The following is a 55,240-nucleotide window of genomic DNA, read 5'->3' on the forward strand; positions in this document are numbered from 1 at the left end:
GGCTTCGGCAAAGAAAACGGCTTCGACTCCGTGGCCATGTACACCCGCCGCAAAGCAATCGTCTGGGACCTCTCAACCGAACGCGAACTACCCTACACCGACTAGTAGTCGCAGCCAGCCAAGTGGAAACGGCCGGTGGCTAAAGAGACGAGACCAAGCTCGCTCCACAGCACGATTGGCCCTCATTCAGAAGATCGAAGAGGCGCCCGCTGGTTTGGGCGACTTTCCCGGGGATGTGGATGAGCACGCCGGGAGCCAGCCTACGAGTGCCCATTGAACTGAATAATAATTGCTAACAAGGGAATAGCGACATGAATGACTATGCAGAACTTCTAACTGAGCGACTGAAGGGGCGTCGGATCATAATTACGGGCGCAGCTTCTGGGATTGGACGGAGCACCGCTCAGCTGTTCGCACGCGAAGGGGCAGCGGTTGGGCTTCTCGATCGTGACAAGGAAAAACTCCTGGTCGCCGCCGAAGAAATCGGTGGCTCAGCCTTTCCCGTCGACATTACCGACGATGAGGCAGTCGCCAGTGTAATCAAGGAAGCTGCGGCCACGCTGAGCGGGATTGACGGCGTCGTTAACGCAGCCGGCATTATGTTCCGTGGGCATGCGGTCGACGTTTCAACTCAGGACTGGCGCAAGGTGATTGATATCAATCTCACCGGCACGTACAACGTAGTCCGAAGCTGCATCCCCTGGCTCCTACAGGAAACGTCGGCAACAGTTGTCACGATTGCCTCAGCGGCAGGGCTGCTGCCGAACTCGCCCGGGTATACAGCCTACGCTGCGTCCAAGGGAGGGGTTATTGCTCTGACGAAAGCGTTGGCGGCCGAGCTAGCACCGAAAGTCCGGGCCAACACTGTTTGTCCCGGCATGGTCGATACAGCCATGGCTGAAGGCCATAGGGGAAATGTTGGAAATTACGCGCTCAATCGCCTGGCCGACCCGGTGGAGATCGCCCGCGCCATCCTTTTCCTCACCAGCCCGGAATCCTCATACGTAACAGGAGCCGCACTGGCTACCGACGGCGGAAGGTCCTTCCACTAATCCTCATCACCGACCAGGGCATCGCCGGCTTGAACTAGTCCGTGAATCTGAACCTTCCTGGGGACTACGACCACCACTCCTGACATCTGCCTGCCTGGATGGCGCGGTTAGCGCGGGCAAAAGCTGGGCATCGCAGGTTGCCTCGGCCGCTGCTCGTCATCACCCGCGATCAGCCCGAAGTGAATAAGACAAACGGCTGCGGAGGAAGCCCGCAGGGAAGGGTCTGCCGTAACCCGTTTCGGCAGGGCCATCGTTACGGCCATGCAGACGCGGTTTGATGAAAACAGCCCTTTATAGCCACCAAGCAAATGGAGAATCAATCATGCGCGCAACCATCCTGCACGGCCGCGGCGACGTCCGCGTTGAGGACCGTGACAAGCCAGCCATCCAACAGCCTACGGACGCTGTCATCAAACTGGCTGCCGCATGTGTTTGCGGGTCCGACCTGTGGCCCTACCGCGGCGACGACGACGTGGCTGAACCTGTCGCGATGGGCCACGAGTATGTGGGCCTCGTAGAGGAGATCGGCGCGGACGTGAAGAACGTCCAGGTGGGCCAGTTCGTCGTCGGGTCCTTCTTTGCTTCGGACAACACCTGCGAGATTTGCCGTGCGGGCTATCAGAGCGGTTGCGTTCACCGCCAGGGCGTGGGCGGCGCGCAGGCCGAATACATGCGCATTCCCCTCGCGGACGGCACACTGGTGGCCACACCGGAAATGCCCGACGCCGATAAGATCCCGTCTCTGCTGGCCGCCTCCGACGTGCTCGGCACGGGATGGTTCGCCGCCAAGGCTGCCGAGGTGCGGCCAGGCAAGATTGTCGCAGTGGTGGGTGACGGCGCCGTGGGACTCCTTGGCATCCTGGCTGCGAAGCAGATGGGAGCTGAACGGATCATTGCCATGTCCCGCCACACCGACCGGCAGGTGCTGGCCCGCGAGTTCGGCGCCACCGACATCGTTGAGGAACGAGGCGACGAGGGCGTTGCGAAGATCAAGGAACTGACCAACGGTCTTGGCGCGCATTCAGTCCTCGAAGCCGTGGGAACCCAGGAATCCATGATGCAGGCCATCCGCGCCACCCGCCGCGGCGGGCACGTCGGGTACGTGGGCGTCGCCCACGACGTCGCGTTGCCGGGCCTGGAGATGTTTTTCTCCCACGTCCACCTGCACGGCGGACCCGCACCCGTCCGAGACTACCTTCCCGAACTAATCGACCTCATCCTCAGGGGCGAGATCAACCCGGGAAAGGTGTTCGATCTCGAATTGCCGCTGGACGAGGCGGCCGAGGGCTACAAAGCCATGGACGAGCGCCGCGCCATCAAGGTGCTCCTGCGTCCGTAGGGACGCTGACACCGGCGGCGGTTGGCGTACCCCCCCCCGGCACCGGCACAAGTCGACCAGATCCGCTACGTGATCCAGGGCAAGCTGCCCTACACCGAGAACGACGTCCTGGAGGAAGGATGGGTCGGATACTTCCCCGAGAGCGTCCACTACGGCCCCCAGGAACGCGCCGAAGGCCTTCGGACCATGGTCCTGCAGAGTGGCGGTGCCGGGCCAGGGCAAACCTCGCCCTCGTCGATATCGACGACGCCGCGAATGAAGAGACCGAACGCCTCGTCAAGGAGGGCGAGGGGAGAGCTTCTTACGCTGCGGGGAAACGTCACCCAGGAAAACGACGTCGTCTCCGCGCTGGACCGCACCCTTACGGCAACCTCGATATTGCCTTCAACAATGTCGGCAAGGACCATAAGGTTGCACCACTTGCGGATAAAAAATGGGCCCATATCTGGCAGAGGAACGTAACCAGCAGTTTCCTCTGCTTGCGTAATCAGATCCCAATTATGCTGCAGGCCGGCGGCGGTATCTCCGGAGCCGGAGTAATCGGCATTAAGGGGACCGCCGCCTGTGCAACAGCCAACACGCCGTCATAGGCCTGACGCGTTCGGCGGAACATCCGCATCAATGCCGTCCGCCCAGGCGTCATCGAACCGGGATGATGCGGCGGGCCTCGGGTGGCTCTGCTTCAGGATTTCGGCAGGCGACAACAGCTCCCACCCCCGTAATGAACGAGAACACGTTTGGGACGAAGCCGTCATTCCCCGCCACCAACGGCTGGACCTACGTCACAGCTACTTCCGCCCTGACCCCTTTGGTCTCCGCTGAGAGGCCTATAGGTGGTTCTGGTTCTCTGCGAGGCGTTCGGAGATGGTGGTTGCTGCTTTTTTGACGGCCTGTATTGCTTGTTCGACGTTGATCTCGCGGACGTGTTCGTCCCACGCGACGCCGACACTGCCGAGGGCCGTCTTCTGGTCGGTGAGGATGGGTGCTGCGACGCCGTAGACGCCGGGGTTGAACTCTCCTCGGGTTAGAAGGTAGCCGTCCTTCTTGATCTCACCGAGGGTTTTGCGGAACTCGCTCCACGTGGTGCCTAGTCCGGCGCGCTCGATCTCTTCGAGGTGACGGGGGTAAATGGCCTTCAGGCGGTAATGGGGGAGATGGGCCAACATGACCTTGGACCCGGCGCCTTGGAACATCGGACGCCGCTGCCCGCGGCTGAACCGGTTGGCGGGGCTAAGCGGGGCACGGCATTCACCGATGCACAGGACCGAATCGCGGAACGCGGTCAAAAGGAGGGCTGAGTGTCCGACGTTTTTCACCAGGTCTTCGAGGACTCCGTGGCTTGCCAGAAGCAGGGAGTCCGTCTGCCGGATCTGCAGGTCCATCTCGATGATCCGCGGACCAAGGCTGTAGTACCCGTTGCGGACCGTGGTGAGCAGCCCAGCGTCATGCAGGGTTTTGATGTAGCGGTAACCCGTTGACCGGGAAGCCTCCAATGCATCAATGAGGTCCGCAGTCGACCAAACAGGTTTTTGTTCAGTGAAGAGGTCGAGGACGGTCAGCATTCTGGCCAGGCTGCCCGCACTGTCCGGGGTTTCCGTCACCTCGGCGACATCTGCGGCCAAACCGTGTCCACTCATGAGCTGAGTCCTCATCATTCTCTTTCTTGCCCGTAAGCTGGGCCACTTTACCCGAGCGACGGATAAAATCCCATACTACAGGATTCCTCTGGCCAATATGGCATTTTACAAGCGTGCCGTCTGCGCGAAACCCGCCGGACTATAGCGTTCTCGTGGTCTCAGGGCAGGAAATTGGGGCAGGCGTTCTGGACGAGTTCCGATGAAATTTGAAGGCCTTGGGCCCGTCACGGCAGGCTCGGTCGCTATATACACGCGCCGCTGGGACGTCTCGACTGAGCGTGGTCTCCAAGCGGAGTGGAAACTATGCAAGCGTCGGGTCCAGCGACTCGGGAGAGCTTGGGCGGAGGGCATTCGCTGGCCTATTCCTTATGGAGCAGGGGGCTCCGATTTGAAGTCCTCCGTCGACCACTGCATGTACGCCTGACTTGTACAGGGCCAACGCCGCGCCCAGGGTAACGCTGAAGTTTCGCGTTCCATCCGAGGTCATTGCAATCACACTGCAGCGCTCACCACTATTCTGGATCTTGACTGAGATGGGGCGGAAATTGCAGTTGTCTGCTATCGGTTCGGGATCAGGAATGTCGCTAACGCGGTAGTCGATGTATTCGCCCGCGAACGTTTTTAGGCGCAAGAGTGTGTTTTGGTGGCCATGGGATGCTCCTACAATCACCGCTGACCCAACGAATTGGCCGAGATGGTGGGAATGGTCCCTTATTTCTTCCATGCTCTCCTCCTGACTGACGGATGATGCAGATGAACCTTCTGCCACAGGTTTTTCCGGTACCCATCGAGGGGGCCCGGCATGTTCGCATAGGCAGGAGTCGAAGGGGTTTGGGCATCAGGCCGCGTCTTTCATCCACGAAGGGCTCCTCTATATTGACCCTATCCCACATAGCGGGATATTGTCCATGGAGACTTTGTCATCCAATTCTGGCTTTGGCCTCCCTGCCCGTGACGTAGCCACATCATTCAGGTCTGATGAATGACCGCACGTTAGGCATCCAATCAAGAAGGAAGTATTAGCGTGTCAAAGAAGATCGCGATTCTGCGCACCAGCTTCGTTTTCGTTTGCGTCGAGCGTGTTATCAATGACTTCATTGCCGACTTGATTGCTGACGCTGAAGTCATGCACTTGTAGACTCCGACGTGGACGGTCGGAGCTGCCGCGCCGAGAGGAGGATCGGCCGTTCGGATACTCACCGTGCCAGCCCCCAAACGGTGACGCACTTGCAGTAACCAACGTGCAGAGTGACTGTCTGTGCACGTGATCACATGCTCAACAGTCAACTGATGGTGCTACCGGAGGACGGCGACGTGACCCCGGGCGCAGGCGACTAGATCGTTCTGCGAGGCAGCATGCATGTTCTCCGAAACGAACAGCCGCAACCGGCCACGTTCCTCTACACGTCCTTTCCTCTCGCCACGAGTGGCTCAGGGCGCCACTAAGGTTTCCTGCCACGAGCACCGCCGTACCGGCCACAGAGATCTGGTCGGAGTGAGCGAACCACCCCTGACAGCTCCCGGCAAAGCCTTGTCCCGCGTCTGCGGCCGCTGAGCCGATGTCCGCCAATTGCGCTGAACGGACGGCACTCCAGAACCAATGCTCCCGAGCGTCACCCCTGCCCGCACGACCGGGCGCTGGCCTGGAAACGGGCCGTGCAGACAGCCGCGATGGAGGTCCATTTAAGCCAACTGCCCCGTCGACGACAAGACTTGCTCTGGCCGGTCTGATCCCCAAGCAATCGTGGCCTCACCTTCGGCCCTCCTAACTTAGGTCAGGGGCGGAGTGTCCACTGGAACCACACCGGTACCGTACAGATCGGTGGCGAGATCGCGAAGAGCACGCAGTGCGACACGCTGCGGGAAGGGGCCGTATGAGATACGGGCTACCCCGAGTTCTTCCAATTCGGCCGCGGGGAGCGCTCCAGGTGCGCCGATCACTGACAGCTTTCCTCTCCCGAGTCCGTCGACAAGAGGCTCGATGACTTGGCGGGTGAGTGCTCTAGGGACGAACACCAAGGCGGCACCGGCGTCGAGATATGCACGACCTCGATAGATCGCGTCATCGATGCTGACCTTAATTGGGCGGTCACCGCCCCGCACGATCGCGTCTGTCCGTGCGTTGAGCTGAAACTTGATGCCCTCGTCGTTGGCAGCCTCGATAATGGCGTGCACGCGGGCGACAGCTTCATCGAAGGGTCGAAGCCGGTCTTCGACGTTGGCCCCTACAACACCGAGCCCGATCGCCCGGCGGATCGTCTCAGCGGGGTCTTCGTAACCATCATCAAGATCGGCCGTGACCGGAATGTCAACTGCGTCGACGACTGTTTTGATCCCTGCCAACGCTATGTCCAGGGGCATCATGCCGTCGGCGAAACCGTACGTGGCGGCGATCGAGTGGCCGGCGGTGGCGATCACTTTCGTCTCCGGCAGTGCCGCGACAGTTGCGGCGCTAATGGCATCCCAGACGTTTACAACCCGCAGGATCTCCGGTGCCTCGTACAATGCTTTCACCTGCTGCGCGCGGTCATACGTGCTTAGTTTGGTCATTCTCCGTTTCCATTCTCTCTCGCGCATTTTGCTGGGGGCTGGGGAGGATTGTTATCCCGGCGGCCTGGGCCTGGAGCATGCCACGCAAGGCGGCGCGTCACAGCTGCACGTACACACTCTTCGTGTACAGGTACGTGTCCATCTGGGCAGCCGTTCCCTTATAGCCGGAGTGACTTAGTTTGGTTCCGCTGAAACCGACCACGGATCGATGTAGCCATAGCAGTTGACCTACATCGTTCCTGTGTGTACTCCGTGGACTGTGGTGCAGTGCAGTGGACAGGTGTTCTTGCCTCGCTTCACCCGCGCCGGAATTGGCACCCAGGGAGGTTCCTGCACAGATTGGCCGCGTTGACGTCCCCGGGCTGGTATTGCCAGTCCGGGGACGTCAAAGCATTGTCGGCGGACCGTTCAGCCTTGCGAGCTAGACTGCCTGGCCCCCACTGGCAGATCATCAGTGTCGCCGTGCGGGGCGAGCTGCGCCAATGCCTCATGAGAAGTGTCAACACGTCCGAGGGCGTAGATCAGGGTTGCGGCGACGTACATGCCCGATACGGCCAGGATCACCCCGATGATGCCGTAATTTGAGAACAGCCACAGGACAATGAAGGGGGATGCAATCAAGCAGATGCGCCCGACAGTCTGAGCAAAGCCGCCGCCACGGAAGCGGAAGGCTGTTGGGAAGAACTCCGGTACCGTTCCCAGACACAGGGTTAGGAACGACGCGGCCATGGCGACCAGGATAAAGCCGACCGCGATGATCAGGGCAGGCTCTTTCATGAAGGGGAAAATGCCAGCAAAGATCGCTGCCAGCGTCCCGAACATCACGATACTGCGGCGCCGTCCGAGGCGGTCCGTGACGAACATGCACAGCAGCGGTCCCGCAACATAGCCGGACATGATGGCCGCGTTGAACCCCAGGGACTTCGACACGGTCATCCCCTGCTCCACGAAGAACGTGGGCATCCAGCCGGTAACGAAGTAGGAACCGAACAGGCAGATGACGGTTAGGATCAGGGCCAACAGCGTCCGCTGAATGACAGGGCGCGAAAACAGCACCGTGATCGGCATCCAATCGGCCTTCTCGTTCGCTCCGCCGGCCTCGTGCTGGGCCGCCGATGTCGGGATAACCTTCTGGCTGTCGACGCCGGACTCCCTCTCAATCATTTGCATGACAGCTTCGGCCTCATCGTACCGTCCGCGCGACTCCAACCACCTCGGGGACTCCGGCATACCCCGCCGCAGCCACCAGGTGATGAGCGCGCCCACACCCCCAATGACGAACATCCCCTGCCAGGACCACGCGGGAATGACCAACCAGCCGATGAGCGAGGACAAAGAGACGCCCAGCCCGCCGAAGAGTCCGAGCAGGCCCAAGTACCGGCCGCGATGGCCACGCGGAATGAACTCGGTGATCATGCCGTAGCAGATGACGTACTCGGCCCCCATCCCGATGCTCATGACAAATCGAAGGGCGATGAGCACCTCCATCGACGGTGACATCGCCGAAACCAAACATACGACACCGAACAATGCCAGATTGAACTGGAATGCGAAGCCGCGTCCGACCCGGTCGCTGAGCCAGCCGGCGAACGCGGCTCCGATCGCAAGGCCAGCGAAGGTCGCCGAAAGGAAGAATGAGTTCAGCTCGAGCGTCGAGAAACCGGTAGGCAGCATCGATGCCAGCACCGCGGACGAGATCTTGTTATCGAACGCGTCCCAGAACATGCCGAGGCCGACCAGCAGCACCAGACGCCGGTGAAACTTGCCGATGGGGAGACTGTCGAGCCGCAGGCCCGCATTGACGTGCGTGTTCATCGTGCGACTCCTCCCGGTCGTGTCGTGGCAAGGGGTTTACAGCAATTGGTGGGGTTCGGTGGATTGATTGGGAGCAAAGCCAGTTCCGGGATGGCTCCGGTTATATCAGTGTCGTCTGCTGGGCTGTGAGTACGAGCTTCGCACGGATTCGATCGACAATGTTCGGACATGCGTGTCATTACCTTTGGCTTGGTGTTCGGTGCGCAGCGGCACGAACACGACGGTGTGTTATGAACTGATCCTTCTCGACGCGGGGGACCCTCTCGAGGTTGATAAGTTGCCGACTCTGCCTTGCCACATTCGCGCGATATGCGTGTGGTTCGACAGTGACGGTGCACACAGTTCTTTGGAACAGGTTTGACGATATCCTGCATGGTGGGACTTGGTCAATATTTCAGGTGGGGAGATCACCCTGAGTGTTGCCCCGACCCGGTTAGCGTCCAAGGTGATGCACACGAGGCTTTCCTGCGGCCAGAACCCGAGCGTGTGCCCGACGAAACTGAGGACGTCGGCCGGGGTTTTGATGGTAAGCGGTTCCCTCGAAGTGCGCTTACTATCTTTCGAGCTTGATCTCCTCCGGGGCACGCGCTGCCAGGCTTCCGAGGAGGCGGAGAGCGTGGTCAGAGGCGGACCCTGGTTCGGCTGTGAAACCAATGAATTGGAGCCCGGGATCGGTAATTAGCTGCATGGCCTCGTAGCTGAGGTCGAGGTCGCCCACGTCGGGGTGATGGATGAGTTTGATGCCGGCAAGGTGTACCCGCACGTCGTGGGCTTCCCAGAGCGCTGCGAACTCGCTGCTGCCGTCTGCGAGCTCTCCGATGAGGCCGCGGAGTGCCCGATCGGCGGGTACGCGCCCTGATTCAGCGCGGAGAAGGGCGACGATTTGTTCGGCCGAGTCGTTCCAGTCGCGGTAGGTGGCCCTGCCCCGGGGGTCGAGGAAGAGGAAGCGGGCGAAGTTCACCGGCTCTTGAGGGTGGACATACATCTCGGAGAAGAGCGCACGCCCGAGGGTGTTGGTGGCAACGACGTCCATCCGACCGTTCTGGATGATTGCCGGGAAGGTCATCGCGTCGAGGAGTCGCTGGGTGCCGGCCCGGATCTGCTGGGTGCGGGAGGCGGGCTTTCGACGCGGTGTCCTCGCGCCCTGGTTTGCTGCGCGGGCCAGGTCGTACAAGTGGGCGTGCTCGGCGTCGTCGAGCTTGAGCGCGCGGCTGATGCCGTCGAGGATGGCGTCCGAGATCCCTGATGCGTTGCCCCGTTCAAGGCGCACGTAGTACTCAACACTCATCCCGGCGAGCAACGCGACTTCTTCACGGCGGAGCCCAGGCACCCGTCGGCGACCACCGAAGTCGGGCAGCCCGGCGTCGGCAGGGCTCAGCCGCGACCGGCGCGTAATAAGGAACTCGCGGATGTTGGCGGCGGTGGTCATGCTCCAAATCTACGCTGGCCATTGGCTCCGAGGGGGTCCCTCTTATTAACCCTATAGAGCGGGTCTGCCTCCGGCGGGCGGGTTCTCCTTTACTGGAACTCAATGGATAGGCAAAGTGCCGATCTGCATAACCAGGAGGACACGTAGTCATGGCAGAAGAGAACGTTTGGTTCATCACCGGAGCGGGCCGCGGTATGGGCATCGATATTGCCCGATCGGCCCTCGCCGCCGGACATTCGGTCGTCGCCACGGGCCGCAACGCTGCCCGGGTTCAGGACGCGATCGGGGAGCACGAGAACCTCCTCGCCCTAGCTCTCGACGTCACTGACGAAGCCGCCGGAGCCGCCGCAGCGGAGGCCGCCGTCGCTCGTTTCGGCCGTATCGACGTACTCGTCAACAATGCCGGTAATTTCTACGCCGGGTTCTTCGAAACCCTCAGCGACGCGCAGGTCCGAGCACAGCTGGACACAAATTTCTTCGGCCAGCTGAACGTGACCCGCGCGATTCTGCCGATCCTGCGCCAGCAGCGCTCGGGCTCGATCGTCACCATCACCTCGACTGCCGCCTTCGTCGGCGGCGGGTTCACGTCCGCATATGCGGCGTCGAAGTTCGCCCTTGAGGGGTGGATGGAGTCACTGCAGGCCGAGGTCGAGCAGTTTGGGATCACCACAACTACTGTCGTGCCCGGGTTCTTCCGCACCGAACTCCTCGTGGAAGGTTCGTCGACGATCTGGCCGGAGCTGCAGATCGACGACTACGCCGACGGCACCGCGCAGGCGATCGCCGGTTTCAAGGCAATGAACGGGCAGCAGGGGGGCGACCCGAAGAAGCTCGCCAACGCGCTCGTCTTTCTGTCCGACTCGGGAACGCTGCCGCTCCGGTTCGTCGCCGGCGCAGACGCCATGGCAGCTATCGAGCAGAAGCTCACCACCGTCCAAGACCAGATCGAGACCAACCGGACCCTGTCAGCATCGCTGTCCTTCGACGCCTAAGACGGCGTCAGTCCGGCACATTGCTCCGAGTCCAATCACCTCACCAGAACCCCAGGCTCAGGCTGACCATGCGGCACCTCAGCCTCCACTTCCACCACTAGAAAAGGACACTTATCATGGCAGGTCCCCTCGGCATTATCGGTTCGGGCGCGATCGGTGGCACGCTTGCGCGCCTAGCCGTCGCAGCAGGCCTCGACGTCATCCTCAGCAACTCCCGTGGCCCCGAGACCCTGACCGAACTGGTCCGGGAACTCGGACCCCGCGCCCGAGCAGCAACGGTCACCGAGGTCGCCCACGAGGCCGACCTGGTGATCGCCGCGATCCCACTCGTCGCCTACACGGACCTACCCGCAGACGACCTGGCAGGGAAAGTCGTCATTGACACGACGAACTACTACCCGCAGCGAGACGGACAAATCCCCGACCTGGACGAGGATAGGTCGACGGCGAGCCAGTTGGTGCAGGCGCATCTCGCTGCCTCTCACGTTGTTAAAGCGTTCAACAACATCACCTTCGCCAGCCTCGGCAACGGCGCCCGCCCTGCCGGGGCTTCGGACCGAAGCGCCCTGCCGATCGCAGGCGAAGACGCCACCGCCAAAGCGCGTCTAACCGACCTTCTGAACACCCTCGGGTACGACGCGCTCGATACCGGCGGACTCGCCGGCAGCTGGCGCAGCGAACCAGGCACGCCCGTCTACTGCGACCCGTACATGCCGGGGTGGCCGACCGACTCCCTGACCACTGACGAGCTCATCCAGTGGCTGCTGGCCGCCCCAGTCATTCCACAATCGGCACAGCGGGTCGAAGAGCTGGTTGCAAGCGCCGTGAGAGGACCAGCAGGCGGGTACTTCCCCGAGGTGCAGTAACAACACACATCAACTGCAGCGCTTCGCCGCCCGTGAGGACGCCATCGAAGCGGCCGAGGCCAAGGCGAAGGAATTCCTTGCCTACGCTGAGGCCTCACGCGAACCGGGCGGCAGCCTGGCCTGCGGCGACGCCCATGCCTGAGCATACGCGCCCGAACTGGCTGGACGTCGCCGCCCAGAAGTTCGACCTGCCCGGCTCAGCCCCCCGCTCCTGGAGTTCTGGCTCGGGGAAGGGGAGTTCTGGCTGGGGGAATGACTGATGCCCCGGCGAATTCCTGACCTGTCACACTCCTGTAGGCACCCATATACCCGCTTCCCTCATTAGTACAAAGGTTTCTCATTATGTCTAGAGTCCTCTTTGTGGTCGCGCACCCCGATCTGTCCCAGTCGAAGGCCAACGCGGCGCTGGTTGACGCCGTACGCGATCTGCCCCATGTCACCGTGCATGACCTCTACGCCACCTACCCCGACTTCCAGATCGAGCGACAGCCACCGTCCACGTCACCTGCAACTGCCGGATATTCCGCCGTTGGGACGAAACTCCCGGTGTCGGGAGAGACCTCCGCACCGGTGAGCTGCTCATTGCCCGGGGACTCGGCGACATCCTTACGCTACTGCCACTGACCTGACCGGCAGGGGGGCGGTCCTGCTACGGCCAGGAGGGCTCCTGTTTCGCGCTGGAGGGGCCCGCGCGATAGAGGTACTGGAAGGGACTCCCTCCGCCTCCGGGCTTGGCTTAGCGTGGATGATATGGACAATCGAGTGGACGTGGCGCCATCGGCGCGGAACGGCGCGATATGCAAGTCGTCGCTCGCGGCGATCCGATCGATCGCCTGGGGCCAAGTGCTCATTGCTCTTCTCCTGGGATCGTGCTTCCCGTGTAGTTGGCCAGCGAGCTGAGGAGCGCCGTCTGGAAGCGTTCATCACCTACCGCCTGATGCGGTGTCTGGGTTCTCTTGTGGTGCCAGTATTGACCGCTCCGGAGAGTTTCCGGTTTCTCGCCCGCCGCGAGCCAGGCCTGCGTGACGTGACCGAGGCGGAGGTCGTCGCTGGCTCCGGGCCCGCCCATCCGGGTCGGCACCCAGCCGGGATCCACGGCGTGCGCGCTCACGTCAGGCCATAGCCTTGCAACGGCCGCTGCCAGGGCAGTGACGAACAGCTTGCTGTCGGAGTACGAACGGGACTCCCGTCCGCCGCTCCAGTCCACCCCCGCGAGATCCGCGCGGCCGCCGTGGTGCATGCTGCTGCTGAGGTAGATCAGCCGGTCCGGGCGCTCCATTTCTGCGGTGAGGACGAAGGGTGCGACAACGTTCACCGGCAGCAGGTCCGGGCCGCCGATGACTCCCGCGTTGTGGATCACTGCCTCAAACCGTCCCAGGGCGTTCGCCTGTTCGGCCAGACCGCGCATCTCGTCGGGCTTGGCGAGGTCGCCCACGATGGCCTGTGCGCCGCGGTCGAGGAGGTCTTGGACCGCGGCCAGCCGCCCGCTCGTGCGCGCATGCACGACGACGACGTGGCCGCCGTCGAGCAGCGCTTTAGCCGCCGCTCGGCCGAGGCCGTCGCTGGAACCGGTTACGAGGATGCGGGACACGGACTTGCCTTCCGTTTGGGAACGTTGTCTCGTGAAAACTCAGTCGAGAGGTGCCACGAAGGTACGGAAGTCCTTCCCTTGGCTGTAGATGCGCCAGAGGGTTTCGGACAGGGCTGCCGGTTCGTGCGCGGGGTCACCTCCACCGTTGCCCAGCGGAATGATGAGCTGCGCGACGTGGATTCCTTCCGGTCCCAAGGCATCGTGGAGCATCTGGGCGTACGCCGATTCGGCGGCGAACGCGGCGGAGGTGCCGCGTAGTTGTGGTTGGGCCGGACCGCGCTGGAGCCGTTGACGAACAGGGCGGTTCCGCGGCCGAGGGCACGCATGCCCGGAAGTACCGCGTTCATGGCGGCCACTGCTCCCAGCGTGGAGAACTCGAGCGCCGAGCGCAGTTCTTGGGGCGTCGTTTCAAGAACGGGCCGGAGATATTCCTTGGATGGTACGGGGCTGTAGTGGAGAATTTCGACTGGCCCCAGCTCGCCGGCCGCCCGGGCAAGGGCAGTGTTGAGTGACTCGTGGTCACGGACGTCGGCTGCGTAGCCGCGGGCGGTGATGCCGGCGTCGGCCAATTCCGCTGCGAGGGCGTCGACGTGTTCCTGGGTACGGGAGAGGAGGGCAACGTTGAAGCCTTTGGCTCCGAAGCGGCGGGCAGAGGCGAGACCCAAGCCGGGTCCGGCACCGATGATCGCGATCGTGGTCTTCATGGGGTTCTTCTTTCGTGGAGGGTATATCAGGACGAGGTGCCCGGTTGATCGGGCTGGTGGCCGCGGCGGTCCTGTGGTTAGGCAGCGAGGCATCAAGCTGTGTCATCGTGGTCACGCTTCCGGTCGACGACGGCTACACCGCTCAGTAGTGGCGCCAGCGCGGCGTGGTCAGCCGTCCGTGCGTGTTCTTTCGGACGCCGGCTGGACGGCGTTTCCGTACTCGCTGGCCGCCCATGAGGCGAGCAGCTGCATGCGCTCTGCCGACGGCGACCCGGGCTCTGCGGTATAGATCGTGAGAGTCAGGCCAGGCTCAGCGGCCATCTCCAGCCCCTCGAAAGCGAGAGTCATTTCGCCCACGATGGGGTGGTTGAAGGTCTTGAACCCAGTGCCGTGGTGGCGGACGTTGTGCGCACCCCAACGGCGGCGGAACTCCTCGCTGCGGGTTCCCAGCTCACCAATGAGGTCATGGAGTTCCTTGTTGTGGGGGTCCCGGCCGGCCTCCGTCCGGAGGATGGAGACAGTCACCTCTGCGAAGGCATCCCAGTCCGGGTAGAACTCGTGAGCACGTTCATCCAGGAAGGTGAACCGGGCGATGTTCGGCGGTTGGCCCGGCATGTCGTAGCAGTCCTTGTAGAACGCCCGCATCAAGGAATTGACCGCCTGCAGATCCATACGACCATTACGGACGAACGCGGGTCCGGCCGTGATCGCATCAAGCGCCCACTGCAAACTCTGATGCGGCACATAGGACTTCGAGCTCCGTCGCCGCGGCGGCCGTGCAACCGGGCTGGCCGCGTGGGCGAGGTCGAACAGGTGGGCCCGCTGTGCTGGCGTCCGGCGTAGCGGAAGCTGTTGCGGATCAGGTGCACGATGCACTGCTGCACCACCGTTCGCTCCCACGTGGTCGTGATCGCCTCCGGCAGGCCCTTGAGCCCATCACAGACAGCGATCAACACATCTTCCACGCCCCGGTTCTTCAGCTCGGAGAAGACCTGCAGCCAGTACCGGGCACCCTCGCCGCCGTCCCCGGCCCAGATCCCCAGGATCTCCCGCTCCCCGTTCACGGTGACGCCCATGACGACGTAGAACGGGGTGTTGCGCACCTGCCCGTCACGGACCTTGACCACGACCGCGTCAACGAAGAGCACCGGATAGATCGGGTCCAAAGGTCGGGCCGACCATTCGGCCAGTTCCCCGGCGACCTTCTCCGTGATGCGGCTGATGGTGTCTTTGGAGACCTTGGCCCCGTAGACCTCCTCGAAGTGCGCGGCGATTTCCCCGGTGGTCAGCCCCCGGGCGGACAGCGAGAGCACGATCTGGTCGATCCTTTCTTACAGTCCCGCACTGTCTCGGAAGGGTCTAACGCGACAATTTGAACGTTTGTTTCTTGGCTGAGGTGCAGTGCTGCACGAAAGCCCGGGTTTGCATGGTCGGGGGCTGCTCGAGGTTTGTTAGCGCTGGATGCTGATGGCGAGATCCAAGTGGATGTTTTTATCGGTGACAAGGCGGTCTTGGAGGTAGTGGGCAAGACTCGCGTCGGTGGTGGTGTGGATGCTTTGCGGAATCGCTCCCCGGAGGACAGCCTTGGTGTTGGTGGACTTGACGACGTCCAAGGGCGCCCAACTGCGGTGGCTGGATGTGAGGCGTTCTAAGTCTGTGCGGAATGAATGCTCGTGGGTCTCGCGGACCGTGGCGCACATGGTGAACGGGATGAAGGCAGTAGGCAAAAGAGGTCCTTCCAGTCGGCCCCGGTGGGGGAGCCCGTTTAAAACAAGGTGGGGGTGGGCGCCAATCGATGAAACAGCACGGGCGGGCCGCCGAACAGATGCGGCCCGCCCGTGCTGTGAGTTGGTGCTGGGTGCTGCCTAGGCATCGTCGATGACGATGCCGAAGGACTCGGGGTCGAGGGTCTCGAGGTCGAGGGTGTCGCCGGTGTCCAGGGCGTCGATCCGTGCCAACTCATCGTTCGTCAGCTCGAAGTCGAAGACGTCCAAGTTCTCCGCGATGCGGGCGGCGTTGATGGACTTCGGGATGGCGGAGCGGCCCTGCTGGATGTGCCAGCGCAGTATGACCTGCGCGTTCGACTTGCCGTAGCCCTCACCGATGGCGCGGATCGTGGCGTCGTTCAGCGGGTTGGCGGCCTCGCCGTTGTAGCTGCGGATACCACCGATCGGGGACCACGCCTGGGTGATGACGCCGTGCTCGGCGTGCTTTGCCTGCAGTTCGGCGCGGACGTTGTACGGGTGCAGTTCGATCTGGTTGACCGCCGGCACGATGTCGGTCTCTGCGAGCAATGCGTCCAGGCGGGCCGGCAAGAGGTTGCTTACACCGATGGCGCGGACAGAGCCGTCGGCCAGCAGCTTCTCCAGCGCCTTGTAGGTCTGGATCGTGCGTTCGAACTTCGCTGGCAGCGGCTGGTGCAGCAGCAGCAGGTCCAGCTGCTCGACGCCGAGCTTCTTGGCGCTCTTCTCGAACGCGTGCAGGGTCTCGTCGTACCCGTACTCCGTGACCCACACCTTGGTCTCGATGAACACCTCATCCCGCGGCACCCCTGAGCGGCGCAGACCCTCCCCGACCTCACGCTCGTTCAAGTAGGCGGCGGCGGTGTCAATGTGCCGGTACCCGAGTTCCAGCGCCGTCTGCACGGAGTTGACCGTTTCTTCCGGAGCTGTCTGGTATACGCCCAGGCCGATCGCGGGCATGGTGACGCCATTGTTGAAGGTAACTGTGGAGGACATGGTTTTCTCTTTCGTTTATCGGTTGAGTGGTGAAGTGGGAGTGCACTCCCGAGGCATGGTGTCCAGCCGCATCGGATCCCGCAGGAAATGCGGGACAACTTTTTTCGGCAGCCCTGTGCCGCATTCTCCGGACGGTTCAGGTCCGCAGGATGGCGGGCCGTGCTCAGGAGGCTTCGGCCGGGACGTTTGGAGCGGGCTTGTGGTGGGCGCTCATGTCGCCGGCACACAAGGTCATGCCGCGCGTCTGGCGAAGGAGCGGCTGAAGCTTTGTCCTGATTGGACAAGCTTCCGGGCGCTGCGAAGCCTTGCGTTCTCGTAGTTGTGCAGCGCCGCGGGTGTTGTGCCGCGGTCTGCGACCGCGTCGGCGAGGGCTTCGGCGTCGTAGAGGGATTCGGCGAACCCACTGCCGGTCATGGGGGTCGGTACGTGGGCGGCGTCGCCGACGATCGCGACGCGGTCCCGGGCGAGTCGTGTGGGTACGTATTCGGCGATGGGTGTGCCGATGACTGCCCGCCTTTCGATGCTGTCCAGGATTGCATCGCTCCACGGCGCGGGGAACATTTGACGGGCCTGTTGGGCGAGCTCGCGGTAGGTCGTGTTCGGGATCCCGGCGGGCATGAGTGAGTGCCGCACCACGGAGCCTTTGACGCTGCCGCTTGAACGCAGCAGATCGTTTCTGCTGGAGTCGTACCAGGCCCAGCCAAGGCGGCGTGATCCTGGTGCGAGGGAACCATTGGCGCCCGGAAGCGGATATCCGAGCAAGGTGTCACTGCCGCCGCCCAGGAAGGCCATGTCTGCCGGCCAGCGCCGGGCTCCGATGGCCGACTCGTCGGCGATTCCGATCCATATGACGTAGCCCGCGAAGCTGGCATCCGGGTGATCGGGTGAGATGTGCCGGCGGACGGTGCTGCGGTGGCCGTCGGCCCCGATCACGATGTCCGCGGTGATCCTCTGCCCGGTTGAGGTGACGACCGAGGCGGAGTTTGCGTCCTGCGAGACCTTGCTGACAGTGGTGTTTTGTCGCAATTCGATGAGAGGGTCTGTTTCGATTGCGGCGCGGAGCGCTCCGTGGACGGCGAACCATGTCTGGATGCCCGGGGCCAGGGGCTGCGGTACTTCTGATGTGTCGAGCCCGGTGATGCGTTCGAGGAGACCATCGGGGACGTGGAGGGCCGCTCCTGTGCGGCCGGTGTCATCGGAGCGTTCGATCATGGTGACCTGCACGCCCGCCCGTGAGAGCGTCAGGGCGCCCATGAGACCGGCGAGGGAAGCCCCGACGACGATCGCAGTGCCCGAGGGGTCGTGATGGTCGGTGGTCCCGGTCATGGGGCGGTGCTTTGTGTGCACGGTGGCTCTCCTATCTTGTTCTGCTGGTGCCCGGGGTCCCTGCGACCCGCTTGTCTGGCGGGCCGCAGGGAAAACGAACGGTCAGGGCGTACGTCTCGTGTTCGAGCTGCGCGGCGGGTTCGGGTGCCGGGGCCTGGGTGGTGGTCCGGGTGGCGCCGATGAGGGCGAGGATGGCCATGCCAGCACCGACGGTTGTGGGTGTGCGGACATTCGGGAATCACTTCCCTGTTATTTGGTACTGGTCAGAGTTTGTTGGGTGTGTCAGTTCTGGTCGATGAGAGCACCGCGGCGGGTGAGGGTCCAGACCAGGAGCGCGATGACGACGATGCCCAGGGCGGTGCCGGTGATGAGGGTCCACCCGCCGGTGGCCCAGAGCGGTCCGGCGAGGGCGGAGCCGATCGCGCCGCCGAGGAAGTTGCTGACGACGATCGCGGTGTTCAGGCGGCTGCGGTTCTGACCGGGCAGGGACAGCAGCCTGGTCTGGCTGAGCACGAGGGTGGCCTGCGCGGCGAGATCGAGCACGATGACGACTACGATCAGGCCGATGACGGAGGACTGTGCCAGCCAGGCGCCGACGAGGGAGACGGCCAGGAGGGTCAGCGCGATGCCGGAGGCCGGTACTGACCAGCCTCGGTCGTGAAGCATGCCGGCCCGTCGTGCGGCGACTGCCCCGACGAGGCCCGCGAGGCCGAAGAGTCCAATCTGGCCGACGGTGAAGGAGAACGGCTGAGCGGACAGCAGGAAGGTCAGGGAAGTCCAGAACAGGGAGAACACGCAGAACGCGGAGGCACTGATGAGGATGGTGGGAGCTGCGGCGCGGTGCTGGGCGACGGTGGTGAATACGGACCCGAGCAGACGGAAATAGTTCGTGGCCGGTCGCTTTTCCAGCCGTGGGATCAGGAACGACAGCACGACGGCGAGAGCGACCGTGAGGATGGCGGCGAGGACGTAGATGGCGCGCCAGCCGACGTACTCTGCTACGGCTCCGCTGATGGTGCGGGACAGGAGCACGCCGATGAGGGCTCCGGAGGCGATGGTGCCGAGCACGCGGCCGCGCTGTTCGGGTGCTGCCAGTTCACTGGCAAGTGGGACCAGTAACTGCGCGGACACGGTGGTCAGGCCGACCCCGCCGAGCGCGGCCAGCAGGAGGGAGAACGTCGGTGCGACGGCAGCGCCAAGGAGGGCGATCGCCGACAGTCCAAGGATGAGGGGGATCATGCGTTTGCGGTTGAGGACGTCGCCCAGGGGGACGATGAGGAAGATCCCGAGCGCGTACCCAAGTTGGGTGACGGTGACCAGTGACGCGGCGACAGCGGAAGAGACCTCAAGCGAGTTTGCGATCTCCTCGATGAGGGGCTGCGCCCAGTAAAGGTTCCCGACGGCGAGGCCAGCGGCGATCGCGAAGACGATGGTCCGCAGGCGGGTCATGCCATGGGTGGCAAGAGTTGTTGTCATGATGTTCTTTCTCAATGATCGTGTGCCACTCGTGGTTCCTGTGATGTTCGTGGCGGTAGGATCGGGCGGCGGTAAATCTTGGCTTCGTGGGGGAGTGTGGTCGGCGCTTGATCGCCGTCTATATCTACGAGACCACGGACCAGACCTGCCTAAACAGACCCGCCTAAGCCATGTACTGACAGGGTATGGTTACGCCCCGGACTCCCGGCATAGCGTTGAAGGCATGAGCACCCGAGATGACATTCAGGAATTCCTGACCTCCCGGCGGGCCAGGCTGACGCCCGAGCAGGTCGGCCTGCAGTCTTATGGCCGGCGGCGGGTGCCGGGGCTGCGCAGGGAAGAGGTTGCGATGCTCGCCCAGGTCAGCGTCGAGTACTACAGCCGGCTCGAGCGCGGAAACCTCAGCGGTGTCTCCGAGAGCATCCTTGAATCCCTGGTCCATGCCCTGAGACTGGACGACGTCGAGGAGCGGCACCTGAGGGACCTGATTCGAGGCTCCGACAACTCCACCCGCCCGAGGCGCCAACGCACCCCGCAACGGCGTGTCCGCCCCACCGTCCAGCGAATGCTCGATGCCATGACGGACCTGCCCGCAGTGGTCCAGAACGGCAGGCTCGACATCATCGCAGCGAACCGGATGGGCCGGGCACTCTACGCCGCCCAGTTCGACACCGCGATCCTGCCGCCGAACCAGGCCCGCTTCGTCTTCCTGGACCCCCGCGCAAGGGACTTCGCACCTGACTGGGACCGCGCAGCGAATGAATGCGTCGCCATGCTGCGGGCCGCGGCCGGACGCGACCCGCACGACCGCCAGCTCTCGGACCTCATCGGTGAGCTCTCGACCCGCAGTGACGAGTTCCGTATGCGCTGGGCCGCGCACAACGTCCACCAGCACAAAACCGGTTCAAAACGCGTCCGCCTCCCGGCCGTGGGAGAGCTCGAACTGGACTTCGAAGTCATGGAACTCATGGCCGATCCCGGACTGACATTTATCACCTTTAGCGCCGAACCAGGATCACCGTCCCACGACGCCCTGCAACTGCTCTCCGCCTGGGCCGCTACTGAAGCCAACGCCCCCGCAGCCACAGACATCCTCTAACCCCCACCGGTCACCGCAGGCGGCACCAAAACACCCAAAGTATTCGTCCGCACCTAACGAAAGAACCTGAACCACATGAACATCACACTCAACAACGGCGTCACCATGCCTGCCCTCGGGCTAGGCGTCTTCCAAAGCGCACCGGAAGAAACAACAGCTGCGGTCGAGGCCGCCCTGGCAGCCGGCTACCGGCACATTGACACTGCCGCCGGGTACGGCAACGAGCGGGAGGTCGGCGAAGGCATCCGCAGCTCCGGCCTGGACCGGTCGGACGTGTTCATCGAGACCAAGGTATGGGTCAGTGACTACGGCTACCAGGAAACGCTGCACGCCTGGGAGAAGGCGGTCGGAAAGCTCGGGGTGGACTACCTGGATTTGCTGATCCTGCACCAGCCGATGCCGGGCCGGTTCGAGAGGACCCTCGCCGCGTACAAGGCGCTGGAGACCCTGCTCGCCGACGGACGGGTGCGGGCCATCGGTGTCAGCAACTTCATGCCGCACCACCTCAAGCAACTGCTGGCCGAGACCGACGTGATCCCGGCAGTGAACCAGGTGGAGCTGCACCCGTTCTTCAGCCAGCCGGATGTCCAGGCAGCCGACGCCGAACACGGCATTATCACCCAGGCCTGGTCACCGATCGGCGGCATCACCTTCTACCCCGGGTGGGGCGAGGAGGACCGGAAGAACGTCATGCAGGACCCGGCCATCGCCGCGATCGCTGAAGCGCACGGCAAGAGCCCGGCGCAGGTTATGCTCCGCTGGCACCTGCAGCAGGGCCGCTCAGCCATCCCGAAATCGACCAACCCGGAACGCATCGCCGAGAACTTCGACGTTTTCAACTTCGAACTGTCCCCGGACGAGATTGCAGCCATCAACGCGTTGGACACCGGCGTACGCAACGGCCCGGACCCCGACGTCTCCCACGACGAGTGGTTCGATGTGTCCATCCCCGAAGCCTAAGCACGGCAGAACCAGACCAGAGACAACGAAGCAGCATGGACTACCGCTCGCTTGGCCGCACCGGAGTCAAAGTCAGTCCCCTGTGCCTGGGTGCCGAGGACACCTCATCTCTTCAAGGGACGTCTCATAACCCTTGGGAAACGAGACGTCTCACTGAGGGAATAGACGTCTGACCTGCACAGTCGCGGATGTTTTACGAAAACTCGGACGCGCGATGGCAAAGGCGATTCCCGTAACTATGTCTCATAACCTCGAAGCAAAAATCGAGTACTCATCCTTAGTTATGAGACAGGTGAGCGGCGCCGCCTAGCGTCTTGAAAAACAACAACTTTTCAAGACACTGTTTTGGGCGGCTCGAGAGGGACTGTCTGAATAACGGTGTGTGGGGTCCGGCCTGATCCGAAAGGAGACGGCCGTGTCAGAGTCCACGACCGCGATGACAGGGGTGATGATCGATCCTGTGACGGGAGAGATCATCGATCAGAAGGAGCTTGCGGAGCGGCTGCTCGCGCAGGCCAAGGAGCAGGGCGTGAGCCTGGTAGGCCCGGGCGGGCTGTTGAACCAGCTCACGAGGAGTGTGCTGGAGACCGCGCTGGAAGCGGAACTGACCGAGCACCTCGGGCATGAGCATGGCCAGACGCCGATCGCAGCGAACATGCGAAACGGCACCAGGTCGAAGACCGTGCTGACCGAGATCGGCCCGGTCGAGATTGAGGTGCCCCGGGATCGGGACGGCTCGTTCGAGCCGGTGATCGTGCCCAAGCGGAAACGGCGTCTGGACGGGATCGACCAGATCGTGCTCTCGCTGTCCGCCCGGGGGCTGACCACCGGGGAAATCGCCGCGCACTTCGAGGAGGTCTACGGGGCCAAGGTCTCCAAAGACACCATCAGCCGCATCACGGAGAAGGTCGCCGGGGAACTGGCCGAATGGTCGGCCCGACCTTTGGACCCGATCTATCCGGTGCTCTTCGTTGACGCGGTCGTGGTCAAGGTCCGTGACGGGCAGGTGCGCAACACCCCGTTCTACGTCGTCATGGGCGTCACCGTGAACGGGGAGCGGGAGATCCTGGGGATCTGGGCCGGGGACGGCGGCGAGGGTGCCCGGTACTGGCTGCAGGTCTTCTCCGAGCTGAAGAACCGGGGCGTGGAAGATGTGTTGATCGCTGTCTGTGATGGGCTCAAGGGCCTGCCGGAGGCGATCACGACCACGTGGGAGCGAACGGTGGTGCAGCAGTGCATCGTGCACCTGATCCGCAACAGCTTCCGCTACGCCGGACGCCAGCACCGCGACGGCATCGTCAAGGCGCTCAAGCCGGTCTACACGGCCCCGTCCGAGCAAGCGGCGAAGGACCGGTTCGCCGAGTTCACGGCCGAGTGGGGCCAGCGATATCCGGCAATCGTGCGGCTCTGGGAGTCCTCCTGGGCGGAATTCGTGCCGTTCCTGGAGTACGACGTGGAGATCCGGCGGGTGATCTGCACAACGAACGCGATCGAGTCGATCAACGCCCGCTACCGGGGGGGGCTGTGAGGGCCCGTGGGCACTTTCCGAACGAGGCCGCTGCCCTGAAATGCCTGTATCTGGTCACCAGGTCACTTGATCCGACCGGAGGCGGTCGGGCACGCTGGGTGATGAGGTGGAAGCCTGCGCTGAACGCGTTCGCGTTTACCTTCGCCGGCCGGTTCGAAAGAACCACTCACTAATGAAAACCGGCCGGACCCACACACCGTATAGCGGACAGTCCCCCGCCGGAACGCCGCGATTATTTACAAGGATTAGCTAGTCGTGGGCTGTGTTTCTCAAAACTCGATAAGGGGCCTTGAAACGACTGTACTGTTTCGAGAACTTTTTGTGAGAACCCGGGGCCGGTCGTCACCTCATCTTCGTTGAGCCGATTTTCCGCCGCAGGAACCCGCATGCCTTGAAGAGTGACGAGCCCGGGATTCTCGATTCGATGTCTTCTCGGAATCCTTCGTTTTCAAGAACTCTTCACTGCGGTGCCTGTTTAACTACGTTTGGCGCGAGGCCAGGAGAGGAGGACGCATCACCGCTGATCAATCCACACAAAATTGTTCCGTTTCCGAGGGAAGCTTCTCCTGAGGGTGAGCAAATGTTGGCGCCCATCCATGTGAACTGGTTAGCGTGTGGGGGTAGTTTCCGGATCGTGGGTTTCGCGTTCGTTTTCGCTGATCTGGGCGATGGCGTGCCGGGCACGGCGGACAAAGCGGGCTGTGCGCCACGCACCGTAGGCGCCGGCTAGACCGAGGAACATTGCGGCGGCTAGGAGCGGCCAGGGGGCGTAGACGACGCTTGTCTCGGAATGTTCTGTGCCGGCCTCGGAGGTGTAGGTGGCCGCTGCGGTGCCTGATTGAATAGCGGGCGCCTGTGTCAGTCGGGCGTGAAGTTCGAGGGCGGATCCGGGCAGCATGCTTTCGGGCGTGTCGAATTTCAGCTGGGTGTTCGCTCCGACCCAGCTGTTGACGTCGAGCGTGGCGGATGGATGCAGGATGGTGTTGCCGGTGTTGTTCAGGGGCAGGGTGAACGTCAGCGTGTCCCCGGTCTGCTGCCAGCTCAGGTCGCCGTGTGTGAGGGTGCTGACAGCGGTGCCCGCGACGGTGAGGTAGATGCGGACTCCCTGACGCTGGATGACGTCCAGGCGGACGGCAGTGTCTCCGTCGACGGTGGAGGTCGTGCCCTGGACCGGGGGGCTTTGGATGATCAGCCCGCCGGCGTACTCTCCCGGCGGGGTTCCGGCGGGAACGCTGATCCTAAAGGGGACTTTTAGTTCTGAGTTCGCCGCAAGGGTGATGTGGTCGTTGGCCAGTTGTACCCAGCCGCCGACGCCGGGGCGGGGCTCATTCTGGTTGGCCAGCGCGAAGGCACCTTGCGGGGTGCTTGTGGCGTCTACCGGATAGTTGAGTAGCGTCACGGCTGTTTGAGTGTGGTTGGTGACGATCGCGGTTGCCTCGAGTGCTGCCCCCGGATAGAGGGAGATGTGGAAGAAGTCGGACTCGTTCGCAGGTCGGATTCCCAGGGTCCCGTTGTCGACAGCCGCCACCGGTCCGGAACCGGCAAGCAGACAAAGGGCCAGCGCCGCTGTCATCAGGGCGGCGCTCAGGGCCTGGCGGGTTCGAGGAAAGAGAATCGTCATGGATGGTCCTTAGAACAGCAGCCGGATTGCCCGTTGCGGGGGTGGGGCAGGCGCACTGAGCTGCGGCCGCTGGAACGCCGTCCTGTGAACGACGGATGGAAGCCGAGTGACCGAATGTGGGGCCCGCCGTCCGTCCTCCTGTTGAGAGAACATCCGGCGGGCTGCACATCGGGCTGGGGCTCTAGGAGATGGTGTAGGTGAGGGTGGAGACGTACGGCAGAAGAGCAGTGGACCCAACCGCGCCAAAGTAATTCGACCGGTAGGTGTTTGCGGGGACGGCCAGGCTGTACGTGGGCGTCAGCGCGTAGGTTCCCCTATTGGCTCCCGCCGACGCCACGAGGGCCTGGGCCGAGCCTGACATTGCAAGGGCCGGTGCACTGATTCCGGCGACAGGGTCGGCGCCGGACCCGGCGGTGACCGTGCCCGGGGTGATGGTCAGGTTGGAAACGGGGATGGTGCGAGCCGTTGTCTCAACAGTTCCGGCTGCACTGGTGGGGACTGTGGCGGTGACCGACAACGTCCATGCCTGGCCGGTACCGCGGGAATCTGAAATGCTCCACGGGGAGGATGACGTTCCGGTGGCAGCCTTGTCGGTTCCGTCCAGTGTCACGCCGCTGAGGTTCGCCCCGGATGTGTTGGAGGTCAGCGATCCACCGGAAATGGTGGAATCGACCGTGTCCGCCGTTGCAGCCGGGAGAACCGCGGTGAGCAGCATTCCGGCGGCGGCAAGGACGCCTGCGGCCTTGATGATTTTGCGCATGGGATTTCTCCAAAATGTTGTGGGCACGCGAAGAGAGCACGTGCCGTGATGTGGCACGACAGAGTGATTTGAGATACGCAAGACAGTGCCGGTGAAGATCGAACGGGATAGCGATGATCCGAGGGCGGGTTGATCAACCCGCAGCTTCCCACATCCGGCCCGCAGATAGGCACTGGTCTTGCGTGAGAGCAATAAGGAATTCGTTCTGTAGCCCCCACCATGAACGAACATCACCAACGATGTGGTGTATACGCGTCACTGTACGCTAGTCCCCGTCCGGGCATCCGGGTCCTTGGTCCTATTCTTTGGCGTGCACCTCACGAGCACGTTGCCTGGCCTCTCTGGAGCGTTCTTCGAGCTGGTCCTGGCCTGAGACTCGATAGAGGTCGGAAGCCCATTGAAATTCAGCGGCGGCGCCACGGTATCGGGCTTCGTCAAATAGTCGTCGTCCGATGTGGTGGCGTACGTTGGCTTCTTCCGTGCGGGTTTGCGGCCAGCTGAAGGTCCTCCTCCGGAAGCTATGCAGCTTCATGCCAGCGGTACTGCGTTGGAAGACCTGGGCAAGTACTAGCAGCGGTTCCATCCGGTCAGGGGTATCAGCCAGAAGCCGGAAGTCTTCCTGAAGAGCGTCGGTCTCCCGATTGAGCAGCGCCAAAAACCGGGCATGATCCAATGGCGGGCAGCCGTTGGAGACGGCACGCTCGACCGCATTGCGGTCCAGCACCATATCCTGAAGCGTGGCAGGGTCAGTACGCCAGAACTCTGAAATACTCCTCACCGTTACGTGCCTCGGTAGGAACTTGTCAGGGAAACCAGCCGATATGGACGACTTCGACGGGGCCGGCTACAAACGTCCCATGTTCTCATGGCACTGGCCAGGCATCCTCGAGCAGCTACTCGGGATGGGGGCCTCGTCCCTGCTATTTGTTCTTTGGGGTCTAGTCTGTGCGTGGGGGTACATATTGCCGGAGACGCGTCGTAAGAGGTTACTGTCCTTGGTCGGCAGCCCCTTGCTCACGAGCGTTTTGTGCGTCCAGGTCGCGTTCACGGTAGCAATTCTGACCTTGTTGGAATCGGGACATCTCGATTCGCTGGCGTCTCCCGCGCTTCGGGGCCTTCTGGGCTCCGCCGCGGGATGTCTGGTCCTTTTGGCCCTTTATACGGCCTGGCGTGACGGAAGGGCACGGCGCGGGGAGAGATCCAAAGCCGATGGGCTCTCGGATCGTATGGAGGCGGTGCTGACCTTCCGCCGGGAATGGTGGTGGGCCACGGATGAGGCCGGAACGTTCACCTTCTCCAGCAGCGCCTCGCTGGATCTGCTGGGGTACGCCCCGTCTGAACTCGAAGGGCAACCGGCCAGCATTGTTATCGATCTGGACGACTTGGCCAAGGCCCGCCAATCCGTCGCCGCTGCCCTGACACCTGATGGTTCCAGCTGGGCCGGGGTCGTGGTCAGATGCCAGCGGCGGGACGGGAGCCCCGTGTGGATGGAGGTATCCGGACACGTCCGCCCGGCCCTCCACGGTACCAGCGCAGGATTCGAAGGCGCGTGCAGAGCACTTCGTCCCCAAACCGCACGGGTGCTGGCTGTCCAGCGCACCAGGGAACGGATCGAGCAGGTGCTGCAGGAAAAAACGTTCCTCACGGCCTTCCAACCCATTCACGAACTGGCTACCGGCGCGGTCATCGGCGTCGAAGCCTTGGCACGCTTCATCGACGACGACGGCGGCAGCCCGGAGCACTGGTTTTCCGAGGCCGCAACGGTAGGCCTGGCGGCTGACCTGGAGTTCGCCGCCCTCGAATCAGCACTGACGGCCGCGACGGGGCTGCCGCCCCACCTGTACGTAGCCCTTAATCTCTCGCCGGAAACATGCCTGGATCCGCGCCTGCCCGGGTTTCTCGCCAGATCTGGTATCGCTCCGAAGCGGCTGGTGCTGGAACTGACCGAAAACCTGTCCGTGGCTGCGTATGCCCCGCTTGTAGCTGCCCTGGCCCCGCTCCGCGGGCAAGGTCTGAGGATAGCCGTCGATGACGCCGGAGCAGGATTCGCCTCCATGCGCCATATCCTGCACCTGCACCCCGACATCATCAAACTGGACCGGAGCCTCATCGCCGGCATCGACCAAGACCCCGGCCAACGCGCCCTCGGCGCGGCCATGGTCGAATTCGCTCAACAGATCCAGGCACAGCTCGTCGCCGAAGGCATAGAAAGCGAGGCTGAGCTGTCAGCCGTGACCAGACTGGGCATGTACTCAGGTCAAGGATACGTACTGGGCAGGCCCTCAGCAGCACCGCAGAAATGGGCCACCTGGGAAGCCCTGGAAAGACGGGACACAGTCTGAAGCGCCCCTGAGACTGGATTCAAAATGTCCCAAGCGTCTGCACGAGGAGAGCCGGAGCTTTGACCAAGGACACCGACGCGGTCTCGGAACCGGTGGATTCCTATGTCGCTGACCGGGTGGAAGCAAGAGTCAGGTCCGTGCGCGCAGACGGCTCTGGAGGCTTTCCGGTTGATGAACAACGAGGGCCGCATCCTCCACCTCAGCTTGGGGCTGCCCACGCCGCGTCGTTTTCGGTCCGACGCATGGGTGGGAACGCCTTCCCCGAGGTCCAGTGCAGAGGACTTCTGACATTCGGTGCAGACGATTTCTGAAACGACACCGTCGAGACAATTTTCCGCGGCAGGACGTCGCGCCACTTTCGATGAGTGATCGATCCCGGGATCCTCGATTCGATACTTTCTCGGAATCCTTCGTTTCTGAGAAATGCCTCTAAGACCAAGGCAGGCTAGGCTTTGTCCACGGCCAGAGCGGCAGGTACTGGACTGCCTTGGCAGGCGCTGACACCAATACGCGGCGGCACTCCCGCACCGGTGGAGCTGCCGACGGCGGGCAGGCACACACGCCAACACGCCGCCCGTGAAGAGAAACGCCGTTAGCATTGGGGTTGCCCGGCTGGGCAAGAAAGAGGGGGGTGCGCGGGTGGGATTGCATCGCTGCGACACAGCAGCTGTCTTGATGGGGGTTGTGCTCACGCTGGCGGCCTGTGAGCGCCCATTCACACGTGATGACGCTCGCGCAGTCCCGCACTCCGCCATTCAGGTCGGCGAGTATCGAGACAAGGACTGGGAGTACGTCGATGAGGGCGGCGCGACTCAAAAGCTCAAACGGTGCGAAGACAACAGCGTCTGGAATACCGCCTACCGCTGTACTTCTCCTGATGGCACCGTTGAACTCACCTTCAATCAAGGTAAGCGCGGGATGTCGAACGTCATTCTCCACACCGATGACGGGGATGTGTCGCTCGACTGTATCAACGACGGATCCGGGGGCCAGTTAAGGTTCTGCATGCCGATTTCGATCACGCAGGGGTCGACCAAGACGCCGGCCAGCTGAATCCCGCACCACACTCCGCGTGACGCCGACACACGTGCGTGGGAGCAGTACCACTGTGCAAGGGATCAATGACCCAGCCGGTGCTGAGACGGGAAAGTCATGAAGGAGTTTGAATGGGAATGCCAACGCTGGGAACCCGTTCTGCCAACTGGAGCCAGGCACCTGCGAGTCAGCGTCCCTCAGGCGCTAGCGAATTGTTTCGGGTCGCCGGCAGCGCCGGCCCCCGGCGGTGCAAATGCCTGGTGCAATGATGACTTCGGACGTCGTGGGGCGGACTCCTTGGCACTCCTTGGGCACAACGAAGGCCCGCCTATGGGGGACAGGCGGGCCTTCGCAACTAAACGCTACAGCGCTGTCGTATAACTATCGAATTGACGAGGTCGTAACCTTTTTTGGGCCGAGAAACTGGCCTCTGACAAAGGAGTGGTTCACGAGAGGGTGGGTGGCGCGGTTCCCGCCCCCGGGTTCACATCGTCCCCTCTGGGGGGAGAAGCAGCGAGAGCCCTGAACGCATTGCCGCGAGGTCTTGGAAGCCCATGCCCGAGAAGTCGACGATATCCCGGGCGTTTCAGGAATGTGGCCGCAAACCTGACCGGCCTCCCGGAGAATTAATTTGAAATTGAAATCAGGTTTTAGGGCCTCCCTAACGACCAACTTTTGATCTGAAAAATCGCCGCAGCCACCGTGGCTGCCTACCCGTGGGACGGGGACAATGCTGAACCCGAAGGGGTCAATTGCAATTGACCCGGCCGCGCGGAAAGCCGCCGAGCACCTCATCAGAAGGGCAGCAAAGCGACCACCTCCGCTATGGTCTGCACAGCATCTATCACCAGTTGCATCCGCTCCAGGTCCATAACCACGTTGCACAGCCGGTAGACCATCAGTCTCAGTGTCATGACCCGGGTGTGTGCGGCCCACCGCTGTTCGCGCCGGTCCGGGGCAGAGAATTTTCCTAGTTCTTCCATGAACGTTGTGCGTCAAGCACGCCGAAATGCACTACGAAGCAGAGAAATCTTCCGTGGACCAGGCCGGGGGAAGCGGAGGACCAGCGCGCACAACGTGATCGGCCGCTGCGGGCAGCTTCTACAGCGGCTCTATTCCGGGGACCAGGAACGGGGCGGCTCACGCCACTCTGCTGACGGACTGACCTCTCAATATTCTTACCAAATGCACGGTAAAAACCCCTAAAATTAGGGCCATAACACCTATTCATTCAGTTGAATGATTGCTAGAATTGGAGTAGCAAGTCAGCCAGTCGAACCTAACTAAAGTGATACGAAACCGAGGACTGAAAATGACTCTCACCATCTACACCAAGCCCGCCGGATGCTTTGGCTGCGCCAAGACCAAGCAGAAGTTCGCAGAGGCCGGCATTGCCTTCCATGAAGTGGACGTCATCACCAATGAAGGCGCCTTCGAGTACATCACCGAGGAGCTCGGCTACTCCCAGGTCCCAGTCGTCGTCTACGACAAGGGCGGCAGTGAGAACCACTGGTCCGGGCTGAACCCGGCCCGGATCGATCAGATCATCAGCATCGAAGCAGCCGCCGGCCGCCTCCGCGAAGCCTAGAAGCAACCACTTGACCCCGCATCGAACGAAACCAGTAGAGAAGGAACGAACCAAATGTCAGGCGAAACCAGCATCGCCGTAGTCGGCAACCTCACCAGCGATCCCGAACTGCGTTTCACTCAGGTTTCCCGTAAGTTCGGGAAAACTGAAGGCATCCCGGTAGTGAACTTCACCATCGCCTCCACACCCAGGACCTTCGACCGGCAGAAGAACGAATGGGTGGACGGCGAACCCTGTTCCTACCCGCCAGCGTCTGGCGGGACGCCGCGGAGCATGTGGCGGAATCCCTCACCAAGGGCATGCGCGTCATTGCCTCCGGGTTGCTGAAGTCCCGGACATACGAGACGAAGACGGGGGAGAAGCGGACCGTGATCGAACTCGAAGTCGAAGAGATCGGCCTATCCATGCGATTCCAAAACGTGGCGGTCAGCCGCGCCTCCAAAGTCCGCCAGGAGAACAGCACGGACAACAGCAGGGTCGACGGGGATGACACCTACCGGCCCATTAATGAACCGGCCCCGCAGTTCGCCGAAGATGACCTGTGGTTCGGGAAAGAGGCCAACCCGGAGGGGCGGATCAACCGACTCGGGCCCAACGGCGAGCCGGCTTACTGGTGAGCTGTCAGGCCCCGCAGATGCGCTGACGCCGGCAGATGAGTGGGACGATCCATTAACGCCCCGTGCCGGGATACTTCCTTGAATGTAAAGGCTGAGACTATGACTGAAGTCAGCAACCCTGACGCCCTGGCCGAATCCGAGATTGACGAGGCCGTTGATTTGGCCGACGCCGCACAGTACCTCGCAGGCGACCGCGCCGATGAACGTTCCCGTGAACTGGGCCGTGAGGTACTGGGCGGAAACCTGACACACCGGCAAGCTGTGGAGGAATACCGTGCGGATGCCGTCTAAGAAGATCGCGGCCTTCACTCCCTATTTCACGGAGGACGAGGCTGGACAGGTCCGTGCAGCGTTCCTGGCCGCCGGCCATTTGGAAGGCGATGCGAGCGTGTCGGACTTCATCGTCCGTGCCACTATGCGTGAAGTGAAGCGCCTGCAGCGCAAATACAACCATGGCAGAAAATGGGACCCCGCCCCGCCGGGTTCACTCAGGCGCGGGCAACGCACCATGGACGAACTGCACCACCGGAATGCCGAAATGGACAGAGGACATGAACAAGATGCCGGGGGCCGCCACGGTACCGGCGATCCCCAGGATGCTGACCCTGGAACAGGTCCAGGAGATCCTGAACGTTAAGGCCTCGCTCGTGTACTCGCTGCTCCGCAGCGGTGAGTTGCCTGCCGGGCAATTTGGTGGACGCGGGATCTGGCGGGTCCGGGAAGGTGACCTGATGGCCTACATCGACGCAGCGTTCGCAAAAACAGCTGAGCGCATTGCTGCGGGTCAGATCCCGGAAGACAATGTCGCCTCGGAAGACTGAACCAGCTGCTTACCGTGTGGCGACAGCGTGGGGGATGATCAGCCCCGGCGTCACCATTCAGTCAGGGAACGCCGAGCGTACGCTTGGCGGCGTGCTGCTTGGGTCACTGCGCGTCCGGAATATGGTTGTCCGCCGATGTTCCCCTGAGCCAGTTCAGGCGGGTACTGCGCGCGGCTTTGGGAAGGGTCCGAAGCGTCTCAGGGGTTCGTGGAACCTGGCTGGCGGGTGCGTTTCAGTTCGCGGTAGAGCCTTTCATTCTCGACTTCGAGTTCGAGCACTTTGGCCACGCCGGCGAGGTTCAGGCCCTCGTCGAGCAGCTCCCCGATCCGGCGCAGGGTGACGAGGTCCGACTCACTGTACTGCCGTGTTCCCCCGGCTGTGCGCCCGGGCGTGAGCAGGCCCTTGCGTTCGTAGAGCCTGATGTTCTGCTGTCCGGTCCCCACGAGTGCGGCCACCACGGAAATGGCGTAGACGCCCTTCTCACGGTCCGGCTGCTGTTCCTCTGTCCGTTCTGCCATGGTTCCTATGTATTCCTCCCGGTTCCTGCTACGGAATTTTGGAAACCACCTTGCACCAGTCTGGCACTGGTGCTATAAAAAATCTATAACCGCGACCATAGATAAATGCTGCGGGCAACCATATATTGGTGATACTACCCATGCTGAAGGAGTGGGAAATGATGTTGATGCGTACGGACCCGTTTCGTGAGCTGGACCGGCTCACCCAGCAGGTCTTTGGAACCACTGCCCGGCCGGCTGCCATGCCGATGGACGCTTGGCAGGAGAACGGCGAATTCGTCATTGCCTTCGACCTGCCCGGTGTCACCGCTGATTCCGTGGATCTAAACGTGGAACGGAACGTGCTCACCGTCCGGGCGGAGCGCAAAGACCAGACAGGTCCTGACATCGAACTCATAGCATCGGAGCGGCCGCGCGGCATCTTCAGCCGCCAGTTGATTCTCGGGGACACGCTGGACACCGAGAAGGTCGCGGCAAGCTACGACGCCGGTGTCCTGACGCTGCGGATCCCGGTGGCCGAGCAGGCCAAGCCGCGCAAGATCTCCATCGAGAGTAAGCAGGACCAACGCCAGGAGATCGCAGGCTAACCGCCATTCCCATGCCGTACAGAAAGCGGGGCGGTTCCGGGCAGGTGCCGGACCCGCCCTGCCCTGTATGGCATGGATGGAGGGGGGATCGGGATGGGGAACAATCTTCCGGACCACTACCAGATACTGGGAGTGCCGCCGACGGCAACGCAGCGGGAGATTTCGAGCGCCTACAGGAAATTCATGCGTACCCATCATCCCGACATCGACGCCGGCGCCACCGACCGTAGCGAACTCCTGCGCATCATGCAGGCGTTTGCCGTCCTCCGGAACCCTGTGACGCGTGCAGCCTACGACCAGGCAGTCAGCCGGCACCAGAGGGGCCTGGGACCGCACTCCGCCGAACCTCCGCCGGCTCAGCCACGCCCACGACGGAGCGCACCCCAGGATGTCCCTGTCCGCGTGTTGCGCCGCGGCAGCGGGCCCCTGTTCCGGGTATCACCGGTCCGGTGGGAGAGCGGGCCGTGGGCCGTGCCCAACACTGACAAAGGAAGGCCCAAGAAATGAGCGACTGGCGCCGTTACGACTCCCACCTGTTCCCCGTCTTCTATGAACGGTTCGAAGAACGCTGGGGCAAGGGAACAGCACCCTTCCTGGATCCTGAAGCGTACGAACAACCCGTGCCGCGGGCACAATGGATCAACCCCGTCACCTGTGCCGCACTGGCCGTGGTCCCCATCTGGACCGAGGATGACCGGCAGCACCGCTCCTTCGGCGTGTTCTACCTCCCGCCGGAAGGTGACATCTGGGTACTGCGACCGGGCTTCACCGGCTATCTGGAACCCGCGGACGGCGACTCGGAACACCTGGTCACCCTCCGGAACGATGCCTTCAAGAAGGCCGTGGCACACGCCAAAGACTTCCTCTTCGGCCCGGCAACGGCGGCCCATTAAGCCCGCGCGAACCCGGCGCCGAGCGGGCGGCGCCCCGTCAACGCGGCCCGGACGAACGGGTCCCGGTCCCCGCACCCGGCCGCTGCAGATAGCATTGCGGTCCGGTCCCTGTCGGCGTGAGCCCGGGCATGGCGACCTGCCAGGCGCGGGCCAGGGCGTCACGGGCCCCGGCCGCTTGTGCGGCCGGGGCCGCCCGGAGGGATGGTCCGTGCGCTGCGGCTGCATGTGCGCTATCAAGGCGCGGTGGCGTTTCCTGTGATACCAACCGCCCAGTAGGCAGCGTTAGCGTGTAACGGCATCCCGTCCCGGTCTGTTAGGCGCCGATCTGATGCTGGTCGCCCTTGGTCTCGATTTCAATCTTGCGCGGAGCGGCTTGGGCGGTGATCGGGATCCGCAAGGTCAGAACGCCCGCGTCGTAGCTGGCCTTTACTTTCTCCGTCTCCATGGCGTCACCGAGGATCAGCTGCCGGCTGAAGACACCGCGGGGCCTCTCGGATGCGACCAGTTCGGTGCCTTCGCCCACAGGTGCCTTCCGTTCGGCGCGGACGGTCAGGACGTTCCTTTCCACGCCCAGGTCAATGGAATCGACCTCCACGCCGGGCAGGTCGAGCGCGACGACGTATTCATCGCCTTCCCGCCAGGCATCCATGGGCATTGCCGCCGGACGGGCCGCGGTGCCCAGGACCTGCTCGGCGAGACGGTCCAGCTGGCGGAACGGATCGAACATCAACATGACATACCTCCTTGTCAACAATGACCGGATCTATATCCGCTGACATAGATTTAATAGCATCGGCGGGCCCGCCTGACAAGAGGTTTCCCGGTCTCGAACGCCCCTTTTTTGGAAAGTTTTTGGGGCATTGCGCGGCTGATTGTGTGGGGCCGGCGGTGCTCGGGAGAAGCGCTTCGAATTCCCGCTGCAGCGCGAGGCCACGAAGTGGCGTCCCGGCCGGGCAAAGCACACCGGCATGGGGGACTGCAGTTCTGTGGTCTGCAGCGGCGACGGTGATTACCCCTGGACGGTGGTGGGGAAATGGAAAAGCACTCCCGCGAACTCATCAAACAAACCAGACTCGTCCGACACGCGGCCTCGAGTCCGCGGCGGCGCGCCTGGGGCGCTCATGGGCGGCGCCTGGAAATCAACTGGACAGGCTCTTGCGCCGAGCCTCCCGGCAGTGCTAAAAAATCTATCGTGACTGATACACATTTGGGCGCTGAGGGAAAAGGCGAGGGAATATCGGGCAGGGCAGCATGCACCTGTAGCTCAGCCGGAAGAGCAGGGGACTTTTAATCCTCGGGTCGTGGGTTCGAGTCCCACCGGGTGCACGTCGGGCTGATTCTTCTGGGGCTTCGTCCCGGCCGCAGATCCAGCCGAAAGGACGGCGGTTAAAAATGAACCCTGAATTGCAGCGGCTGCGGGCACTGGCGGCGGTGGTCTCCACGGCCGAGGTGGCTTTGGACGCGGCGTACAGGACGCTGCGGGAATCCGCCGCGGCGCTATTGCGCAACGGAGATGCCACCCTTGCCGAAGTCAGCGAGGCCGCAGGACTGGACCAAGGCGAACTGTTGGACATGCTCAGCCAGAACATCCCCGGCCGGGAACCCTTCTGGACGTCATCGGGGGCGACAGGTCCCGCCTAACGAAGACGGGCCTGCGGGTTATAGGAGGCCTGGACATGGGTTGCTCGATGAGTTCGTCGTCTTGCGCCCCATGGGTCCGCGCGCGCAGCCGAAGTGTGTTCCCTGAGGGGAACACCATGAATCAGATGGAATGGATGACGTCCTGGGCGGTCTGCGGCAGTCGCTGATGATCGCCTCACCCATTGCCGAGACACTGGCACGCCGACGCCAGGAGAGCCGTCGGCAACAGGAACACCAGGACGCCCAGGCCCAGCGCGCCCTGAGCCTGTCTGTCACGATGGCTTCTCCGCTCCGCAGATAGCGGCGACGCTGCGGCCCTCATCAGAGGTCAACGGGGAACTGTGACGCAGGCTACACGCGGTGCCAGGTCCCTATCTGAGCCGGGAAGCGGTGGACGCGGGCCGTCATCCTTACGGGGGCCTGGCGGACCGCGCCCCACCGGTTATGTCTTAGAACGGGCGGATGTTCTCCGCCTGCGGTCCCTTCGGGCCTTGGGCCAGATCAAACTGGACTTTCTGGTTCTCTTCCAGGGAACGGTAGCCGCTGCTGGCGATCGCCGAATAATGGGCGAACACATCGGCCGAGCCGTCATCATTGGCGATGAACCCGAAGCCTTTTTCAGAGTTGAACCATTTCACTGTTCCAGTTGCCATATCTGTTTCCCCATATCATCTGTCACCCCGGCCTTCAGTGGCCCGCAGGCAGCGGAGAGCCTTCTCCACTGCCCAAACGTAACGTATGGTGCCAGCCCGGGACGTGCAAGGCCCCCGCCGGCAGGCCGGGCGAGCGTTGCTGCTGTCCTGCGGATCGTCCGTGGCCCGCTCCGCCGGCTCAACCGTGCTGCGGACGGTTGCGCCGCGGATGCCTCGCGTCGGTGCTTTGGCTTATTTCCTCCCAAAACCGTCCGCTGCTTGCCCTTCGGGTTTCCCCGGTTCCGTCGGGCACAGCGACACGTTGCTCCGCCAGCAGCCCAAAACAACGGGAAAGAAGGGAAGCTGGCCGGTCACCTAAGCCGCCCCATGGCTATGGCCTTTACCGGGGTGATCGGGTCAGCGGGAGCGTGCGGAATCGGCTGCTGCAGTGAACCGCTGTGCGGTGTTCCGCCGTGGCGGGGTCTGGGCGGGTTTGATCGGGGAATGAACGCGTTCGCTGTGACGGTTTTCTCTCATGTCGCGCACGAGGCCGGTTCCGCCGATTTCCCTGATGGCCGTGATGCCGGCTGCTGCTGCCTGTTTGGTGGGAAATATCGTCGATACCGCTACGGTGTGACCCGATTTGTCGACGAGCCGGACGCGGTATCCGCCGGCGGGGGCGTCAAGTAGTTCGAAGTGTCCGGACATGGCGATTGCCCTCCCTTTCTCCCTTCCCTGCGAGGATATTTTAAGGCTACCCTCGCTTCTTTGCCACGGCCCGAGGTTGGCCGCTGGGCAGCTTAGCCTGGTTCCTGCTCGCCGGGGCGGTGGTCGTCGACTCCCTCGGCGGGCCGGGGGTCGGATGTGTCCTGTTTCTCTTCATAGTGGCGGGCGTCGGGGGATTCGGTCAGGTCATCTGCGTAGGGTGCCCGAAGCCGGGGCACGGAGTCGATAAGTTCGTTGGCGGCCATGGCCAGCAGATCCCGCTGCATCCTGGGAAGGGATAACAGGCCCTGGAGGTAGGCTTCGACTTCGTATTCGCCGACCGCGCCGCCGATGCTGAAGTAGTTCAGCCACAGTTTCCCGACGGTGATATCCACCGCTTGCAGTTCCGCCCGCAACTGACGGCGTTGTTTCGGTTCGGTGGGATCGAAGCCCATCGTTCTGCCTAGTTCCGGTTGGCCGGCGTTCCGGCGGTGAGTACGGCGCTGACCTGGAACAGGGTGCTGTCCCTCTCGCGTGCCTGCTGCATCAGGTGCTGCAGGGCCGCCTCGTGGCCGAGACCGTGGCGTTCCATCAGGATTCCGCAGGCCCGGTTGATGGTACCGCGGCGGTGCAGCGCGGTTTGCAGGCCTTCGCTGATGCGCTGCGGGGCTTCCCTGGTTTGGATATGGGAAAGGAGGGTGGCCGCGGGAGCGGCAAACAGCTCCAGCAGCCGTTCCGTGTCGGCATCGTAGGCGGAGGGCAGGGCCGCGTAGATTTTCAACGCCCCGATGCATTCCTTCCCGGTCACGAGCGCGGCGCTGACGACGGAGCGGACGGGCAGGGAGGAGACGGCCGCGCTCCACTGCGGCCAGCGCGGGTCAGTCCGGACGTCCTCGATGAGTACGGTTTCTTCGGCTGCCCAGGCTGTCAGGCACGGGCCTTGCCCGAGCTCGTATTGGAGGGCATCGGCTCGTTGGACGACACGGTCGGTGAACCCTGTGCTCGTCCTCCGGCCACGGGCATCCATGAGCGATACCCCGGCCCCGACTGTGCCCGGAATTGCGTCCTTAATGGCACGGGCCAGGATTTGCACGGCACGATCGACCTTCTCTTCGGTGAGGAGAAGGCCCTTGACACGGCCAACGGCAGTGGAGAGTTCATCAAGCGGAAGGTTCTGTTCCATGAGCATTCCTCCGGTCAGCATCCGGGCGGACCAGCCTCGGACGGTGCGGGGAAAGCCACCGCGCACAAAACCATGCGCCATCTTCAGCATAAACCCTCACAGCATGGTGTCCCCGTTCCGCGGATGCGGGCGTGGGCCCTCCGGTTGCTGAGAGGTTATGTGTGGGGCGTGTTTCCGATGAACGTCCCGGGCGGCATCCGGGCGCCGAACACGGGGCCGGGATCGGGTCTTTTGGCGTGCCGTTCTTCTTCGGAGATCCGTTGTTTGATCCGCTGCAGGACCCAGGGGACCAGGTGTTCGCGTGCCCAGATAAGGTCATCTGCTCTGGCTTCGCGCCAGCTGCGCTCGGGCAGTTCCTTGGGTGTCATCGGCTGCAGGGTGTGGGGGACGTTGAGGGTGTCCAGGACCATCATGGCAATGGTGTGCTGGCCCAGCGGGGAGAAGTGCAGCCGGTCAGGGTCCCACATCAGCGGGTTCGTCAGCTGACGCAGCGCCCAGAGGTCGGCGATCACAGCATCATGGCGGGCAGCGATGGTGCGCAGGTTCTCGTTGAAGATGGCCACCCTCCCGCGGACCTGCCCCAGGACCGGTGTCGCGCCCCAGTCCGGGCCGGTGAACAGAACCACCGTCGCCCCTGTGGAGGCCAGCAGTTCCACGCCGGCGTCCATCCGGACGGCGAGTTTGTCGGGGTCACTTCTGCGGAAAATGAGGTCATTGCCCCCGGCGTTGAGCGTGATCAGGTCCGGTTGCAGGGCCAAAGCCGGACCCACCTGCTCATCCAGGATCTGCCGGAGCAGCAGTCCGCGGACAGCCAGGTTGGCGTACGCGAAATCCTCATGCCCGACACTCAACTCTTCGGCGACCCGGTCCGCCCAGCCCCGCAGACCCCCCGGGCTGCGCGGTTCCGGATCCCCGACACCTTCGGTGAACGAGTCCCCCAGGGCCACATAGCGGCTCCACGGATGCAGGCGGGGCCGGGAGTCAACGGAACCACCCTGCGGTCGGTCGGCGTCGGGGGCGTTCATTCCCTCATACTGCCCCCAGGACACGGCGGGCGCCATGCGGGCCGAGCCGGGACAGGATAGGTCTGACGGATCCGCGGCGGGCGGCAACTTTCAGCTACGGACAGTTTTCAGTGCTGTGGACCAGGAGATGAGCTGTTCCAGGAGCGGTTCCATCGCCTCCTCAGCGGCCTGACTGGGGGTGAAAGTGGTGGCGTTCTCGAAGTCAGTGGCAAAGGGGAGTGCGACCTGGGCGCGGACGTCGGCAATCTGGAGCTCCCCGGCGATCAGGCGCAGGTTTTCGACGGCGCGAACGCCGCCGGCGCTTCCGTAGGAGATGAAGCCGGCGGCCTTGTTGTTCCACTCGGCGTAGAGGAAGTCCAAGGCGTTCTTCAAGGCCCCCGGGACGGAGTGGTTGTATTCAGCGGTGACAAAGATAAAGCCGTCGAACCGGGAGATCGTCTCAGCCCAGATTCTGGTGTGCTCATGCTGGTAGTCCCCGATGGAGGGAGGCAGTGGCTCATCCAGCAGCGGCAGGTTGAAGTCGGCGAGGTCCAGCAGCTCGAAGTCTGCACCGCCTCGGGATGTTGCTCTGGTCAGTACCCAGTCCGCCACCTGCTTGCTGCGGCGGCCCGGCCTGGTGCTGCCAACCACCACGGCGATCTTCACCACGTGAACCACTCCCTTTCGGTATCAGCCCTTTTGGGCCCACCTACGCGCACGGCATGGCATGGTCCGCGCCGCGCGGCCGATCCACTGCGCAAGCTGGGTGGCCTCCAAACTCAGCTGACGGGTCAACCCGGATGCGGTGCGCTTAGGCAGGTGCACGCCCGGCCGCCTGACCGGAGAGCCCTTCGCACCGCAGGCATTGCGGTCGAAAGAGTCAGCCTTGACATTCGGTGCAGTACTTCCGTCCGTCTTTCTCCAAAGCCAACTGGCTGCGGTGGTGGACAAGGAAGCAGGACATGCAGGTGAATTCGAACGACTGGACAGGCACGATCCGGACCAGCAGTTCCTCGTTGGAAAGGTCCGCGCCGGGCAGTTCAAAAGTGTCGGCGAGATCGGCCTCGTCCAGATCAATGACAGCGGCACCTGAAGCGCCCTTTTCGGGTTTCAGCTCATCGAGCGGCTCCCTGACGTCGTCCTCTTGCGCCGTTCGGGGCGCGTCGTAGTCGATGGACACCCTGATTCTCCTTCAAGTATTCATGGACCAAAAATTCCCGAACCACGATAGAACCCAGAAGGAAACATCAATATTCCCGCGGACGATAATCATGGAACAGAGACCGGGCGAACGGGACGCGCGCGCCACCGCGACGTGCGCGCCACGCGACGGAACCCACGCCCCGGGGGCTCGCCGGGGGTAAGACCATTAGATCCTGTTGAGTAGGAGGGTCCTGGAGGAAACAGGTAGCTGACACTCAGGGATCCGGGTCGCCTTGCCACTGCCTTGTTCGTTCACCTGAGACCACCTGTTCCTTCAACCGGTGTGATTCATCGTAGGGTGCAGCGCCGACACTCAGGGGAGGAGAAATCAGCCCCGGCGCCGGTTCCGCACAGCATGTCCACTGGCAGGGCCCGGCGGCACCAGGGACCTGTGAACAAGTGCTGGTCCGCGGCTGGACCCATCCGTCCTGCGTGACCCAGGAACTGGCGGTCCGGTGCCTTCTGGACCAAGTGGAAGTCATCCAAAACCTGTACGGCCTTGATCTGGCGGAAGGCTGGCGTGGCCGGCTGGAAGAACGCATGCTCGAAGACACCGACAGCGAAATGCTCTACCAGAACGCCATGGACGGCTTCGAAGGCGACGCCGAACTGAACATGCAGCTCGGGCTCGCCCCCAGGGAAATCAAAGACTGGTTCGAACCTTTCAACGACTCCTTCGTTCCGGCCTTCGTGCACTAACCACCCATATCCGTCGCCCCCACTTCTTAGTTAGTGCTTCCAGAAGGCAGACAAGCGGGAAATCGGCGGGAACAGCTATAGCAGTACTGGCAGCTGACCCTGGAAATTTTCCTAGGACCGATCGGGGAGTGGGCGGTAGGTGCGCACCGCTCCAGCGACCATTGGGCTTCCTCGCAGTGACTCCGCTTTCCCAGCGAAACCGAAGGTTCGACTGGGCATAATGAACCGAAGCTCCGGTCAACCGCTATTTGACCGGAGCATCGCCAATTGAGGAGCACTCCCAGCCCCTTGTGAGCTGTAGGCCGGCGTAATCACGGCTATCGGCCTCCAAAGGAGGATGGGTAGAAGAGGCTGCGGAACTCGTATCAGCGCCGCTTTCGCGAGCCCTGCGTTGGGAATTCCCAATTTGGAAGCCGATATACATGAATGGGGTCTCGATCGAAGTAACGGGACGTCGGGTTACGCTGTACACGTGAACCAACCGCTGGACGAGGGCCCGTTCTTTCACGGCACGAAAGCCAACCTCCGGGTGGGTGATCTCCTGAGAGCGGGCTTCAGGTCGAACTACCGGCCCGAAGTCGTGATGAACCACATCTATTTCACCGCTCTTCAGAATGGTGCGGGACTCGCTGCGGAACTGGCGGCGGGTGACGGTGCACCGCGGGTTTACACCGTCGAGCCGACCGGGATATTCGAGAACGACCCGAACGTGACAGACAAGAAGTTCCCTGGTAATCCCACGCGGTCCTATCGCAGCAACGCCCCGCTAAGGATCGTCGGGGAAATTACCGGCTGGACGCGACTGGCGCCCGAGGAACTCCAGGCGTGGAAAGATCGTCTGACCGCACTCCTTGCGGATGAGCGAGGCGAAATAATTAATTGACGTCGTTGGTCCGGCGCGGCCCGTAAAGGGTTGGGATCCTCCGAATCTGCTGATTCTTCCTTGCTCTTTCATGCTTGGGGACTGTGTTCAAGGCCTCCTGGTGCCACGTGTTTTTCGAGACCTCTTAGGTGTCAGGTTTGGTTTAAGCGTTGGCCCATTCGGTGTCAGGGAATGGTGCCCGGACTCGAATCTGACGCTGCTTGTGCCCAATCCTGACGTCAGCTTGGGGTGTACTTCAAATCATTGCCCAAGCATAAAGGGACGTAAATTCGGATATGAGGATGGGGGTGCAAGGCTTCCGCGCCCGCAAGGACCCGCAGACCGCACAGCCTGGTTGGCTCGATCGAGCTCAACCGGTCAGGTTGCTTCCATCCCACTTGTGGCAGTGTTCACATATGTTCGGTTGTTCGGTCGCATCTGGCAGCTAATTGCGGTCCAAGCTACGGGCGCCGGAGAAAGCCCCAAGAGCCATAGAGAAGTCCCTGGCTACCTTTGCGGCCAGCAATCCGGCCTGGTCCAGGTGCCGTCCGAAACGCTGCTTGGGTGCGCTGACATTGAATGCTGCCACCACGCGTTGCTTGAAGTCGTAGACCGGTGCTGAGACGCCCACGACGCCGAGTTCGAATTCTTCGTCGACTACCGCATAGCCCTGCTGCCGGATGAGGGCGACCTCCGCGCGGAGGTCTTCGAACGACTGAATCTTGGATGCGAGGTCTCCGGTTGACGGGCTTTGGCCCGCTTGAAGGGCAAGTGGCGAGAGGTCCTGGCGATCAGGCCGAACTCCGGCCTTGGCTTCGGCGGCATGTGTGTCATACCAATCCTTCAAGGCCGGGTCATCCCAATCACTGACGAGCACCCTGCCGGCCGACGTGCTCCAAGCGTCAACACTGACCCCTTCCCAGCCCAGGGCCCGGTATGTGTGGTTGGACATTTCGCTCTTGAGGGTCAGTACGGTGCCGCCGCGCAGCACGCAAAGGTGTGTGGTTTCGTGTGTCGCCGCCGACACCCGTTTGAGGTATTGCGCCGAAGCGCTGACCATCCGTGCTTCGGCGGTCCGGGCGGCCAAGGCGTAGAGGCTGTGCCCAAGGGTGTAGTGCAGGCTCTCCGGATCCCGACTGACCAAGCCCGCTTCCGCCAGTGTGGCAAGTGTGCGGGAAACTTGGGCTTTGTCTCGCCCGGTAATCTCCGCAACCTTGCTTACTCCGAGCCCGCCTCCGGCCACGGCCTCCGGGGAGCCCAGGATCTCGAGCAGTTCCAAATCCCTGCGCAGGCCGGAGGAATTGCGCCTGGGGGTGGGTGTTCCGTTCACGGCTGGCTCCTTGGTTGTTCCGGTCTCGCTCCGATACTAACGGAGGGGGCGTTGACATTTCAACAACATGCATTGCGCAAAAGGGAACTTGTCTTCTACGGTTGTGTCATTGCTCACGGAGATGTGGGCGCCGATCCTTACCCCCAATGAAGTGAAAAGGAGGATCACGTTGAACGACACCTTCCTGTCCGATCTTGGACAGTTCCTCGTCAAAAGATCGGCAGACATAGCCGAATCCGCCGCCCAGCACCTGGTGGTTGTCTTGGTTTCCCTGCTCATAGCAACAGTCATCGGTGTGGGGGTCGGTGTCCTTGTGTGGAACAGGCCCGTCAGCCGTTCGATGGCCATCGCCGGGGCCGGTGTGGGCCTGACCATCCCGTCCATGGCGCTCCTGGCACTCCTTATCCCCGTGCTGGGACTCGGTTGGGCTCCCACCGTTGTGGGTCTGGCCTTCTATGCATTGCTTCCCATCATCCGCAACACTGTGGTGGGACTGCGCGAGGTACCGCCGGCCGTGTCCGAATCCGCACTTGGCATGGGGATGGGCACCGTGAAGACGCTGTTCCGGGTCCAGTTGCCTATGGCCTGGCCGGTAGTGCTCACCGGCGTCCGCGTTTCGGCCCAGCTGTCCATGGGCATCGCAGCGATCGCTGCCTACGTGGGTGGTCCCGGGCTGGGCGAAATGATCTTCAAGGGCCTCTCGAGCCTGGGGTCCAAGAATGCCCTGAACTTCGCCGTCGTCGGAACCGTCGGTGTCATTGTCCTTGCCCTGCTGCTGGATGGCGCGTTCGTGCTCATCCGCCGCCTCACTACCTCAAGGGGACTTCGTGTCTGAAACAACAACCCGTCCGGCCGCAGGCGCACGGATCGTTCTCAAAGACGTCACCAAGACGTACTCCGGCCAAGTGATTCCCGCCGTCGAATCCTTCTCCATGGATATCGCCCCAGGCGAGCTGATCATGTTCGTTGGTCCGTCCGGCTGTGGGAAGACCACCACCATGAAGATGATCAACCGGATTATCGAACCGAGCTCGGGCTCGATCACCATTGACGGTGAGGATGTCCTGTCGCTCAACCCCAACGAGCTTCGCCGCCGGATCGGCTACGTCATCCAACAGATCGGCCTGTTCCCGCACATGACCATCGAAGAGAACATCTCGGTTGTGCCCAAGCTCCTAGGCTGGGACAAGAAGCGCACGCGGGACCGCGTCGAAGAGCTCCTGGCCGTCGTTGAGCTTGACCCCAAGACGTTCGCCTCCCGCTACCCGCGCCAACTGTCCGGCGGGCAACAGCAGCGCGTTGGTGTTGCGCGGGCCTTGGCGGCCGATCCGCCGGTCATGCTCATGGACGAGCCGTTCGGAGCCACGGACCCCATCACCCGGGAGAAGCTGCAAAGCGAATTCCTGCGCCTTCAGGAGAAACTGAGCAAGACCATCGTGTTCGTCACCCATGACTTCGATGAAGCTGTTCGCCTTGGCGACCGGATCGCCGTGCTCTCCGAGCGTTCGCAAATTGAGCAGTTCGACACTCCCGCCAACATCCTTGCCAACCCCGCCAACGAATACGTCTCCCAGTTCGTCGGACACGGCGCTGCCCTCAAACGGCTGGGACTCATCCCCGTAGGCCACGCGACGTTGGGACCGGCTGCGGGAGAAACCGCCATGACCGTTGGCGTGGACGACTCCCTGCGGGACGCCCTGGATGCCTTGGTGCTGTCCGGCGGCCTTCCTGTCGAAGTCCTGGATCAGAGCGGCAGGTCCGTGGGAACCATCGACATCGAACGAATCTCGGCGGTCCTTGGCGCCGAAATCCTCCCGCCAGCCCTTGCCGGGGGAGTACGGCCATGACTGCACAGGCAACGGGGGAGCTGGCCACATCCTTCAGCACGGCCTCCAACCGCAACGGCAAGTACTTCTCCTTCAAGCGGTTTGGAACGCCGCTGATCATCGTCGCTGCGCTGCTGGCCCTGTTCCTCTGGATCTCCTCGCTCACTCTCGATTCGATCGAGCTGCGCACCCTCAACTGGGACTACCTTGCCGACCGGACCAAGGAACACCTCCTGCTGACGGTCACGGCATCCGCGATTGTGTCCCTGATTGCCATCCCGGCCGGCATTGCACTGAGCCGCGTGCATTCCAAGGCTGTCCATGCCGTGGTGTTCGGTATTGCCAACATAGGGCAGGCAACTCCCGCCATTGGCCTGGTGATCCTTCTCGCCATCGTGTGGAAGACAGGCTTTGAAGTGGCACTGGTTGGCCTGGTGGCTTACTCGGTCCTACCTGTTCTCCGGAACACCTTGGTGGGACTCCAACAGGTGGATGCCAGCCTCACGGAAGCTGCCAGAGGTATGGGCATGCGTCCGCTGGAAGTGCTGGCCCGGATCGAACTGCCCCTGGCCGTCCCGGTGATTATTGCCGGACTACGGACCGCGCTGGTCTTCTGCGTCGGCGTCGCCACCGTTGCCACGTTCATCAACGCCGGCGGCCTGGGCGACATGATCGTCAACGGCCTCAAGCTCCAGCGGTGGCCCGTCCTCATCACAGGAGCCGTCGTCGTCTCCTGCATCGCCCTGACCATCGACTGGCTGGCAGGCCTCGCTGAAGACCTGCTCAAGCCAAAAGGCATCTGACTTTCCTACTCCCCGAAGGACAACATCATGAAGAAACCTGCAATGACTCTCCTGGCCACCGGCGTGTCCGTGGCCCTCAGCCTCACCGCCTGCGGTGGCTCGGCGTCCTCCAGTTCAAGCGGAGCGGGAAGCAACGAGCTCGAAGGCCTCACCGGCGTATTCGGTGCCAAGGACTTCTCTGAACAGTTCATCCTGTCCCACATCGCCAGCCAGGTCCTGAACGCCCACGGCGCGGACACCACCACCAACACCAGCGTTGTGGGCTCCGCCAACGTCCGCACGGCTTTCGAGACCGGCCAGTTCGCCGGCTACTGGGAGTACACCGGGACGTCCTGGATCACCTACAACAAGCAGACCACCCCCATCAAGGACAAGACGGAGATGTTCAAAGCCGTCAAGGACGCTGATGCCAAGAAGGGCATTGCCTGGCTGGACCCTGCACCCCTGAACAACACGTACGCGTTCGCCATCCGTGAGGACAAGGCCAAGGAACTCGGCATCAAGAGCCTCTCGGACGTGGCCAAACTTCCTGCCAGCGAGCAGACATTCTGTGTGGAAAGTGAATTCTCAACCCGTGATGACGGCTTGCCCGGACTGCGCAAAGAGTACGGTCTGAGCCCGGACGCCAAGGTTTCCATGCTGGACACAGGCGTCATCTACACCGCCACCCAGAAAGGCCAGGACTGCAACTTCGGCGAAGTCTTCGAAACGGACGGCCGCATCCCCGCTCTGAAGCTTCAGGTCATGGAAGACGACAAGAACTTCTTCCCCATCTACCAAGGTGCCCTCACCATCAAGGCCGACATCCTCGCCAAGTACCCGGCCATCGCGGACATCATGGCAAAGGTCTCGCCGAAGCTCAGCACCGAGGTCATGCAGCAACTGAACGCCAAAGCTGACGTTGACGGCGAAGACCCGGAAGACATTGCCAAGGAATGGCTCGAATCCGAAGGACTGATCTGAAAATGACTGAACAGCTCCAAATCGGCGAGTCCTTCATTGGAGACGGCGTCAACGCAGCGCACGTCAACACTGTCCTCGGACACAGGAGTGGTCCTGCCGGAACCGCCTGGGCAACTGCATTGGCCACGCCCAGCGCCGGCCACGTTCCGTTCGTCACCGTCCTCCGCCCCTCACTCCCGGTCAAACCGCTGACCCTCTTCGTCACCAAAGCGGCCCCCGCCAGCGACCGGCACGGCAACCTCATCTGGGGTGCCGCGCAGGCCGGAATCGCCGCGGGTGTCGCCGATGCTGTCGCCGATGGCATTCTCACCGATGACCAGGCCGATTCGCACGCGCTGATCGCCGCGGTGTGGGTGAACCCCAACGCGGACGACGACGACGCCGTCTACCGCAATAACCGTGAGTCGGTCCGGACTGCTTTGGAGAACGGGGTCAAGAATCTCCCGTCCACGGCGGCCGTGATCGAGGCACGCAACTCCCCGTCCAATCCCTTCTTCACCCCGCGAGGCTGACAGCAATGAAGATCACCGCAATCCGGCTGACCCGCATGGTCCTGCCGTTGGACCCGCCGTTCAACGCAGCCTGGGATCCTGAACCCCGCACGTCCTTCCCGGCAACATTGGTGGAGGTGGAAACTGACGAAGGCATCACCGGTGTAGGCTCCGGCGACACGATGGACGGCTTCGAAGCCTATGAGCACCTGTTCATCGGAACCGATCCGCTGGCCATCCTCAACCAGGTCCGCAGGATCGAAACCATCAACTTCCATGGCGGACGCTACTGGCCCCTCGAAGCCGCGCTGTGGGACATCATCGGCAAAGTAGCCGGACTCCCGGTAGCGACACTCTTCGGCGGAGCCCAGGACCGCCTGGTGGCCTATGCGTCCTCCGGCGAATTGAAGGCACCCGCGGCCCGGGCCGAGTCGGCACTCGCGGCGAAGGAGCGCGGCTTCAAAGCCATGAAGATCCGTATCTCCCGAGACCACCTTGATACCGGCGTGGAGTCCGTCCGTGCTGCCAGGGAAGCCGTGGGCAAGGACTTTGACCTGATGGTGGACCTCAACCAGATGTGGCGCATGAGCGGCGACATCGAACCGGCCCTGGAACTCGCCAAAGTCCACCGCCTGGCGAGTCAGTTGGCTGAACTGGATGTCCGGTGGCTCGAGGAGCCACTACCGCAGTCTGACATCAAGGGCGCGCAGCGTGTCCGCGAGCAGACCGGGATCCAGGTCTCGGGCGGGGAGATGGTCCGCAGCATGCCGGAAATGATGGCACTCATCGAAGCGGATGCATACGACATCTACCAGCCCGACGTGGCCTTGGCGGTGGGCATGTACCGCGCCCGCCAAGTCGCCGAAACGGCAAACCTGAAGCACCGCTTCTTCACCCCGCATACGTGGAGCAACGGCTTGGGCTTGCTGGCCAATCTGCACGTGGCCGCAGGCGTTGATGCGGGGCCATACTTGGAATTCCCCTATGACCCGCCGGGCTGGACCCCGGAGCGCCGCGACTTCTTCATGGAGCCGCTGGACATCGACAACGACGGTGCGCTCCGCGTGCCCGACCTGCCGGGCCTGGGCGCCGTCATCGACTACGACGCCGTCAAGAAGTACTCGGTCTAAGGAACCCGCCATGGCAACAACAAGAAACGACTGGATTCAGCGGGCGGCGGCCCAACAGCCAGCCACGGGACTGTATATCGACGGCGGTTTCCGCGCAGCACGCAGCGGCGAAACATTCCCCACTGTCTCGCCGAGGGACGGTTCCGTCACGGCTCACGTAGCGGCAGCCGGGGATCAGGACGTGGACGACGCCGTCCAGGCAGCGCACCGGGCCTTTGAGTCGGGGGTATGGTCCCGGACGGACCGCCGCCACCGGCAAGCCGTCCTGACACGGCTCTCCGACCTCATCCTGGAAAGCCTTGAGGAATTAGCCTTGCTGGAGTCCACCGATGCCGGCCACCCCATCAGCGACGCGATCGCCGTCGATGTGCCCAGTTGCGCGCGGACTTTCCGCTGGTACGCGGAGGCCTTGGACAAGGTTTACGACGACGTTGCGCCAACCCCGCGCAACGCCCTTGCGGTCATTTCCAGGGAACCACTGGGCGTGATCGGCGCCGTTGTTCCCTGGAACTACCCGCTGATCATCACGGCCTGGAAGGTGGCTCCGGCCCTCGCGGCCGGGAACTCGGTGGTCCTCAAGCCTTCGGAGCAGACCAGCCTGAGCGCGTTGCGCCTGGCCGAACTCGCCACCGAGGCAGGCGTGCCGGACGGCGTGTTCAACGTCGTCCCCGGCCTCGGTCACGTTGCGGGCGCCGCCTTGGGCAGGCATGACCTCGTGGACAAGATCACTTTCACGGGCTCACCCGAAGTTGGGCGGTACTTCCAGCGCTATGCCTCCGAATCGAATGGCAAGCAGGTGGCGCTGGAGTTGGGCGGGAAGTCGCCGCAGGTGGTTCTTCACGACGTCGGAGACATCGCCTCGTGCGCATCGGCCGTGGCGTGGGGGATCTTCTACAACGCCGGGCAGACCTGCCATGGCGGCTCACGCTTGCTGGTGGACGAGCGTGTCCACGACGAGTTGGTCGAAGAGGTCATCAAGGTGGGGCGGTCGCTGCAGCTCGGCGACCCGCTGGATCCTGCCACCCAGATCGGTGCGATCATCGATGACCGGCAGCTTGAGAGCATCCTGGGCTATTACGCCGTCGCAGAAGAAGAGGGCATCGCAGTGGCCAGCGGCGGCACCCAAGTCCACCCTGCCGGCGTCGAAGATGGCTACTACCTGGAACCCACGGTCCTGGACCGGGTCAACAACTCTGGACGGATTGGCCAGGAGGAGATCTTCGGCCCCGTGCTTGCAGTGAGCACCTTCCGTGGCGCGGCCGAGGGTATCCGGATGGCGAACGACACCAAGTACGGACTGGCCGCCAGCGTGTGGACGCAGGACATCACCAAGGCGCACACCGCCGCACGTGAGCTGCGGGCCGGAACGGTGTGGGTGAACACCTTCGATGTCGCGGACATCATTACGCCCTTTGGTGGCTTCAAGGAGTCCGGGTTCGGCAGGGACCGTTCCCTGCATGCCCTGGATGCCTACTCCGCCCTTAAAACCACATGGATCAACCTGGGCGAAGCTGCCCTGGATGACTGACAAATCAAGGATTCTCACGCCATGACAACAACAACGCACGCCGCACCGTCCGGGACCGCTTCGCTGGAGCCTGGCATCGCCCGCATCGGTTTCATCGGCCTTGGCAACATGGGCTCGGGTATGACGCGCAACCTCCAGGCCGCCGGCTTCCAGCTGATCGTCAACGACGTCCGCAAGGAATCAGCCGCTGAGTTCCTCGCCAACGGCGCAGAATGGGCGGAGGACGCAGCGGCAGTCGCCGCCGGCTCCGACGTCGTCATCACCATGCTTCCTACGCCCAAGCACGTGGAGACGGTCGCCCTGGGACCAGGCGGCATCCTTGCCGGACTGCCCGACGGCGGCATCTGGGTGGACATGTCCACCTCGGTTCCGGAGGTGGCCAACAGGGTACGCGAAGCGGGCTCGGTCCGCGGCATACGCGTCCTGGATGCACCCGTCAGCGGCATGTCCGTAGGCGCCGCGAACGGCATGCTGCAGATCTTCATCGGAGGCGAGGCGGCGGACGTCGAACGTCTTCGTCCCGTGTTCGAAGCGATGGGCGATCCGGAACGGATCCTGCACGTAGGTGGCCACGGTGCCGGCTACGCGGTGAAGCTCATGATCAACCAGTTGTGGTTCTCGCACCTGGTGGCCACCGCCGAGGTCCTCAGCACCGGCGTGAAGGCGGGCGTGGACCTGGAAGTACTTCGTCAGGCGCTCATCGCCAGCCCGGCGAATTCCAACTTTGTGGAGAACGACGTCCTGTCCATACTCAACCACGGCGACTACGACGAAGGCTTCGCGATTGCCCTGGCGTGCAAGGACCTCGGTTTGTCCGTGGACCTGGCCCGCTCCGTGGGTGTCCCCATGGAGTTGTCCGGCCTGGTGGAGCAGCTGTACCGCCGGGCAAAAGCGCTTTACGGCGACAAGGCCGGGGAGATGACCCCCGTGAAACTTTATGAAGACGCTATCGGCGTGCAGTTGCGGACGCCCCTGCCGGCCGCCGGCATCGCCGCAGAAGGAGCTTGAACATCATGCAGACAAGTATGCAGATCCACGCCGAACTGGCCTCCACGGAGCTGACGTTGGACCCCAAACCCACCGCCTACTTCGGGCGTGGGAAGGTGACCGAGGTTGGTGGAATTGTTGCTGCCCTTGGCGCGAAGTCAGCCCTGATTGTCACGGACCCGTTCCTTGCCACCACGAACGTTGTTGCGGCCGTGCAGGCGTCCTTGGAAGCAGCCGGGCTCGCCGTCAGCGTGTTCGACGGGGTCACGCCCAACCCCACCACCACGTGCGTCGACGCCGGCTCGGACCAGGCCGCGGATTCCGGAGTGGATGTCCTGGTCCCTGTTGGTGGGGGATCGTCCATGGACGCAGCAAAGGGAATCTCGCTGGGTGCCGTGAATCCGGCCAGGGGAGCGGGGCTGGACTACAGTAACCACTTCGAGAACACAGCCCTGCCGATTGTTGCGGTGCCCACTACCGCTGGCACCGGTGCCGAGGTGAACGCCTTCGGTGTGGTCACGGACGTTGACGCACACCGGAAGTTCTATGTGGGCCACGAATCGGCACTGCCCAAGGCAGCCGTGCTGGACCCCGAACTGACCCTCGGACTCCCGCCGAAAGCCACCGCGGCCACCGGCATGGACGCGCTCACGCACGCCATCGAGTCCTACTCATCCATCCGGCAGAACCCGTACTCCGACGGCATTGCCCTCCAAGTCGTGTCCATGGTTGCCGAGTTCCTGCCCCGCGCAGTGGCCGACGGCTCCGACATCGAGGCCCGCTCACAGCTTCTCCTGGCCTCGCACATTGCGGGCGTTGGCTTCTCCCACACCGGCCTGGGCCTGGTTCACGCCATAGCCCACCCACTCGGCGGCCGCTTCAACATCCCGCACGGCCTGGCGCTGTGCCTGGTAATCGAGGACGTCCTTCACCTCAACCTCCGTAACCGGCTGGACCGGAGCGCCCGGCTCGCCTTTGCACTCGGTGTGGGAGACACCGCGGCGACAGTCGAGGAGAACGCGGATGCCGCCGTCGAGGCTGTTGCAGCCCTGGCGCGGGAAGTAGGCATGACCGCGCGGCTTACCGACTTTGGCGTGACTGAAGCCGACCTCGACTCCCTGGTGGAGGACACGCTGGCGGATCCGGTCATTAACAACACGCCGGTGCCGCCCAGCGCCGTCGAAATCCGCACGATTCTCGAGAAAGCGCTCTAAGTGGAAAACACCCTGACTTTTGATACTGCTGCTCTGACAGGCGCCGAGCGCGCGTTTGTTGAGTCCTTGCCCACGCAGCTTTACGTCGACGGCCAGTGGACAACTGCGTCAAACGGCGGGACATCGGCTGTGGAGGACCCCTCGACTGGCGTCGTCCTGACCAGGATCGCTGACGCGTCTCCCGCTGACGGCGACCGCGCGTTGGCAGCGGCTGCCCGGGTCCAGGAGTCCTGGGCGGCAACCCCGCCTCGCGAGCGTGGCGAAATCCTGCGGCGGGCCTTCGAGCTGGTCACGGCCCGGGCCGAGGACTTCGCCCTGGTCATGACTCTCGAGATGGGCAAGCCGCTGGCCGAATCCCGTGGGGAAGTGGCATACGGTGCCGAGTTCCTGCGCTGGTTCTCCGAGGAAGCAGTGCGGGTTTCGGGCCGCTACTCCACGGCGCCGGACGGTAAGTCCCGACTCCTCGTGACCAAGCGACCCGTGGGCCCGTGTCTGTTCATCACGCCGTGGAACTTCCCGTTGGCGATGGCTACCCGGAAGATCGCCCCTGCCATCGCCGCCGGCTGCACCATGGTCCTCAAACCGGCCAACCTCACCCCGTTGACGGCCTTGCTGTTCACCCAAGTCCTGGAGGAAGCAGGTCTTCCGGCGGGCGTCCTGAACGTCATTCCCACCACCCGCCCGGGCGACGTCACCGGACCGCTCATCCGGGACAGCCGCCTGCGCAAACTCTCATTCACCGGATCAACCGGCGTGGGACAGCAGCTCATTGCGGACTCTGCGCATCAAGTGCTCCGGACGTCCATGGAACTTGGCGGCAACGCGCCGTTCCTGGTCTTCGAGGATGCGGACTTGGATGCCGCAATTGACGGCGCCATGGTGGCCAAGCTCCGGAACATGGGGGAGGCCTGCACAGCCGCCAACCGGTTCATCGTCCACGAGTCACTGGTTCGGGAGTTCAGCCAGCGCCTCGCGGACCGGATGGGCGGCCTCAAGCTGGGCCGCGGTTCAGAGACGGGCACCAACATCGGGCCCCTGATCGACGCCAAGAGCCTGGCCAAGGTCGACGAACTGGTCCGCGACGCCGTCGCCGGGGGAGCCACGGCGCTTACCGGTGGTGCGCCGACGGGCGGCGGCGGCCACTTCTACCCGCCCACCGTCCTTACTAATGTGCCGGCCGCCGCGCGGATCCTTCATGAGGAGGTCTTTGGCCCTGTGGCTCCTGTGGTCAGTTTCCGGACCGAAGCAGAGGCGATCGCGCTGGCAAATGACACCGAGTACGGTCTGGTGGCCTACGCCTACACGCGCGACCTCAACCGCGGTATCCGTCTGTCCGAAAAAGTGGATGTGGGCATGTTCGGCCTCAACACTGGCATCGTGTCCAACCCAGCGGCGCCGTTCGGCGGTGTGAAGCAATCCGGTCTCGGGCGCGAAGGCGGCACCGAAGGCATCGAGGAATTCCTGGAAACCCGCTACATCGGCATCGCGGACCCCTCCTGATGCTTCGTTTACTTGTCACGGGCGGCACCAGCGGGATCGGTGCCGCCCTGGTCCGGGAGTCCCTGCGGGCCGGTCATTCTGTCTTCACCACCGGCCGTGACCCCGGCAAGTTGTCGGCGCTCCTGGAATCGTTCTCCGGACTTGGGCTTGTTGGTGGCATCGTGGCGGATGCCGGCCACTGGGAGCAGACCCGGGATGCCGTATCCGCAGCGCAGGAGTTCCTTGGCGGGATCGATGTTGCCGTGGCCAACGCCGGGTTCTCATCGTCTGGCGACCTTGCCGACGGCGACCCGAATCGTTGGCGTGACATGGTGCTCACCAACGTTTACGGCCCCGCGATCCTGGCCAAGGCCGCACTGCCGCAACTCCTGGAGAACCGGGGCCACATGGTACTAATCGGCAGCACAGCAGGTAGGAAGGTTTACCCCGGGAATCTGTACACTGCCACCAAATGGGCCGTGACGGGCTACGCGGAGTCACTCCGGCAGCAACTGGTGGGGACCGGGGTACGCGTACTGCATATCGCACCCGGACATGTTGACACGCCCCTGTGGAAGGAAGCACCGGATGCCTTCATTCCGCCTGAGGCTGTGGCAGGGACGATGTTGTGGGCGCTGACCCAGCCACCCGGCGTCGACGTTTCAGAAGTCATGGTCCGGGCAACAGGGCAGGCCTTCTAGGTGTAAATCACTGTTACAGAGTAGGTTGGCGGCGAGGCGGACAGTTCGTGGCGACGGGCTGGTATCCCGGAAATCACCTTGGCCGCTGCTTACCCATGCTTTCCTGTCGTCCGCCGCAGCCTCGTCGACCCATCCGCCTCCTGTTAGCCTGCGACACGAATCTCTACGATTTCGTCTCGCCACAGGCACTTCCGCTGCCTATGAGAGATGCGAAAACAGGTTCTCCACTTCTACTCGTCGACTAAACTGGCATGCACGGATGTTCATGAGCCGGGAGTAGCTGGCCTGGGCATTTTCCCGCCTGGCAAGCCGCAAGAGACAGACAGCAATAGACGTACTAGCGGTGACTGGGATCATTTGCTTGAAGCTGGTGTGAGGTGTGAGACCTCAGCCCAGTAGGTGTTGTCCAGCTTCCCCAGCACTCCATCGGGCGGCTCTGCAGTCAGCCGGCTCGTCGGGATCGCGACCCACAGAATGCCATGCCGGACGCCGACTGCAAGGCTGTACTGGGTGGGGCGTACATCGATGATGGGTGCATGCGGCAATGGGCCAAAACGACCCCTGCAACGTGGATTCGTGCATTAGATGCAGGAAACCTACGACCGCAATCCATCCGCTGGCAAATTCATGGCCGGGCCCGAAGAACTTTCATGGCGGAAACACCGAATTCGTCATGGGACGGGAGTTCCCGCAGCTACTTCTGCTCCAGTACTTTAAAGCCGATAAAGACCTTTCGTCAGCCTGCCGACGGATATTCGGTGGACTCCAATGAGTTGCCGGAACAGCTGACGGGATCCCTGTTCTGGGTCTGCAGGGGTGGTCGGCATCGCCCTGTAGCATCAGGCGTTGCCGATGATGGGCTGTGCGAGGCGGATCACTCCCAAGCCAGGCCCAAGGAATTCACTGGCACGCCGTGGCGACGCCGTCTACCGTCCTCGCGGACTTCAGCAGCTCGGCAAGCGGCCCTTCCTGGCC

Annotated in this window: 56 protein-coding genes, 1 tRNA gene and 4 pseudogenes; 35 read left to right on the forward strand and 26 right to left on the reverse strand. The window is 62.9% G+C overall.

From position 1 onward, the window contains the following. Window positions 1-311: 311 nt before the first annotated feature. The 3 genes from J2805_RS20015 (at window position 312) to J2805_RS23990 (ending at window position 2,981) form a co-directional block, all read left to right on the forward strand. Window positions 312-1,052 (forward strand): SDR family NAD(P)-dependent oxidoreductase, encoded by a 741-nt coding sequence (locus J2805_RS20015; RefSeq protein ID WP_309979407.1) that lies wholly within the window; start codon window positions 312-314, stop codon window positions 1,050-1,052. A gap of 322 nt (window positions 1,053-1,374) precedes the next feature. Then, window positions 1,375-2,391: a zinc-dependent alcohol dehydrogenase family protein gene (locus tag J2805_RS20020; protein ID WP_309979409.1), complete on the forward strand. Its 1,017-nt coding sequence runs from the start codon at window positions 1,375-1,377 to the stop codon at window positions 2,389-2,391. 119 nt (window positions 2,392-2,510) lie between these two features. Continuing rightward, window positions 2,511-2,981 carry an SDR family oxidoreductase gene (locus tag J2805_RS23990; RefSeq protein ID WP_396134441.1) on the forward strand — a complete coding sequence of 157 codons (471 nt, stop codon included), beginning with the start codon at window positions 2,511-2,513 and terminating at the stop codon, window positions 2,979-2,981. 237 nt (window positions 2,982-3,218) lie between these two features. Here J2805_RS23990 and J2805_RS20025 read toward each other — a convergent pair whose 3' ends face one another. From J2805_RS20025 to J2805_RS20045, 4 genes are all read right to left on the reverse strand, one after another. Then, a complete protein-coding gene (locus J2805_RS20025; RefSeq protein ID WP_309979411.1) occupies window positions 3,219-4,028 on the reverse strand; it encodes an IclR family transcriptional regulator in 810 nt (269 codons plus the stop codon). A 1,770-nt stretch (window positions 4,029-5,798) separates the two neighbouring features. Continuing rightward, a complete protein-coding gene (locus J2805_RS20030; protein ID WP_309979413.1) occupies window positions 5,799-6,578 on the reverse strand; it encodes an isocitrate lyase/PEP mutase family protein in 780 nt (259 codons plus the stop codon). A gap of 408 nt (window positions 6,579-6,986) precedes the next feature. Continuing rightward, window positions 6,987-8,393: an MFS transporter gene (locus J2805_RS20035; RefSeq protein WP_309979415.1), complete on the reverse strand. Its 1,407-nt coding sequence runs from the start codon at window positions 8,391-8,393 to the stop codon at window positions 6,987-6,989. A gap of 553 nt (window positions 8,394-8,946) precedes the next feature. Further along, a complete protein-coding gene (locus J2805_RS20045; protein WP_309979419.1) occupies window positions 8,947-9,822 on the reverse strand; it encodes a helix-turn-helix domain-containing protein in 876 nt (291 codons plus the stop codon). Window positions 9,823-9,971: 149 nt separating this feature from the next. Between J2805_RS20045 and J2805_RS20050 the strand changes: the two genes are divergently transcribed. The 3 genes from J2805_RS20050 to J2805_RS20060 all read left to right on the forward strand — a co-directional run bounded on the left by J2805_RS20050 (window position 9,972) and on the right by J2805_RS20060 (window position 12,304). Next, complete coding sequence (locus J2805_RS20050; protein ID WP_309979421.1) at window positions 9,972-10,814, forward strand: SDR family oxidoreductase; 843 nt, start codon at window positions 9,972-9,974, stop codon at window positions 10,812-10,814. Window positions 10,815-10,930: 116 nt separating this feature from the next. Beyond that, window positions 10,931-11,680: an NADPH-dependent F420 reductase gene (locus tag J2805_RS20055; RefSeq protein WP_309979423.1), complete on the forward strand. Its 750-nt coding sequence runs from the start codon at window positions 10,931-10,933 to the stop codon at window positions 11,678-11,680. A 342-nt stretch (window positions 11,681-12,022) separates the two neighbouring features. Further along, complete coding sequence (locus J2805_RS20060) at window positions 12,023-12,304, forward strand: NAD(P)H-dependent oxidoreductase (protein WP_309979425.1); 282 nt, start codon at window positions 12,023-12,025, stop codon at window positions 12,302-12,304. Window positions 12,305-12,527: 223 nt separating this feature from the next. On the opposite strand, the gene J2805_RS20065 is transcribed toward J2805_RS20060, so the two are convergent. From J2805_RS20065 to J2805_RS20105, 9 genes and pseudogenes are all read right to left on the reverse strand, one after another. Continuing rightward, window positions 12,528-13,271, reverse strand: coding sequence for an SDR family NAD(P)-dependent oxidoreductase (locus J2805_RS20065; protein WP_309979427.1), 744 nt, complete (start codon window positions 13,269-13,271; stop codon window positions 12,528-12,530). Next, the gene (locus tag J2805_RS20070; RefSeq protein WP_309979429.1) at window positions 13,253-13,975 is read right to left on the reverse strand and encodes an SDR family NAD(P)-dependent oxidoreductase; all 723 of its coding nucleotides are present in this window, start codon (window positions 13,973-13,975) and stop codon (window positions 13,253-13,255) included. The genes J2805_RS20065 and J2805_RS20070 overlap by 19 nt, the downstream gene beginning before the upstream one ends. A 168-nt stretch (window positions 13,976-14,143) precedes the next feature. Beyond that, window positions 14,144-14,875, reverse strand: a complete 732-nt coding sequence (locus J2805_RS20075; RefSeq protein ID WP_309979431.1) for an MmyB family transcriptional regulator — start codon at window positions 14,873-14,875, stop codon at window positions 14,144-14,146. Then, a pseudogene (locus J2805_RS20080) lies at window positions 14,803-15,300 on the reverse strand (IS256 family transposase); the annotation flags it as partial. The gene J2805_RS20075 and the pseudogene J2805_RS20080, both read right to left, overlap by 73 nt. Before the next feature lie 126 nt (window positions 15,301-15,426). Beyond that, the gene (locus J2805_RS20085) at window positions 15,427-15,702 is read right to left on the reverse strand and encodes a hypothetical protein (RefSeq protein ID WP_309979433.1); all 276 of its coding nucleotides are present in this window, start codon (window positions 15,700-15,702) and stop codon (window positions 15,427-15,429) included. 138 nt (window positions 15,703-15,840) lie between these two features. After that, window positions 15,841-16,713 (reverse strand): aldo/keto reductase, encoded by an 873-nt coding sequence (locus J2805_RS20090; protein WP_309979435.1) that lies wholly within the window; start codon window positions 16,711-16,713, stop codon window positions 15,841-15,843. A gap of 231 nt (window positions 16,714-16,944) precedes the next feature. After that, window positions 16,945-18,060, reverse strand: coding sequence for an FAD-dependent monooxygenase (locus J2805_RS20095; RefSeq protein WP_309979437.1), 1,116 nt, complete (start codon window positions 18,058-18,060; stop codon window positions 16,945-16,947). Between the two features lie 10 nt (window positions 18,061-18,070). After that, complete coding sequence (locus J2805_RS20100) at window positions 18,071-18,238, reverse strand: hypothetical protein (RefSeq protein ID WP_309979439.1); 168 nt, start codon at window positions 18,236-18,238, stop codon at window positions 18,071-18,073. A gap of 83 nt (window positions 18,239-18,321) precedes the next feature. Next, on the reverse strand, window positions 18,322-19,515 hold the full coding sequence (locus tag J2805_RS20105) for an MFS transporter (protein WP_309979441.1): 1,194 nt from the start codon (window positions 19,513-19,515) through the stop codon (window positions 18,322-18,324). A gap of 223 nt (window positions 19,516-19,738) precedes the next feature. On the opposite strand from J2805_RS20105, the gene J2805_RS20110 reads away from it, so the two are divergent. The 3 genes and pseudogenes from J2805_RS20110 (at window position 19,739) to J2805_RS20120 (ending at window position 23,275) form a co-directional block, all read left to right on the forward strand. Beyond that, on the forward strand, window positions 19,739-20,614 hold the full coding sequence (locus J2805_RS20110; protein WP_309979443.1) for a helix-turn-helix transcriptional regulator: 876 nt from the start codon (window positions 19,739-19,741) through the stop codon (window positions 20,612-20,614). Between the two features lie 75 nt (window positions 20,615-20,689). Next, window positions 20,690-21,574 carry an aldo/keto reductase gene (locus J2805_RS20115; RefSeq protein ID WP_309979445.1) on the forward strand — a complete coding sequence of 295 codons (885 nt, stop codon included), beginning with the start codon at window positions 20,690-20,692 and terminating at the stop codon, window positions 21,572-21,574. Between the two features lie 448 nt (window positions 21,575-22,022). Continuing rightward, window positions 22,023-23,275 (forward strand): annotated as a pseudogene (locus J2805_RS20120) (IS256 family transposase). A gap of 434 nt (window positions 23,276-23,709) precedes the next feature. Here J2805_RS20120 and J2805_RS20125 read toward each other — a convergent pair. The 3 genes from J2805_RS20125 to J2805_RS20135 all read right to left on the reverse strand — a co-directional run bounded on the left by J2805_RS20125 (window position 23,710) and on the right by J2805_RS20135 (window position 26,210). After that, complete coding sequence (locus J2805_RS20125) at window positions 23,710-24,723, reverse strand: WxL protein peptidoglycan domain-containing protein (RefSeq protein WP_309979446.1); 1,014 nt, start codon at window positions 24,721-24,723, stop codon at window positions 23,710-23,712. A gap of 181 nt (window positions 24,724-24,904) precedes the next feature. Then, on the reverse strand, window positions 24,905-25,483 hold the full coding sequence (locus tag J2805_RS20130) for a WxL domain-containing protein (protein ID WP_309979448.1): 579 nt from the start codon (window positions 25,481-25,483) through the stop codon (window positions 24,905-24,907). Between the two features lie 298 nt (window positions 25,484-25,781). Next, window positions 25,782-26,210, reverse strand: a complete 429-nt coding sequence (locus J2805_RS20135) for a hypothetical protein (RefSeq protein ID WP_309979450.1) — start codon at window positions 26,208-26,210, stop codon at window positions 25,782-25,784. A 508-nt stretch (window positions 26,211-26,718) separates the two neighbouring features. Between J2805_RS20135 and J2805_RS20140 the strand changes: the two genes are divergently transcribed. From J2805_RS20140 to J2805_RS20170, 7 genes and pseudogenes are all read left to right on the forward strand, one after another. Further along, entirely contained in the window at window positions 26,719-27,825 is a 1,107-nt protein-coding gene (locus J2805_RS20140; RefSeq protein ID WP_309979452.1) for a sensor domain-containing phosphodiesterase, read from the forward strand. A 576-nt stretch (window positions 27,826-28,401) separates the two neighbouring features. Further along, window positions 28,402-28,878, forward strand: coding sequence for a hypothetical protein (locus J2805_RS20145; protein WP_309979454.1), 477 nt, complete (start codon window positions 28,402-28,404; stop codon window positions 28,876-28,878). A gap of 1,294 nt (window positions 28,879-30,172) precedes the next feature. Then, window positions 30,173-30,448 carry a glutaredoxin family protein gene (locus J2805_RS20150; protein WP_309979456.1) on the forward strand — a complete coding sequence of 92 codons (276 nt, stop codon included), beginning with the start codon at window positions 30,173-30,175 and terminating at the stop codon, window positions 30,446-30,448. Between the two features lie 54 nt (window positions 30,449-30,502). Beyond that, a pseudogene (ssb, locus tag J2805_RS20155) lies at window positions 30,503-31,065 on the forward strand (single-stranded DNA-binding protein). A 99-nt stretch (window positions 31,066-31,164) separates the two neighbouring features. Then, window positions 31,165-31,356 (forward strand): hypothetical protein, encoded by a 192-nt coding sequence (locus tag J2805_RS20160; protein ID WP_309979458.1) that lies wholly within the window; start codon window positions 31,165-31,167, stop codon window positions 31,354-31,356. Further along, window positions 31,346-31,597 (forward strand): annotated as a pseudogene (locus tag J2805_RS20165) (ParB family protein); the annotation flags it as partial. The gene J2805_RS20160 and the pseudogene J2805_RS20165, both read left to right, overlap by 11 nt. Window positions 31,598-31,616: 19 nt before the next feature. Beyond that, entirely contained in the window at window positions 31,617-31,886 is a 270-nt protein-coding gene (locus J2805_RS20170; RefSeq protein WP_396134443.1) for a helix-turn-helix domain-containing protein, read from the forward strand. Between the two features lie 197 nt (window positions 31,887-32,083). Here the strand turns inward: J2805_RS20170 and J2805_RS20175 are convergent, their stop codons facing one another. After that, on the reverse strand, window positions 32,084-32,404 hold the full coding sequence (locus J2805_RS20175; protein WP_309979461.1) for a MerR family transcriptional regulator: 321 nt from the start codon (window positions 32,402-32,404) through the stop codon (window positions 32,084-32,086). 161 nt (window positions 32,405-32,565) lie between these two features. On the opposite strand from J2805_RS20175, the gene J2805_RS20180 reads away from it, so the two are divergent. From J2805_RS20180 to J2805_RS20190, 3 genes are all read left to right on the forward strand, one after another. Continuing rightward, the gene (locus J2805_RS20180) at window positions 32,566-32,991 is read left to right on the forward strand and encodes an Hsp20/alpha crystallin family protein (RefSeq protein WP_309979685.1); all 426 of its coding nucleotides are present in this window, start codon (window positions 32,566-32,568) and stop codon (window positions 32,989-32,991) included. Between the two features lie 93 nt (window positions 32,992-33,084). Beyond that, the gene (locus J2805_RS20185; RefSeq protein ID WP_309979463.1) at window positions 33,085-33,498 is read left to right on the forward strand and encodes a J domain-containing protein; all 414 of its coding nucleotides are present in this window, start codon (window positions 33,085-33,087) and stop codon (window positions 33,496-33,498) included. Then, window positions 33,495-33,884, forward strand: a complete 390-nt coding sequence (locus J2805_RS20190) for a hypothetical protein (RefSeq protein WP_309979465.1) — start codon at window positions 33,495-33,497, stop codon at window positions 33,882-33,884. Before J2805_RS20185 ends, J2805_RS20190 begins: the two co-directional genes overlap by 4 nt. 313 nt (window positions 33,885-34,197) lie before the next feature. Here J2805_RS20190 and J2805_RS20195 read toward each other — a convergent pair whose 3' ends face one another. Next, entirely contained in the window at window positions 34,198-34,617 is a 420-nt protein-coding gene (locus J2805_RS20195; protein WP_309979467.1) for an Hsp20/alpha crystallin family protein, read from the reverse strand. A gap of 520 nt (window positions 34,618-35,137) precedes the next feature. On the opposite strand from J2805_RS20195, the gene J2805_RS20200 reads away from it, so the two are divergent. The 3 genes from J2805_RS20200 to J2805_RS20210 all read left to right on the forward strand — a co-directional run bounded on the left by J2805_RS20200 (window position 35,138) and on the right by J2805_RS20210 (window position 35,826). Further along, a tRNA-Lys gene (locus tag J2805_RS20200) sits at window positions 35,138-35,210 on the forward strand. 66 nt (window positions 35,211-35,276) lie between these two features. Further along, window positions 35,277-35,525, forward strand: coding sequence for a hypothetical protein (locus tag J2805_RS20205; protein ID WP_309979469.1), 249 nt, complete (start codon window positions 35,277-35,279; stop codon window positions 35,523-35,525). A gap of 130 nt (window positions 35,526-35,655) precedes the next feature. Next, window positions 35,656-35,826: a hypothetical protein gene (locus J2805_RS20210; protein ID WP_309979693.1), complete on the forward strand. Its 171-nt coding sequence runs from the start codon at window positions 35,656-35,658 to the stop codon at window positions 35,824-35,826. A gap of 148 nt (window positions 35,827-35,974) precedes the next feature. Here J2805_RS20210 and J2805_RS20215 read toward each other — a convergent pair whose 3' ends face one another. The 7 genes from J2805_RS20215 to J2805_RS20245 form a co-directional block, all read right to left on the reverse strand. Further along, on the reverse strand, window positions 35,975-36,178 hold the full coding sequence (locus J2805_RS20215) for a cold-shock protein (RefSeq protein ID WP_307051531.1): 204 nt from the start codon (window positions 36,176-36,178) through the stop codon (window positions 35,975-35,977). A gap of 396 nt (window positions 36,179-36,574) precedes the next feature. Further along, window positions 36,575-36,865 carry a YegP family protein gene (locus tag J2805_RS20220; RefSeq protein ID WP_309979473.1) on the reverse strand — a complete coding sequence of 97 codons (291 nt, stop codon included), beginning with the start codon at window positions 36,863-36,865 and terminating at the stop codon, window positions 36,575-36,577. Window positions 36,866-36,957: 92 nt separating this feature from the next. Beyond that, window positions 36,958-37,317 (reverse strand): hypothetical protein, encoded by a 360-nt coding sequence (locus J2805_RS20225; RefSeq protein ID WP_309979475.1) that lies wholly within the window; start codon window positions 37,315-37,317, stop codon window positions 36,958-36,960. A gap of 8 nt (window positions 37,318-37,325) precedes the next feature. Further along, window positions 37,326-38,045, reverse strand: coding sequence for a GAF and ANTAR domain-containing protein (locus tag J2805_RS20230; RefSeq protein WP_309979477.1), 720 nt, complete (start codon window positions 38,043-38,045; stop codon window positions 37,326-37,328). Window positions 38,046-38,200: 155 nt separating this feature from the next. Next, complete coding sequence (locus J2805_RS20235; RefSeq protein ID WP_309979479.1) at window positions 38,201-39,070, reverse strand: SGNH/GDSL hydrolase family protein; 870 nt, start codon at window positions 39,068-39,070, stop codon at window positions 38,201-38,203. Between the two features lie 90 nt (window positions 39,071-39,160). Beyond that, a complete protein-coding gene (locus J2805_RS20240; RefSeq protein WP_309979481.1) occupies window positions 39,161-39,718 on the reverse strand; it encodes an NADPH-dependent FMN reductase in 558 nt (185 codons plus the stop codon). Between the two features lie 211 nt (window positions 39,719-39,929). Next, a complete protein-coding gene (locus J2805_RS20245) occupies window positions 39,930-40,229 on the reverse strand; it encodes a DUF4193 domain-containing protein (protein WP_309979483.1) in 300 nt (99 codons plus the stop codon). Between the two features lie 455 nt (window positions 40,230-40,684). Here J2805_RS20245 and J2805_RS20250 point away from each other — a divergent pair, with 455 nt between their 5' ends. Then, entirely contained in the window at window positions 40,685-40,951 is a 267-nt protein-coding gene (locus tag J2805_RS20250) for a hypothetical protein (RefSeq protein WP_309979485.1), read from the forward strand. 472 nt (window positions 40,952-41,423) lie between these two features. Continuing rightward, window positions 41,424-41,834, forward strand: a complete 411-nt coding sequence (gene arr, locus J2805_RS20255; protein ID WP_309979486.1) for an NAD(+)--rifampin ADP-ribosyltransferase — start codon at window positions 41,424-41,426, stop codon at window positions 41,832-41,834. Between the two features lie 424 nt (window positions 41,835-42,258). Here arr and J2805_RS20260 read toward each other — a convergent pair whose 3' ends face one another. After that, window positions 42,259-43,143 (reverse strand): IclR family transcriptional regulator, encoded by an 885-nt coding sequence (locus J2805_RS20260; protein WP_309979488.1) that lies wholly within the window; start codon window positions 43,141-43,143, stop codon window positions 42,259-42,261. Between the two features lie 121 nt (window positions 43,144-43,264). Between J2805_RS20260 and J2805_RS20265 the strand changes: the two genes are divergently transcribed. The 11 genes from J2805_RS20265 to J2805_RS20315 are packed head-to-tail and all read left to right on the forward strand — an operon-like array spanning window position 43,265 to window position 54,265. Continuing rightward, entirely contained in the window at window positions 43,265-43,978 is a 714-nt protein-coding gene (locus J2805_RS20265; RefSeq protein WP_309979687.1) for an ABC transporter permease, read from the forward strand. Beyond that, window positions 43,971-44,990 carry an ABC transporter ATP-binding protein gene (locus J2805_RS20270; RefSeq protein ID WP_309979490.1) on the forward strand — a complete coding sequence of 340 codons (1,020 nt, stop codon included), beginning with the start codon at window positions 43,971-43,973 and terminating at the stop codon, window positions 44,988-44,990. The genes J2805_RS20265 and J2805_RS20270 overlap by 8 nt, the downstream gene beginning before the upstream one ends. Further along, window positions 44,987-45,772 carry an ABC transporter permease gene (locus tag J2805_RS20275; RefSeq protein ID WP_309979492.1) on the forward strand — a complete coding sequence of 262 codons (786 nt, stop codon included), beginning with the start codon at window positions 44,987-44,989 and terminating at the stop codon, window positions 45,770-45,772. Before J2805_RS20270 ends, J2805_RS20275 begins: the two co-directional genes overlap by 4 nt. Before the next feature lie 27 nt (window positions 45,773-45,799). Then, on the forward strand, window positions 45,800-46,735 hold the full coding sequence (locus J2805_RS20280) for a glycine betaine ABC transporter substrate-binding protein (RefSeq protein ID WP_309979494.1): 936 nt from the start codon (window positions 45,800-45,802) through the stop codon (window positions 46,733-46,735). A 2-nt stretch (window positions 46,736-46,737) separates the two neighbouring features. Beyond that, window positions 46,738-47,247: a formaldehyde-activating enzyme gene (gene fae, locus J2805_RS20285; RefSeq protein WP_309979496.1), complete on the forward strand. Its 510-nt coding sequence runs from the start codon at window positions 46,738-46,740 to the stop codon at window positions 47,245-47,247. Window positions 47,248-47,252: 5 nt separating this feature from the next. Further along, complete coding sequence (locus J2805_RS20290) at window positions 47,253-48,356, forward strand: mandelate racemase/muconate lactonizing enzyme family protein (protein ID WP_309979498.1); 1,104 nt, start codon at window positions 47,253-47,255, stop codon at window positions 48,354-48,356. A 10-nt stretch (window positions 48,357-48,366) separates the two neighbouring features. Continuing rightward, window positions 48,367-49,884 (forward strand): aldehyde dehydrogenase, encoded by a 1,518-nt coding sequence (locus J2805_RS20295; protein WP_309979500.1) that lies wholly within the window; start codon window positions 48,367-48,369, stop codon window positions 49,882-49,884. A gap of 21 nt (window positions 49,885-49,905) precedes the next feature. After that, window positions 49,906-50,892 carry an NAD(P)-dependent oxidoreductase gene (locus J2805_RS20300; RefSeq protein ID WP_309979501.1) on the forward strand — a complete coding sequence of 329 codons (987 nt, stop codon included), beginning with the start codon at window positions 49,906-49,908 and terminating at the stop codon, window positions 50,890-50,892. A gap of 5 nt (window positions 50,893-50,897) precedes the next feature. Further along, window positions 50,898-52,085: an iron-containing alcohol dehydrogenase family protein gene (locus J2805_RS20305; RefSeq protein WP_309979502.1), complete on the forward strand. Its 1,188-nt coding sequence runs from the start codon at window positions 50,898-50,900 to the stop codon at window positions 52,083-52,085. Further along, window positions 52,086-53,585 carry an NAD-dependent succinate-semialdehyde dehydrogenase gene (locus tag J2805_RS20310; protein ID WP_309979504.1) on the forward strand — a complete coding sequence of 500 codons (1,500 nt, stop codon included), beginning with the start codon at window positions 52,086-52,088 and terminating at the stop codon, window positions 53,583-53,585. It begins immediately after the preceding gene. Then, a complete protein-coding gene (locus J2805_RS20315; RefSeq protein WP_309979506.1) occupies window positions 53,585-54,265 on the forward strand; it encodes an SDR family oxidoreductase in 681 nt (226 codons plus the stop codon). The genes J2805_RS20310 and J2805_RS20315 overlap by 1 nt, the downstream gene beginning before the upstream one ends. Window positions 54,266-55,240: the final 975 nt, after the last annotated feature.

The sequence above is a fragment of the Arthrobacter oryzae genome (assembly GCF_031454875.1).
Lineage (GTDB): Bacteria > Actinomycetota > Actinomycetes > Actinomycetales > Micrococcaceae > Arthrobacter > Arthrobacter oryzae_D.

What these genes read in the sequence shown, in the direction of transcription:
- J2805_RS20015 (WP_309979407.1), top strand. Translation starts at nt 312, where the DNA reads ATGAATGACTATGCAGAACTTCTAACTGAGCGACTGAAGGGGCGTCGG.
- J2805_RS20020 (WP_309979409.1), top strand. Translation starts at nt 1,375, where the DNA reads ATGCGCGCAACCATCCTGCACGGCCGCGGCGACGTCCGCGTTGAGGAC.
- J2805_RS23990 (WP_396134441.1), top strand. Translation starts at nt 2,511, where the DNA reads ATGGGTCGGATACTTCCCCGAGAGCGTCCACTACGGCCCCCAGGAACG.
- J2805_RS20025 (WP_309979411.1), bottom strand. Translation starts at nt 4,028, where the DNA reads ATGAGTGGACACGGTTTGGCCGCAGATGTCGCCGAGGTGACGGAAACC.
- J2805_RS20030 (WP_309979413.1), bottom strand. Translation starts at nt 6,578, where the DNA reads ATGACCAAACTAAGCACGTATGACCGCGCGCAGCAGGTGAAAGCATTG.
- J2805_RS20035 (WP_309979415.1), bottom strand. Translation starts at nt 8,393, where the DNA reads ATGAACACGCACGTCAATGCGGGCCTGCGGCTCGACAGTCTCCCCATC.
- J2805_RS20045 (WP_309979419.1), bottom strand. Translation starts at nt 9,822, where the DNA reads ATGACCACCGCCGCCAACATCCGCGAGTTCCTTATTACGCGCCGGTCG.
- J2805_RS20050 (WP_309979421.1), top strand. Translation starts at nt 9,972, where the DNA reads ATGGCAGAAGAGAACGTTTGGTTCATCACCGGAGCGGGCCGCGGTATG.
- J2805_RS20055 (WP_309979423.1), top strand. Translation starts at nt 10,931, where the DNA reads ATGGCAGGTCCCCTCGGCATTATCGGTTCGGGCGCGATCGGTGGCACG.
- J2805_RS20060 (WP_309979425.1), top strand. Translation starts at nt 12,023, where the DNA reads ATGTCTAGAGTCCTCTTTGTGGTCGCGCACCCCGATCTGTCCCAGTCG.
- J2805_RS20070 (WP_309979429.1), bottom strand. Translation starts at nt 13,975, where the DNA reads ATGAAGACCACGATCGCGATCATCGGTGCCGGACCCGGCTTGGGTCTC.
- J2805_RS20090 (WP_309979435.1), bottom strand. Translation starts at nt 16,713, where the DNA reads ATGTCCTCCACAGTTACCTTCAACAATGGCGTCACCATGCCCGCGATC.
- J2805_RS20100 (WP_309979439.1), bottom strand. Translation starts at nt 18,238, where the DNA reads ATGGCCATCCTCGCCCTCATCGGCGCCACCCGGACCACCACCCAGGCC.
- J2805_RS20105 (WP_309979441.1), bottom strand. Translation starts at nt 19,515, where the DNA reads ATGACAACAACTCTTGCCACCCATGGCATGACCCGCCTGCGGACCATC.
- J2805_RS20110 (WP_309979443.1), top strand. Translation starts at nt 19,739, where the DNA reads ATGAGCACCCGAGATGACATTCAGGAATTCCTGACCTCCCGGCGGGCC.
- J2805_RS20115 (WP_309979445.1), top strand. Translation starts at nt 20,690, where the DNA reads ATGAACATCACACTCAACAACGGCGTCACCATGCCTGCCCTCGGGCTA.
- J2805_RS20125 (WP_309979446.1), bottom strand. Translation starts at nt 24,723, where the DNA reads ATGACGATTCTCTTTCCTCGAACCCGCCAGGCCCTGAGCGCCGCCCTG.
- J2805_RS20130 (WP_309979448.1), bottom strand. Translation starts at nt 25,483, where the DNA reads ATGCGCAAAATCATCAAGGCCGCAGGCGTCCTTGCCGCCGCCGGAATG.
- J2805_RS20135 (WP_309979450.1), bottom strand. Translation starts at nt 26,210, where the DNA reads ATGGTGCTGGACCGCAATGCGGTCGAGCGTGCCGTCTCCAACGGCTGC.
- J2805_RS20150 (WP_309979456.1), top strand. Translation starts at nt 30,173, where the DNA reads ATGACTCTCACCATCTACACCAAGCCCGCCGGATGCTTTGGCTGCGCC.
- J2805_RS20160 (WP_309979458.1), top strand. Translation starts at nt 31,165, where the DNA reads ATGACTGAAGTCAGCAACCCTGACGCCCTGGCCGAATCCGAGATTGAC.
- J2805_RS20170 (WP_396134443.1), top strand. Translation starts at nt 31,617, where the DNA reads ATGAACAAGATGCCGGGGGCCGCCACGGTACCGGCGATCCCCAGGATG.
- J2805_RS20175 (WP_309979461.1), bottom strand. Translation starts at nt 32,404, where the DNA reads ATGGCAGAACGGACAGAGGAACAGCAGCCGGACCGTGAGAAGGGCGTC.
- J2805_RS20180 (WP_309979685.1), top strand. Translation starts at nt 32,566, where the DNA reads ATGTTGATGCGTACGGACCCGTTTCGTGAGCTGGACCGGCTCACCCAG.
- J2805_RS20185 (WP_309979463.1), top strand. Translation starts at nt 33,085, where the DNA reads ATGGGGAACAATCTTCCGGACCACTACCAGATACTGGGAGTGCCGCCG.
- J2805_RS20190 (WP_309979465.1), top strand. Translation starts at nt 33,495, where the DNA reads ATGAGCGACTGGCGCCGTTACGACTCCCACCTGTTCCCCGTCTTCTAT.
- J2805_RS20195 (WP_309979467.1), bottom strand. Translation starts at nt 34,617, where the DNA reads ATGTTGATGTTCGATCCGTTCCGCCAGCTGGACCGTCTCGCCGAGCAG.
- J2805_RS20205 (WP_309979469.1), top strand. Translation starts at nt 35,277, where the DNA reads ATGAACCCTGAATTGCAGCGGCTGCGGGCACTGGCGGCGGTGGTCTCC.
- J2805_RS20210 (WP_309979693.1), top strand. Translation starts at nt 35,656, where the DNA reads ATGGATGACGTCCTGGGCGGTCTGCGGCAGTCGCTGATGATCGCCTCA.
- J2805_RS20215 (WP_307051531.1), bottom strand. Translation starts at nt 36,178, where the DNA reads ATGGCAACTGGAACAGTGAAATGGTTCAACTCTGAAAAAGGCTTCGGG.
- J2805_RS20220 (WP_309979473.1), bottom strand. Translation starts at nt 36,865, where the DNA reads ATGTCCGGACACTTCGAACTACTTGACGCCCCCGCCGGCGGATACCGC.
- J2805_RS20225 (WP_309979475.1), bottom strand. Translation starts at nt 37,317, where the DNA reads ATGGGCTTCGATCCCACCGAACCGAAACAACGCCGTCAGTTGCGGGCG.
- J2805_RS20230 (WP_309979477.1), bottom strand. Translation starts at nt 38,045, where the DNA reads ATGGAACAGAACCTTCCGCTTGATGAACTCTCCACTGCCGTTGGCCGT.
- J2805_RS20235 (WP_309979479.1), bottom strand. Translation starts at nt 39,070, where the DNA reads ATGAACGCCCCCGACGCCGACCGACCGCAGGGTGGTTCCGTTGACTCC.
- J2805_RS20265 (WP_309979687.1), top strand. Translation starts at nt 43,265, where the DNA reads ATGTGGGCGCCGATCCTTACCCCCAATGAAGTGAAAAGGAGGATCACG.
- J2805_RS20275 (WP_309979492.1), top strand. Translation starts at nt 44,987, where the DNA reads ATGACTGCACAGGCAACGGGGGAGCTGGCCACATCCTTCAGCACGGCC.
- J2805_RS20280 (WP_309979494.1), top strand. Translation starts at nt 45,800, where the DNA reads ATGAAGAAACCTGCAATGACTCTCCTGGCCACCGGCGTGTCCGTGGCC.
- fae (WP_309979496.1), top strand. Translation starts at nt 46,738, where the DNA reads ATGACTGAACAGCTCCAAATCGGCGAGTCCTTCATTGGAGACGGCGTC.
- J2805_RS20290 (WP_309979498.1), top strand. Translation starts at nt 47,253, where the DNA reads ATGAAGATCACCGCAATCCGGCTGACCCGCATGGTCCTGCCGTTGGAC.
- J2805_RS20295 (WP_309979500.1), top strand. Translation starts at nt 48,367, where the DNA reads ATGGCAACAACAAGAAACGACTGGATTCAGCGGGCGGCGGCCCAACAG.
- J2805_RS20300 (WP_309979501.1), top strand. Translation starts at nt 49,906, where the DNA reads ATGACAACAACAACGCACGCCGCACCGTCCGGGACCGCTTCGCTGGAG.
- J2805_RS20305 (WP_309979502.1), top strand. Translation starts at nt 50,898, where the DNA reads ATGCAGACAAGTATGCAGATCCACGCCGAACTGGCCTCCACGGAGCTG.
- J2805_RS20315 (WP_309979506.1), top strand. Translation starts at nt 53,585, where the DNA reads ATGCTTCGTTTACTTGTCACGGGCGGCACCAGCGGGATCGGTGCCGCC.